The organism is Streptomyces shenzhenensis (assembly GCF_003688995.1).
Lineage (GTDB): Bacteria > Actinomycetota > Actinomycetes > Streptomycetales > Streptomycetaceae > Streptomyces > Streptomyces shenzhenensis_A.
This window is the reverse complement of the sequence record NZ_PENI01000004.1, coordinates 170,272-227,942: the sequence shown is the minus strand read 5'-3', so window position 1 is coordinate 227,942 and position 57,671 is coordinate 170,272. Positions and strand designations below refer to the sequence as shown.

Sequence of the window (57,671 nt, the reverse complement as noted above, 5' to 3'; positions counted from 1 at the left end):
TCCGGGGCGGGGCGGTAGGAGGTGGATACGCCGTACAGCTCGGCGAGCCGGCTCAGCTCCGCGTCGGGGGCGGCGGCCGGCCCGGGCCCTGTCATCTACCGCACCGGGCCGATGGGGTCGGCGATCGCGTCGGACTCACTGGTCAGCGCGGTTTGGTCGGTCAGCGGCGGCTCACTGGTGAGGGGCTCGGCGGCGGGCAGCGGCGGCTCGCTGGTCAGCGGGGTCTCGGTGTGCGCGCCCTCCGCGCTGAACACGCAGAACGGGGCGTCGTCGGGCGCGGCGGTCGGCCCCGGCACGGGGGTGCACGGGGCGGGGAGCGGGAGGTGGGCCGGTGCGGGCACGTCGTTCTCCTTGTCGGCTACGACGGATTCTGACGGTCAACGCCAGGCCTACCCAGCCGACGCGACGACACTCGCCACGCCGGGTGGAGCGGAACGCGCGTCCTGGCCGCGGGGTGGACACCGCACCGCGGCGGAGCCGAGAACACACCGAGCCGGGCCCCGTGGCCGGTGGGCGGCCACGGGGTGTACGAAGGCCCGGATCCTCAGGCGGAAATGCCGTCGATCCGGGCCAAGGCGTCGTCCGCGCCGTACGGCTGCAAGTAGGGCAGCCAGCGCGGGTCCCTATGGCCGGTGCCGATGATGCGCCAGGCCAGGCCGGTGGGCGGGGCGGGTTTGTGGCGCAGCCGCCAGCCGATCTCGACCAGGTGGCGGTCGGCCTTCACGTGGTTGCAGCGGCGGCAGGAGGCCACCACGTTGTCCCAGACGTGCTTGCCCCCGCGGCTGCGCGGGATGACGTGGTCGACGCTGGTTGCGACGCCACCGCAGTACATGCACCGGCCCCCGTCCCGGGCGAACAGCGCCCGACGGGTCAGCGGAACGGGCCCCCGGTAGGGAACCCGTACGAATCGTTTGAGCCGGACCACGCTGGGCGCGGGGACTGTGACGGTTGCGCTGTGCATGAAGGCGCCGGACTCCTCGAGACAGACTGCTTTGTTCTCGAGGACGAGCACGAGCGCGCGGCGGAGCGGTACGACGCCCAGCGGCTCGTACGACGCGTTGAGGACCAGGACATGCGGCACGGATGCCTCCTTGTACGCCGGCGACGCGTGGCTCGCGCCGGGACGATCTGCAGCCAGTCTCCCCTCATGCCTGGTGAAAGCGCCACCATGTCCCGGTAACGGGCTGGGAGTGTTTTCGACCACACCTGAATTCATCCCCCGGATCACGGCCTGTTCAAGCCCACGTGAGCCTGGTCTCTCCTCTGCACACGGCGCGGGGCACACACAATGCCCCGTTAGTGTGTTGGTTCTGCCCGTCCGGTACGCAATCCGTGTTGTCGACGTTCTCGATGGTCTCGATGTTCGAGATGGTCTCGACGACCTAAGCCACACCCTGACGCCCCTGACCGCCGACCGGAGGCAGACCGCTGCACCTGGAGGTACCCGCCGTGTCCTTGTCCGCCGCCCTGACGGCCGCCGCCTCGTCGCCGTCGCCGTCTCCCTCGGAGTCGACGGCCCCGACGGTGCCCACGTTCCAGGACGCCCAGGAGAGCGCGACCAACGCCGCCAGCTGGGTCGAGCAGAACTGGTCGACGTGGCTCGCCATCGGGCTCAGGGTCCTGCTGATCCTGGTGGTGGCGGCGGTACTGCGGGTGGTGGTGCGCCGGGCGATCACCAAGCTGATAGACCGTATGAACCGCACGGTCCAGGCGGTCGACGGGACGGCGCTGAGCGGGCTGCTGGTCAACGTCGAGCGTCGCCGCCAGCGCTCGCAGGCGATCGGTTCGGTGCTCAGGTCGGTGGCGTCGTTCCTGATCCTCGGCACCGCGGCGCTGATGGTCCTGTCCACGTTCCAGATCAATCTGGCCCCGCTGCTCGCCTCGGCCGGTGTCGCGGGTGTGGCGATCGGTTTCGGCGCCCGCAACCTGGTGACGGACTTCCTCTCCGGTGTCTTCATGATCCTGGAGGACCAGTACGGCGTCGGCGACCAGATCGACGCGGGTGTCGCCACCGGCGAGGTGATCGAGGTCGGCCTTCGGGTGACCAAGCTGCGCGGCGCCGACGGCGAGATCTGGTACGTCCGCAACGGCGAGGTCAAGCGCATCGGCAACCTGTCGCAGGGCTGGGCGACGGCCGGGGTGGACGTGACGGTGCGGCCCACCGAGGACCTGGACCGGGTGAAGGCCACGCTCGACGAGATCGCCGAGCGGATGGGCAAGGAGGAGCCCTGGAACGAGCTGCTCTGGGGCCCGATCGAGGTACTCGGCCTGGACAGCGTGCTGGTCGACTCGATGACGATCCGGGTCTCCGCCAAGACGATGCCGGGCAAGTCGCTGTCGGTCGAGCGTGAACTGCGCTGGCGCATCAAGCGGGCCTTCGACGCGGCGGACATCCGGATCGTGGGCGGGGAGCCCACGGCGCCGGAGTCCACGCCCCCCGACCCGACGGCCGCCATGGCGGCCCCCTCGGCGTTCGGCAACACCGCGTCCCCCCAGTCCGAGGCGGCAACCGCCATAGCCCCCCAGCGCCCGCCGACGAAGTAGGGCGGCCGGAGGCGGATCGGTTCAGCACACTCGTTCGAGTGAGGGCAGCCGCCGTTCCCGCACCGCAGGCCGTTCGGCGCGTCATTGTTCTGCCGGGGCACCCAGCGCGGGCTTAGCCTGCCATCAGCGGGACAAGGAGAACCAGCGATGAGCGCCGAACCGATCATGGAGCCGGTCATGACGCAGGTGGACCCCATCGACCTGTTGAGCGCGATCGAAAAGGCATCACGGGTGCCGATTCGACCGGAGTACGTCGAGGGGACGGTCATCGTGCCGCCGCAGCCGAACGACAACCACAACCACGGCGCCTTCGAGCTGTGCTACCAACTGCGCGCAGCCGGATTCGACCTCGTGGGCATGGGCAACGGTTATCGCGCCGCGCACAAGGACGGCAGCACGATGGCCCTCCTCATCCCGGACTTCTACGTGCGGCGGCGCAAGGCGTCCGAACTCGACGAGTCGTACCGGAAGGCCCACAAGGGCTGGTACCCCATGGACATGCTCGCTCTGGTCGGCGAGGTGACGTCGAGCAACCACTGGGCGGACACCAGCCCCAAGCTCCGCGCCTACGCCGCCGCGGCCGTTCCGGTCTACGTTCTGATCAACCGGGATACCGCCACGGCTCACTGCCACACCGGCCCGGTTCTCCCGGGCGAGGACGCGGCCAAGGCGTACTACAGCGAGGAAGACAAGGTCGACCTGGGCGCCCCCCTTCCCCTCCCGGCCCCCTACCCCGCCCTGGACACCACCCCGTTCCGCACGGACTGACCGCTCTCTCTTGACGGCTGGTTTCGCGGGCGCCTAACTTTCTGTCGCCGACAGGAAACTTTCCTAACAGTGATCATGGGTGGACATGCCGCCCGGGCCACTGGAAGGCTGGGCAGCTGGAAGGGCAGGTGTCGACTCACGATGGCAGGATCCGCCGGCACGCCGGGCACCCCGCGCGTCCTGCGCGCCATGAACGATCGCGCCGCTCTGGACCTGCTGCTGGAGCACGGCCCGCTGTCCCGCACCCGGATCGGCAAGCTCACCGGCCTGTCCAAGCCGACCGCCTCCCAGCTGCTGGCCCGGCTGGAGGCGGCAGGGCTGGTGCGGGCCACCGGCACCAGCGAGGGCCGCCCGGGCCCCAACGCCCAGCTGTACGCGGTCAACCCGACCGCCGCGCACGCCGCCGGACTCGATGTCACCCCGGGCCGGATCCGCGCCGCCGTCGCCGATCTCACCGGACGCACCGTCGGCGAGTACGAGCTGCCCACCCCCGGCAGACGCCCGGCGCAGCCCGTCGTCCGCCAGGTGACCGACGCGCTGGACGGCGCCGCGCACGCCGCCGGGCTGGCCCGCGACGATCTGCGCCGCCTCGTCATCGGCACGCCGGGCGCCTTCGACCCGGGCACCGGCCGGCTGCGCTACGCCTCCCACCTGCCCGGCTGGCACGCCCCGGCGCTGCTCGACGAACTCGCCGCGGCGCTGCCCATGCCGGTGGAGTACGAGAACGACGTCAACCTCGTCGCCATCGCCGAGCAGCGGCTCGGCGCGGCCCGCGGGCACGGCGACTTCGTGCTGCTGTGGAACCAGGAGGGACTGGGCGCCGCCCTGGTCCTCGGCGGCCGGCTGCACCGCGGCTGGACCGGCGGCGCCGGCGAGGTCGGCTTCCTGCCGGTACCGGGCACACCGCTGGTGCGCCAGGTCACCAAGGCCAACAGCGGTGGCTACCAGGAACTCGCCGGATCCCAGGCGCTGCCCCGCCTGGCCCGGGAGCTGGGCATCACGGACGTACCGAGCGGGCCGTACGCGGAGGTCGCCGCCCGGCTCGTGGCCCGTGCCGCCGACCACGCCGGCGGACCCTACCGGGAGCTGCTGCGGACGTACGCCACCCGGCTCGCCACCGGACTCGCCTCGCTCGTCGCCGTCCTCGACCCCGAACTCGTCGTCCTCAGCGGCACCGCGCTCGCCTCGGGCGGCGAGGTGCTGCGCGCCCTCGTACAGGCCGAACTGGAGGAGCTGGCCGCGCCCCGCCCGCACCTCGTCGTCGGCGACGTCCAGGAACACCCCGTGCTGCGCGGCGCGTTGGAGAGCGCGCTCGCCACCACCCGTGACGAGGTCTTCGACACCTCGCGCTGAGCCCCGCACCGCCCTTCCGGCACCACACCCCCGCCCCAGGGAGACCCCGTCATGCCCCGAGCCATACCCGAAATGGTCAGAAACACGGCTTTCGCCCTCACCGCCTCGCTGACGCTGCTCACCACGGCCTGTACCGGCCAGTCCGGTTCGGGCGCCGCTGACGACCCCTCGAAGGAGACCACCCTCACCTTCTGGCACGCCTGGAGCGCGCCGAGCGAGGTGGCCGCGGTCAAGTCGCTGATCGCGGGCTTCGAGAAGGCGCACCCCACGCTCCACGTCGACGTCGTCGGCAACATGACCGACGACAAGATCAATCAGGCGCTGCGCACCGGCGGCGCCAAGGCGCCCGATGTGATCTCCTCCTTCACCACCAACAATGTGGGCAAGTTCTGCTCGTCCGGCGCGCTGGTCGATCTGAACCCGTTCTTCGAGAAGTCGGGCATCGACCCGGAGACGACGTTCCCGAAGGCGATGAACGAGTACACGCAGTTCGACGGCAACCGCTGCTCGGTGCCGCTACTGGGCGATGCGTACGGGCTCTACTACAACAAGACCGCGTTCAAGAAGGCCGGCATCACCAGCCCGCCGAAGACCTGGACCGAGTTCGAGGCGGACGCCAGGAAACTGACGATCCCCCAGGGCGACGGCTACCGGCAGCTCGGGTTCATGCCGAACTACCACGGCTGGGAATCCACCACCGAGCACTACTTCGCACAGTTCTCACCGACGTACTTCGACTCCGACGGAAAGTCGAACCTCGCCGCGGACCCCGCCTTCGAGGCCGGGTTCAGGCTGCAGAAGCGGCTCGTCGACGAACTCGGCGGATTCCAGAAGCTGGAGAAGTTCCGCGCCACGCTCGGCGACGAGTGGGGCCCCGAGCACCCCTTCCACACCGGCCAGGTGGCCATGCAGCTCGACGGCGAGTGGCGGCTCGGCATGGCCGAGGAGGCGGGCCCGGACTTCGAGATCGGCGTCGCGCCGCTGCCGGTCCCCGACGACCGGGCGGACCAGTACGGCAAGGGCTACATCACCGGCACCATCGCGGGCATCGCCGCCACCAGCACGAAGCAGAACGCGGCCTGGGAGCTGGTGAAGTACCTGACCACCGACACGGACGCGGTGGTGGACTTCTCCAACGCCATCCACAACGTGCCCTCCACGCTGGCCGCCATCAAGTCGCCGAAACTGAAGTACGACCCGCGGTTCAAGACCTTCCTGGACATCGCGGCGAACCCGCACTCCACCACGACGCCCGCCTCCGTCAACGGCGGCGTGTACCTCGTGACGATCCAGCAGTTCGGATACGCGTACGAGAGCGGCAGGGCCACCGATCTGACGGCGGGCCTGAAGAAGACGGCCGCGCAGATCGACACCGACATCGCGCAGGCGAAGTAGACCGGGTCCCGCGGAAATGAGCACCGTCACCCTCGCGTCGAAGCGCCGCCGTGCGGCGCTGCGCACGGTCGCCTTCATGTCGCCCTGGCTGATCGGCTTCGCGGTCTTCTTCGCGTACCCGCTGATCTCGACGGTCTACTTCTCGTTCATGCACTACGACGGCTTCCGGCGGCCGACGTGGAGCGGCACGAAGAACTGGACCTATGTCGTCGAGCACTACCCGCTCTTCTGGCCCGCCCTGCGCAACACCCTGTGGCTGGTCCTCGTGATGGTCACCCTCCGGGTCGTCTTCGGACTCGGCGTCGGCATGCTCATCACCCGGATCAGGACGGGCACGGGCGTCTTCCGCACCCTGTTCTATCTGCCCTACCTCGCCCCGCCGGTGGCCGCGACGATGGCCTTCGCCTTTCTGCTCAACCCCGGTACGGGACCGGTCGACTCGCTGCTGGAGCAGGCCGGCATCCCGGCCCCGGGCTGGTTCAACGACCCCACCTGGTCCAAGCCGGCGCTGACCCTGCTGGCCCTGTGGGGAGTCGGCGACCTGATGGTCATCTTCATGGCCGCGCTGCTCGACGTGCCGACGGAGCAGTACGAGGCGGCGGAGCTGGACGGGGCGTCGGCGTGGCAGCGGTTCCGGTTCGTCACCCTGCCGAACATCTCCCCGATCGTGATGTTCGCCGTGGTCACCGGCGTGATCCAGACGATGCAGTACTACACGCAGCCGCTGATCGCCGGGAAGGTCGCCTCGGGCGTGATCCAGGGCGCGGGCACCCAGTTCGAGCCCGGCTACCCGGAGCAGTCCACGCTCACCCTCCCCCAGCTCGTCTACAACCTTGGCTTCCAGCGCTTCGACTACGGCTCCGCGTGTGTCGTCGCCCTCGTCCTCTTGGCCCTGTCGATGGCGTTCACCGCGTTCCTGATGCGGCGCCGGGGCGGTCTCGTCCAGGCAGGTGACTGACCATGACCCAGGTTCTGCCCCCACCGCCGAAGACGTCCGTGCCCGTCTCCCCGGCCCAACGCACCGCCCGCCGCCGGGCGCTCCTGGAGTGGATCGGCGTCCACTGCCTCGGAGTCGCCGCCGCGCTGTTCTTCACCCTGCCCTTCGTGTTCGTCCTGCTGACGTCCCTGATGAGCGACAGCCAGGCGCTGAGCCGGGACCTGATCCCGCACACCTGGGAGTGGGGCAACTACCAGCAGGTGTTCGCCACGCCCGGCTTCCTGACCTGGTGGAAGAACACACTGCTCTACGCCGGCCTGGGCACGGTCCTGACCGTCGTGTCCTCGCTCCCGGTGGCGTACGCGCTCGCCAAGTTCCGCTTCCGGGGCCGGAATCTGTCGCTGATGCTGGTGATCTCGATGATGATGCTGCCCCCGCAGGTCATCATCATCCCGATGTATCTGTTCTGGGCGAAGCAGCTCGATCTGTCCGGCACGCTCTGGCCGCTGATCATCCCGATGGCGTTCGGCGACGCGTTCTCCATCTTCCTGCTGCGCCAGTTCCTGATGACCATTCCCAACGAGTACCTGGACGCGGCGAAGGTGGACGGCTGCGGCGAACTGCGGACGCTGCTGCGGGTCGTACTCCCGATGGCCAGGCCCGGCATCGCGGCGGTCGCCCTGTTCCAGTTCTTCTACGCCTGGAACGACTACTTCGGCCCGCAGATCTACGCGTCCGAGAACCCGGGCGCCTGGACCCTGAGCTACGGCCTGGAGTCCTTCAAGGGCGCCCACCACACCGACTGGAACCTCACCATGGCCGCGACCGTCCTGGTCATGGCCCCCGTGATCCTCGTGTTTTTCTTCGCCCAGAAGGCGTTCGTCGAGGGCGTCACGCTCACCGGAGTGAAGGGTTGATCGCATGAAACTCACTGTGGTCGGCGGAGGCTCGACCTACACGCCCGAACTGATCGACGGATTCGCACGGTTGAGGGACACCCTGCCCGTCGCCGAGCTGGTCCTGGTGGACCCGGCGGCCGAGCGCCTGGAACTGGTCGGCGGGCTGGCCCGGCGCATCTTCGCCAGACAGGGGCACCCCGGCCGGATCGTCACCACCGCCGACCTGGACGCCGGGGTCGAGGGCGCCGACGCGGTCCTGCTCCAGCTCCGGGTCGGCGGCCAGGCCGCCCGGCAGCAGGACGAGACCTGGCCGCTGGAGTGCGGCTGCGTCGGCCAGGAGACGACCGGTGCCGGCGGCCTCGCCAAGGCGCTGCGCACGGTGCCGGTGGTCCTGGACATCGCCGAACGCGTCCGCCGCGCCAACCCGAACGCCTGGATCATCGACTTCACCAACCCGGTCGGCATCGTCACCCGCGCACTGCTCCAGGCCGGGCACCGGGCGGTCGGGCTGTGCAACGTGGCGATCGGCTTCCAGCGGAAGTTCGCGGCCCTGCTCGGCACCGCCCCGCAGGACATCCACCTCGACCACGTGGGCCTCAACCACCTCACCTGGGAGACGGGCGTGCGGCTCGGCGGCCCCGAGGGCGAGGACGTACTGCCACAGCTGCTCGCGCGGCACGGCGACACCATCGCCGGCGAACTGCGCCTGCCGCGGCCGCTGCTCGACCGCCTCGGCGTGGTCCCGTCGTACTACCTGCGCTACTATTACGCGCACGACGCGGTGGTACGGGAGCTGCGCACCAAGCCCTCCCGGGCGGCCGAGGTCGCCGAGATGGAACGGCAGCTCCTGGAGATGTACGGCGACCCGGCCCTGGACGAGAAGCCGGCGCTGCTCGCACAGCGCGGCGGCGCCTACTACTCGGAGGCCGCGGTGGACCTGGCGGCGGCGCTGCTGGGCGGCGCGGGCAGCCCGTACCAGGTGGTGAACACCGCCAACCGGGGCACGCTGCCCTTCCTGCCGGACGACGCGGTGATCGAGGTGCAGGCGGCGGTCGGCCCGAAGGGCCCGGTGCCGCTGCCGGTGCCGGCCCTGGGCCCGCTGTACGCGGGGCTGGTGGCGAACGTGACGGCGTACGAGGACCTGGCCCTGCGGGCGGCGCTGCACGGCGGCCGGGACCGGGTGTGCCAAGCGCTGCTTGCGCACCCCCTGATCGGCCAGTACGAGTACGCCGAAGAACTCACCGACCGGCTGATCGCGCACAACCGGGAGCACCTCGCGTGGGCCTGACCGCAAGCGTCCTCGCCATCGACGCGGGCAACAGCAAGACCGACGTCGCGGTGGTGGCGGCGGACGGGACCGTCCTCGCCACCGCACGCGGCGGTGGCTTCCGGCCGCCCGCGGTGGGCGTGACCACGGCCGTCGACGCGGTGGCCGACGCGGTCGGGCGGGCCTACGCCGCGGCCGGCGTCAGCTCCGTCACGCATGTCTCCGCGTGTCTGGCGAACGCCGATCTGCCCGTGGAGGAGGAGCAGTTGGCCGCCGCGCTGCACGCGCGCGCGTGGGGCGGCACGGTGGAGGTGCGCAACGACACCTTCGCGATCCTGCGGGCGGGCGTGGCCGAGCCCCGGGGCGTCGCGGTGGTCTGCGGCGCGGGCATCAACTGCGTCGGCATGCGCCCCGACGGCCGCACCGCCCGCTTCCCGGCGATCGGCCGCATATCCGGTGACTGGGGCGGCGGCTGGGCCCTCGCCGAGGAGGCCCTGTGGCATGCGGCACGCGCCGAGGACGGGCGCGGTGCGCCGACCCGGCTGGCCCGGACCCTGCCCGCCCACTTCGGCCTGGACTCCATGTACGCCCTCATCGAGGCGCTGCACCTGGAGCACATCGCGCACGGGCGGCGGCACGAGCTGACGCCGGTGCTGTTCGCGACGGCGGCGGAGGGGGACGCCGTCGCCCGGTCGGTCGTGGACCGGCTGGCCGAGGAGGTGGTGACCATGGCGGCGGTGGCGCTGACCCGGCTCGGCCTGCTGGACGAGGAGGTCCCGGTGCTGCTCGGCGGCGGTGTCCTCACGGCCGGGCACGCCCAACTCGACGACGGCGTACGGGACCTGCTGGCGGCGCGCGCGCCGAAGGCGGGGGCCCGGGTGGTGACGGCACCTCCGGTACTGGGCGCGGCGCTCCTGGGCCTGGACCGCTTGGCCGCACCCCCCGAAGCCCAGAAGCACACAAGAGCCCACTGGGAACCCTGACCCCCAGGGGGGAACCGAACAGATTCGCCCCGCGTATTCATGGGCAAGGGGCGGTGAAGAACGCGGCAGCACCGCCGGAGGCAACCGCTGTGATCCGATCAAGATCCAGTGAAGGCCGGTGCGGATGTCGGTCCCTGCGGCGATACTTGGCGGCGACGGATGACCATGGGGGAGGTCGAGGTGACACATCCGCCGAAGAGCAGCGCGGCGCCACCGGGCGCGGGCCCGGCCCCGGGCCCGCCCGCCATGCCCGCCGTACCGCCGCGGCGCACCGCCTTCGCCGAGGGCCTGGACCGGCTGCGCGCCGCCGCGACCACCGAGCCGGGCCGGCTGCGCATCATCGGTGCCGTACTCGCCCTGCTGGTCCTCGCGTTCGGCGCGGTCACCGCCTGGCAGACCGACGACCGCGCGTCCGCCGCGGACGACGTGCTGAACCGCAGCCAGCCGCTCAGCTCGGACGCGGCCGACATCTACCGCTCGCTCGCCGACGCCAACACGGCCGCGTCCAGCGGCTTCCTGGCGGGCGGCCAGGAGAACGCCACCGCCGGCAGCCGGTACGAGAACGACATCCGCACCGCGGCCGAGAAACTGGTCACGGCCGCCGCCAACTCGGAGCCGGATTCCCCCTCCGCGGTGGCCATAGCCAAGCTCAACCGGCTGCTGCCGGAGTACAAGGGCCTGGTCGAGCGGGCGCGCACCTACAACCGGCAGGGCTACCCGGTGGGCGGCGCCTATCTGCGGCTCGCCAACAGCAGGATGCAGGACCGGATGCTGCCCGCGGCCGAGGAGCTGTACACGTCGGAGAACGAGCGGCTGAAGGCCGACTACCGGGACGCGACGCCCTACCCGTGGGCGGCGATGGCCCTCGGTGTCATCGCCCTGGGCGCACTGGCCTGGGCCCAGCAGCGCACGTACCGGCGCACGAACCGCGTCCTCAACCACGGTCTGGTGGCCGCCACCGGCGCCGCCGCGATCGTCCTGCTCTGGCTGGTCGTCGGCCACTCCGTCGCCCGGGCCGGTCTCAACGGCTCCTACGACCACGGCGTCCGCTCGCTGAACGCGCTGCACGACGCCCGCATCGCCTCCCTGAAGGCCCGTGGCAACGAGAACCTGAGCCTGGTGGCCCGCGGCGCCGACACCGTCAAGGTCGGCGGGCAGACCTACGACGCGTACTACTACGACTTCGACCGGAACATCGCCGACCTCGGCAGGAGCCTGGCCGAGGCGAAGCGGCTCGCCGACGACAGGGCCGGCGGCAGGCCGGTGGCCGCGGCCGAGGACGACATGGCGGTGTGGAAGCAGCGCCACGCCTCGGCCCGTACCGAGGACGAGAGCGGCAACTACCAGCAGGCGCTGGACAAGGTGATCGGCGCCGAGGGCGCGACCGGCGAGTGCTTCGACAGCGTGGACGCCGGCCTGAAGACGGCGCTGGCGCACGAGCGGGACCAGTTCGAGCAGTCGGCGCGCGACGGCCGGCGCGCGATGAGCTTCCTGCCCGTCGGCGCCGCGGTCCTCGCCGTCCTGGGCGCGGCGGGCGCGATGCTCGGCATCGGGCGCCGGCTTTCGGAGTACCGGTGAGAGGGGCGTGACGATGAACGCACGCGAAGAGCGCGGTCGCCGGGCCTCGCTGCGGGGCTGGGGCGGAGTCGGCGCGATGGCGGCCGGCTGCGCCCTGGCGCTGGCGTCCGTGCTGCTGCTGCCGCTGACCCAGTCGGCCGGCGACCCGGACGACGGGCCGCCGGCCGGCGCCGGGCGCGTCGCCGCCGGCAGTCAGGCGCGGGCCGACGCCTGCGCGGACCCGGAGAAGCAGACGCTGGCCCCGTCGGGCGCGGACGGCCCCACCATCGACGCCATCAAGGCCCGCCAGGGTGCCAAGCGGAAGCTGATCGTCGGCGTCGACCAGAACAGCTACCGCTGGGGCTACCGCAACCCGAACACCCAGGGCGCGGAACTGGAGGGCTTCGACATCGACCTGGCGCACCGGATCGCCGCGGACATCCTCGGCGACCGGGACGCGGTCCAGTTCAGGGCCATCCCGACCAACCAGCGCATCCCCGCCATCGAGGACGGCCGGGTCGACATGGTCGTCCGCACCATGACCATCGCCTGCGACCGGCTGTCCGACGTCGCCTTCTCCGCCCCGTACTTCAAGACCGGCCAGCAGGTGCTGGCGCCCAAGTCGTCGTCGATCACGGGGTACGACGACTCGCTGGCGGACCGGCGGATCTGCACGGCGACCGGTTCGACGGCGTACACCAAGCTGTCGGAGGACAAGCAGAACGGCCGGCTGCCGTCCAGCACGGACATCTCCGTCACCGTGCCCAACCAGCTCGACTGCCTGGTGCAGCTCCAACTCGGCGCGGTGGACGCGGTGGTCACCGACGGCGCGCTCGCCGCGAGTCAGGCCGCGCAGGACCCCACGGTCGAACTGAAGGGCGCCGCGTTCACCACCGAGTACTACGGCGTGGCGATGAAGAAGGACGCCGACGATCTGGTACGCCGGGTCAACCGGGTCCTGGTGGACTACCGCGCGGACGGCTGGCAGCGGTCGTACGACGAGTGGCTGTCGGCGACACTGGGGAAGGACGCGGCGCCTTCGAGACCGCCGGCGCCGGAATACCTGCGCACCAGCTGAACGGGCATCGGCCCACCGATCTTTGGGCAGACCTTCGACCGAACACCCCCCGAACAGAGACCAGGACCACACAGCAGCGAGAGGTGATCGATGGGCGACGCGGACCCCGCCGGGCCGGTGCTGGACCGGGACGAGGTGGACCGTGCGCTGGCGCGGCTCGGCGCGGAGCACGAGGCGATCGAGACCTCGCTCCTCGCCCTCCAGGACCACGCGGGCCGCAGACTCCTCGAAGGGGCCGAGCTGACCGGCACGACCAAGGAGCGCTGGTCGGCCGCGGAGGCGTCGATCACGCTGCTGTGGGCCTACTTCGACGCGTACACGGACGCGTTGCGCACCGCACGGGAGATCCGCGCCCGACGGCGCTGGTCCAGCCGCGAGGACCTGGTGGAGCTGACCGAACTGCTGCGCGGCGAGTCCGTCACGGTCGCGGGCAGCGCCACGGCGACCGCTAACGCGCCGGCCCTGACCGGCCCCGGCCGGCTCAGCCAGAGCTTCAGCCTGGCCGGCCTCGTGGACCGGATGAACGAGCTGTACGCGTCCTCGCTGGACATGGTCGTCGCCGCCGACGCGGTCTGGTCGGCGCTGCCCGCCCGCATCGACCTGCTGGCCGCGGAGCTCCAGCGCACCCGCAAGCTGGCGCACTCGGTCGGTGTGCGTCCGGGCGAGCATCCGGCGGGCGACGACCTGGAGCGCATCACCCGCACGCTGACCCGGCTGCGCGAGGACGTCGTCTCCGACCCGCTCGCCTTCTGGGTTCCGGCGCCGGGCAGTTCGGCGCCGGGCGGCGGCCGGCCGGACACCACGGTGTACGACCGGGAGGCGCGCGCCCTGGAGGACGTGCGGCGCGAGATCGACGCCGTGCTGACGGTGCGCCAGGACGCCGAGGCCCGGCTGATCAAGCTGCGGGACGTGCTGTCCCGCGCCGACCGCACGCTCGCCGAGGCGCGCACCGCGCGCGGCGAGGTCCTCGCGAAGATCGCGGCGTCGGAGGTGCCGGTGGTCAGCGGGCCGCCGACCGTGCTCCAGGAGCAGCTGGTTGCGGCCGCCGAGTACCGCAGGCAGGCCCAGTGGCACCGGCTGTCCCCGCTCCTGGAGTCCCTGGAGCAGAAGGCGGAGGACGAACTGCTGCGCGCCCGCGACTCGCTCACCGCGGTCACCGCGCCGCTCGCGGTCCGCGCGGAGCTGCGCGGCCGGCTCGACGCGTACAAGGCGAAGGTCGCCCGGCACGGGCTGGCCGAGGACCCGCTGCTCGTCGAGCGGTACGACGCGGCACGGCGCATGCTGTGGAGCGCGCCGTGCGATCTGCGGGTCGCCGAGGAGGCGGTGCTGCGCTACCAGCGGGCCGCCGCCGAACAGCTCGCGGCGGTACGGGTGCCGGAGCAGGGCGGTCCGCAGGACCGGAGGGGTGGCCAGCCATGAGTCAGCCGGGACAGACGTGCCAGCGGCCGTCCTGCGAGGGCAGCTACGAGGACGTCGGCGGCGGTGAGCTGTACTGCGACACCTGTGGCCTGGCGCCGGTCGTGTCGGCGACCGGGTCGGTCGGCTCGCCGCCCACCGGGATCACCGGCGGGGGCCGCGGCTCGGGCTCCGCGGGCAGTGCCGGTTCCCGCTCCGGCAGCCGCAGTTCGCAAACGTCGTCGCAGTCGTCGAAGTCGCGGCGCTCGGTGTCGGGGCGGCTGTCGCGCTCCCTGTCGGGCAACTCGACCAGCCGTTCGGTGTCGGTGCGCAGCTCCGGTTCGGCCGCCGGTTCGTCCGGGCGCAGCCGGCTGGGCGCGGGTCTGGTGACGGTGCCTCAGGTGCCGCGGCCCGATCCGCGGGCGATGGTGCTGAACGATCCCGAGGTGCCCGAGCGCAAGCGGTTCTGCTCCCGCTCGGACTGCGGGGCGCCGGTGGGGCGGGCCCGCGGCGACCGGCAGGGCCGCACGGAGGGCTTCTGCACCAAGTGCGGGCACCCGTACTCGTTCGTGCCCAAGCTGCGCACGGGCGACGTCGTGCACGGCCAGTACGAGGTCGTGGGCTGTCTGGCGCACGGCGGTCTGGGCTGGATCTACCTGGCGGTGGACCGCGCGGTCTCCGACCGCTGGGTGGTGCTCAAGGGCCTGCTCGACACGGGCGACCAGGACGCGATGGAGGCGGCGATCTCCGAGCGGCGCTTCCTCGCGGAGATCGAGCACGCCAACATCGTGCGGATCTACAACTTCGTGGAGCACCTCGACCAGCGCACCGGCTCCCTCGACGGCTACATCGTCATGGAGTACGTCGGCGGCAAGTCGCTCAAGGAGATCGCCAACGCCCGCCGCACCCCGGAGGGCAGACGCGATCCGCTGCCGGTGGAGCAGGCGTGCGCCTACGGCATCGAGGCCCTGGAGGCGCTCGGCCATCTGCACAGCCGCAACCTGCTGTACTGCGACTTCAAGGTCGACAACGCGATCCAGACCGAGGACCAGCTCAAGCTGATAGACATGGGCGCGGTACGCCGGATGGACGACGAGGAGTCGGCCATCTACGGCACGGTCGGCTACCAGGCGCCGGAGGTCGGGGAGGTGGGCCCCTCGGTCGCCTCCGACCTGTACACGGTCGGCCGTACGCTGGCCGTTCTGACCTTCGACTTCCAGGGCTACACGAACGTCTTCAGGGACTCCCTGCCGGACCCCGACCACATCGACGTCTTCCGGCAGTACGAGTCCTTCTACCGGCTGCTGGTGCGGGCCACCGACCCGGACCCGGCCCGCCGGTTCGGCTCCGCGCAGGAGATGGCCGAGCAGCTGACGGGCGTGCTGCGCGAGGTGGTGTCCCTCCAGACGGGCCGGGCGCGGCCCGCGCTGTCGACGCTGTTCGGCCCCGAACCGAAGGTCACCGACACGGAGTTGTTCCCGCGGCTGGCCGAGGACGTGTCGCGGCTGGGGGCGCGGGCGGTGCCGGCCGGGCGGTGGGGCCGCAGGTCCGCGTCCGGCACGCCGTCCGGCGGCGCCCGCACGGCGCCTCTCCCGTCCGCCACCGGGACCCCGACGTCCCTCGCCACGGCCTCGGCGGCCCTCGGTACCGCCCCGGAGGCCCTCGGCGACGCGTGGGGTGCCACAGGCGTCACCAGCGCCCCCCAGGGCATCGTCCGTCCCATCGCCACCCCCGCCGCCGCCCTCGCCCTGCCCGTGCCGCACGTCGACCCGGCCGACCCCAACGCCGGCTTCCTGGCGGGCCTGCTGGCCTCCGCGCCGGGCGAGCTGATCACCGCGCTGGCCGCGGCGCCGCAGCAGACCGTGGAGACCCGGCTGCGCCAGGTCCGCGCCCGGCTGGAGAACGGCGACTTCGAGACGGCGCTGACCGTGCTGGCCGAGCTGACCGACGAACGGCCCGACGACTGGCGGGTGGTCTGGCACCACGGCGTGACCGCGCTGGTCACCGGCGACTTCGAGGGCGCCGCACTGGCCTTCGACGCGGTCTACGACGCCTTCCCGGGCGAGGCGGCGCCGAAGCTGGCGCTCGGCCTGTGCGCGGAGGTGCTCGGCCAGCTGGACAACGCCGCCGAGTACTACCGCCTGGTGTGGTCGACCGACCCGAGCTATGTGAGCGCCGCGTTCGGCCTGGCCCGCGTCCAACTCGCGGCAGCGGACCGCAGCGGCGCGGTACGGACCCTGGAGTCGGTGCCGGAGTCGTCCATCCACTACACGGCGGCGCGCGTGGCGGCCGTACGGGCACGGCTGCGTCAGCGCACGGCGGGCGCCGGGGACGTACCTCTCCTGGCCGATCTGAGCGCCGCCGCGGCCCAGGTGGAGGCCCTGGACGCGTACGGTCTCGATCCGGCGCGCCGGGAGCAGTTGTCCGCGGAAGTACTCGGCTGCGCCCTGGACTGGATACTCTCCGGGGGCCGGGCTTCCGCCGGACCCGCCGCCGGCGGGCCGGTGCTGCTCGGCAACGACCTGGACGAACGGGGCCTCCGCTTCGGCCTGGAGCGCTCGTACCGCACGCTGGCCCGGCTCGCGCCCGGCGGCGAGGAGAGGATCGACCTGGTGGAACGGGCCAACCGTTACCGCCCTCGGACGTGGGTGTAGTTGATGTCGCACATGCCCCAGCAGGCCGCGCTGTCGAAGTGCCCGAGCTGCGCGGAACCGCTCGAGCCGGGTGACCGTTACTGCGGTGCCTGCGGGTACGACCTTTCGGTGGTGCCCGCCCCGCCGCAGGACCACCCGACGCTCACCATGAACGCCTCGGACCGGCCCGCCCCGGGCGGCGTGGCCTGGCCCATCGCCCCCGAACCGGACAGTTCCGGCACGCCCGCGGCGGTCCATCTGCCGACGGATCTGCCCGGCACCGACTCGGGCGGCTCCCCGCTGCGCGCACCGGCGCCCGCCGCCGATCCCGCGGCACCGGGGGTGCGGTTCGACCGGCCGCAGGAGCCCGAGGAGTACCGGCTGCAGGCGCCGGATCCACGGGTGGCCGCCGAGTCCGCCCCGACCGCGGAGACCCCACAGGTGTGCGTGGCCTGCCGCGCGGGCCGGGTCGACGACGACGGCTACTGCGAGAACTGCGGGCACGCCCAGCCGCGCGAACGCGACCACATGGAGCGGGAGTCGGGCCCGATCGCCGCGGTCAGCGACCGCGGTCTGCGGCACCACCGCAACGAGGACGCCTTCGCCGTCGGCCACACCGCGCTGCCCGACGGCTCGCCGGCGGCGGTCGCGGTCGTCTGCGACGGCGTGTCCTCGGCGACCCGCCCCGACGAGGCGTCACTGGCCGCCTCGCAGGCCGCGGGCGAGGTGCTGCTCTCCGCCCTGCCGCGGGGCACGCATCCGCAGCAGGCGATGCACGAGGCGATCGTCGCGGCCGCGCAGGCCGTCAACGCGCTGGCGGGCGAGCCGGCCGGCGACCACGAGCACGCCCCGCACCAGAACGCCCCGGCCTGCACGATCGTCGGCGCGGTGGTCACCTCCGGGCTGCTGGTCGTCGGCTGGGTCGGTGACAGCCGCGCCTACTGGGTGCCGGTGGACCGCGGCGCGCCGCCGGCCCGGCTCACCGAGGACGACTCGTGGGCCGCGCAGATGGTCGCGGCCGGCCTGATGACCGAGGCGGAGGCGTACGCCGACGAGCGCGCCCACGCGATCACCGGCTGGCTCGGCGCGGACGCCTACGAACTGGAGCCGCACACCGCGTCCTTCAAACCGGACCGGCCGGGCGTCGTCGTGGTGTGCACGGACGGCCTGTGGAACTACGCGGAGACGGCCGAGGAGATGGCCGAGGCCATGCCCCTGGACGCCGCGGTGCGCCCCCTGCACAGCGCCCGAGTGCTGGTCGGCCACGCACTGGACGGCGGGGGCCACGACAACGTAACAGTGGCCGTCGTGCCGTTCCCGGCCCCGCCGCAGGGGGCAGGATCGGCCTGAGGGGCCGCGGGACGGGGAGGCCCCGGCGGACCGTGGGGACGGTCCGCTGTCGAGTCGCCGCCCACCTGACGCGTGGGTTCAGAGGGGGATCAGAACAGGCATGGCCAATTTCTCGAAGTCGAACGTGCCGCAGTTCTCGGTGGACGTGTACCAGAACGAGTACCTGCCCGAGGGCGGCCGTGAGGTCAACGCGATCGTCACCGTGACCGCGACCGGCGGCGGCACCATCGGGAGCGCGGTCGCGGCGCCCCACCTGTACGCGCCCGGGCAGGGGCCGTCCGCCGCGGTGGCCCTGATGGTCGACTGCTCGGGTTCGATGGACTACCCGCCGACCAAGATGCGCAACGCCCGCGACGCCACGGCGGCGGCGATCGACACCCTGCGGGACGGTGTGCACTTCGCGGTGATCGGCGGCACGCACGTCGCCAAGGAGGTCTACCCGGGCGACGGCCGGCTCGCCGTCGCCGACGCCACCACCCGTGACCGGGCCAAGCAGGCGCTGCGCAGGCTGAGCGCGGGCGGCGGCACGGCCATCGGCACCTGGCTGCGGCTCGCCGACCGCCTGCTGTCCTCGGTGGACGTCGCCATCCGGCACGGCATCGTGCTCACCGACGGCCGCAACGAGCACGAGTCGCCGCAGGACCTCAAGGCCGCGCTGGACGCGTGTGCCGGGCGCTTCACCTGTGACGCGCGGGGCGTGGGCACCGACTGGGAAGTGAAAGAAGTCACATCGATCGCCTCGGGCCTGCTCGGCAGCGCCGACATCGTCGCCGATCCGGCGGGCCTGGCCGCCGACTTCCGGCAGATGATGGAGACGGCGATGGGCAAGGAGGTCGCGGACGTCGCCCTCAGAGTGTGGACGCCGGTCGGCACGACCATCCGGTTCGTCAAGCAAGTCGCTCCGACCGTCGTGGAGTTGACCGGTCGTCGGACCGAGGCGGGCCCGCGTGCCGGGGACTACCCCACCGGTTCCTGGGGCGACGAATCCCGTGACTACCACCTCTGCGTCGAGGTACCGGCCGCCGCCCTCGGCCAGGAGATGCTCGCCGCGCGGGTCTCCCTGGTCATCCCGCAACCCGAGGGCGGCGCACAGAACTTGGGCGCCCAGGGCCTGGTACGGGCCGTATGGACCGACGACATGGCCGCGTCCACCTCGATCAACCCTCAGGTCGCCCACTACACCGGTCAAGCCGAACTGGCGCAAGTCATCCAACAGGGTCTCGATCTCCGCAAAGCAGGCGATATGGATGGCGCAACGGCCAAACTGGGCAGGGCTGTTCAGCTGGCCGGCGCCTCCGGGAACGCGGATACTGCGAAACTGCTTGCGAAGGTAGTGGACGTGGTCGATGCGGCGACGGGTACTGTGCGACTGAAGGCGAGGGTCGAGGAGGCCGACGAGATGACCCTCGAAACACGGTCCACAAAGACCGTTCGTGTAAAGAAGTAAAGAAGTGACGTAGCAGGACCTCAGCAAGACCCTGACAGAGAGGGGGACGCGCCGACATGCCGACCTGCCCGAACGGACACCAGTCGGGTTCCGACGACTGGTGCGAGGTCTGCGGTCACCGCATGGCCGGTGCCGTGCCTCCGCCACCTCCGCCGCCCCCGCCCGGCGGCTACGGGTTCCCGCCGCCCGCCCCGGGCGCTCCCGGCCGCCCGCACCTGGCCGCCGTGCCGGACCGCGCGGAGCCCGAGCTGTGCCCGCAGTGCCGCACGCCGCGCGAGGGCGGTGCGCCGTTCTGCGAGGAGTGCCGGTGGAACTTCCTCACCAATACGGCCACCTCGTACACCCCGGCCGCCCCGCGCCCGGCCGCGCCTGCCCCCCGCTTCCAGCCGCCGCCCGGCCAGTCCTACGGCGGCGGCGACGCGTACGAGTACCAGGGCTCGCGCCCGTCCCAGATGAACCGCCCGGCCGAACCGATCCCGCCGGGCCCGCCGTTCGGCAGCGAGCCGTCCGGACCGACGCCGTTCGGCGGCGAGCGGGGCCCCGCGGGTCCCGGCGGCCCGGGTCCCGGCATTCCCGCTCCCGGCGGCCCGGGGGGCGCTCCGGGGGGCTTCGCCCCCGGCCAGGGTGCCGGCGGCCCCGCGGGCTTCGGCGGCCCCGCCGGACCGCCCGGTGTGCCCGGCTTCGGCGCCGACCCCGCGCGGCCGGTTCCGCCGCCGCCTGGCCCGACCCCGCCTGCCGTCACCGCCCCCGGCATCCCGCAGGCCTTCCAGCAGCCCGCGCCGCCCGCCTTCCCGCAGGAGACCGGCCGGCCGCCGGTCGGCGGACCCTCCTTCGGCGGCGGGGACGACTGGGTGATCTCCCCGCCGTCGTCACCCGGCCCGCCCGGACCCCCGGCCCCGCCCGGACCGGGCGTCGGCGGCCAGGGCGGCTACGGCTACCCGCAGCCCGGCGCCCCGCAGGTCCCGCCCGGCCCCGGTTTCCCGCAGGCGCCGCAGCGCCCGGTGACCTGGCTGGCGACCATCGGCCCGGACCGCGACTACTTCCTGGCGATGATGCAGCGCTCGGGCCCCGAGGCCGCCGGCCTGAACCTGCCCGCGTACTCGCCCGAGCAGCAGCGCGCCCTCACCGGCAACCAGATCACCATCGGCCGCCGCCGCCACTCCACCGGCGACACCCCCGACATCGACCTGTCGGTGCCGCCGGAGGACCCGGGCGTCTCGCACCAGCACGCGGTCCTGGTCCAGCAGCCGGACGGCAGTTGGGCGGTCGTCGACCAGAACTCGACGAACGGCACCACGGTCAACGGCTCCGAGGACCCGATCCAGCCCTTCGTGCCGGTGCCGCTACAGGACGGCGACCGGGTGCATGTGGGCGCCTGGACGACGATCACCGTCCGGCGGGGCTGACGGACCGGTCCGAGCGGTCCCGCCGTTCCCACCGGCCCGGCGGGAGCGGCGGTCAGCCCGGCAGAGGCCACGCGTAGGGCCCCGCCGGGTCGTCCAGCCAGGCCCAGGCGCGATCGCCGCTGACCGTGATGCCGTATCGCGCGCGGCCCGGCAGGCCCTCGCGCCGCCACATCGCGTACGCCTCCTGCGGGTCGAGGCTGCCGCGGCTGAGGGCCAGCAGGAACCGGAACAGCTCGTCGTCCCGGGCCAGGTGCGGGACCCCGCTCAGGGGCACCGGCCGCGGCTCGGGCCCGCCCGCGCCGCGCAGCGGCACGAAGTAGGCGGGGGTGGCCAGGAAGTGGCCCTCGGCGTGCCACGTGTCGCGCACGGTCAACGCGATCAGGCCGCCAGCGAACGGCGCCAGGATCCGCCCGCCGGGACGGCACTGGGCGAGCCAGGCGCGCGGGACGGCGGACAGCGTGCAGGTCGCGATGATCCGGTCGAAGGGGGCGCGGGCGGGAACACCGCGCGCGCCGTCGCCGGTGACCACGAGCGGGCGGTGCCCGGCGGAGTCCAGGTGCCGCCGGGCCGACTCGGTGATCTCCGGCTCCAGGTCGATGGAGGTGACCAGGTCGTCGTCGCCGAGCCGGTGGGCGAGCAGGGCCGCGTTGTACCCGGAGCCCGTGCCGATCTCCAGGACCCGGTGGCCGTCCTCGACCCGCAGGGCGACGAGCATGGTCGCCATCAGTGAGGGCTGGCTGCTGGAGGAGATCAGCTGCCCGTCGCGCACGCGCGTGGCGAGCGGGACGTCCTCGTAGGCGCCGCGCAGCCAGCACTCCCGGTCCCGCGGGTCCGGGCTGCCGCCCCACCGGCGCTCGTAGCCGCCGCGGACGCCGACGTAGTAGTACGGCACGAACAGATGCCGGGGCACCGCCGCGAACGTCTCCCGCCACACCGGTTCGTCGGCCCAGGCCCCGCTCATGTCGATCTCGCGCACCAGGTCCGCCAGCGCGGAACCGGCCGGCTCGGCGAGATCCCGGTCACTCCACCCGAGTGCGTGCGCGCCCATACGTCCACTGTGCGGCGCGGGGCTGCGGGAGGCGAGGTCGTAGGACCTGAGTCCTGCGTCGCCGGGTCTGAGACCATGGGGGCGTGAATGAGATTCGGCGCGGCACGCTACAGGAGCAGACCTTCTACGAGCAGGTCGGCGGTGAGGAGACCTTCCGCCGGCTGGTGCACCGTTTCTACGAGGGGGTCGCGGAGGACCCGCTCCTGCGGCCGATGTACCCGGAGGAGGACCTGGGCCCCGCCGAGGAGCGGCTGGTCCTCTTCCTCATCCAGTACTGGGGCGGCCCGAACACCTACAGCCAGAACCGCGGCCATCCCCGACTGCGCATGCGGCACGCCCCCTTCACCGTGGACCGGGCGGCACACGACGCCTGGCTGAAGCACATGCGGGCAGCCGTCGACGACCTGTCCCTGTCCGAGGAACACGAACACACGCTGTGGAACTACCTGACATACGCAGCGGCCTCAATGATCAACGCCCCGGACTGACCCCCAACAAGCTGCTCCGCAGGGCACGGAGCCGATCTGCAGGGGGCGCGGGTGGTTCCACACGGAGTGATTCGCGCGAGCCGACCCGCGCAGGGCGCGACCCTCAGGAGCGATTCGCTCAAGTTGTTCTGCGCGGAGCGGTTCACGCACGCGGGATTCGATCACGATCCGGTCAAGGCGCGTTGACAAACGCTTACCCCGGTCCGCTCTCCTCTGACAGCATCGCCGGAGTTGTTCCGGAAGTACGGACTACACGGGGGCCGGGTGACGGGGTTCGTCGTTCTGCGTGCGCGGGCGCACCGCCTGCTGCTCGCCGCCGCACTGCTCACCGTGGTGCTCACCACAGCCGTGCTGGCGACCCTCACCGCCTACTCCGGCGCGATCGGCGACGCCGCCCTGCGCCATTCCCTCGACGACCCGCGCACCGCTGCCGACACCGCGCTGATCGTCAAGGCCGACGTGCCCGCGGACCGGCGGGCGGCCGCCGACGCGACCGTGCGGCAGGCGGCCGAGAAGTCCTTCGCCGGGCTGCCGGTCACGGTACGGACCCTGGTGCGCTCGGGACCGTACGCCCTGCCCCGCTCCCTGCAACCGCCGGCCGACCGCTCCGGCGACCCGGACCTGACGTACCTCGCGGCGCTCGACCGCACCCAGGTCCGCCTGGTCTCCGGACGGCTCCCGCGGCAGACCTCCGGCGAGACCGAGGTCGCGCTGCCCCAGTCCTCCGCCCGGCTCCTCGACCTGCGCGCGGGCGCCCGGCTCACCCTCACCGACCGGCTCGGCGGCCCGGCGGCGCACGTCCGCGTCACCGGGCTGTACCGGCCGGCCACGGGCACCGCGCCCTACTGGCGGCTGGACGACCTGCTCGGCCGCGGCGTCAAGAAGTCCGCCTTCACGACGTACGGACCACTGCTCGCCGATCCCTCCGTCCTCGACGGCCCCGCGGTGAGCGCCGGTCCGTCCGCCTGGCTGGCCACGGCCGACTTCACCACGCTGACGACAAGCCGGATCGACGCGCTGCGCAAGGCGGCGCGGACCGGCAGCGCGACGCTGCGCGGACCGCACGGACCGAGCGGGGTGACGGCCGCGACCACCGCGCTCCCGGACACCCTGGACCGTATCGACCGCTCGCTGCTCGTCTCCCGGTCCACCCTGCTGATCGTCGCCCTCCAGCTGGTGCTGCTCGCCGGTTACGCGCTGCTGCTCGTGGCCCGGCTGCTGAGCGCCGAACGCACGGGCGAGACCAGGCTGCTGCGGGCCCGCGGCGGCTCCCGCGCCCGGCTCGCGGGCCTCGCCGCCACCGAGGCTCTGCTGCTCGCGGTGCCCGCGGCGATCTGCGCGCCGCTGCTGGCGGGCCCGCTCACCCGGCTCCTCGCCGGGCAGGGCGCGCTGGCCAGGATCGGACTGCGCCTGGACGCACCGGCCGGCGGCCGGGCCGGTGTGTGGCTGGTGGCCTGCTGCGTGGCGCTCGGCTGCGCGCTCGCGGTGACGGTGCCCGCGCTGACGGACAGCGGTGACGGCGCCAGGACCGGAGCCGAACCCGCCGGCCGGGGTCGGGCCGGCGTCCGGCGCGGCGCCCTGCCGGGCCCGGTGCGGGCCGGTGCGGACGTCGGTCTGCTGGTGGTGGCCGGGGTGGCGTACTGGCAGTTGAGCCGGCACACCTCCGGTGCCGTCGGCACCGACGCGTCCGGCGGCCTCGGCATCGACCCGCTGCTGGTCGCGGCGCCCGCCCTGGCACTGCTGGCCGGCACGGTGCTGACGCTGCGGCTGCTGCCGCCGGTGGCCCGGCTCGCGGAACGCCGCGCGGCGGCCGGGCGGGGGCTGCCCGCGGCGCTGGCGGGCTGGCAGCTCAGCCGCCGCCCGATGCGCGGCGCGGGCCCGGTGCTGCTGCTGGTCCTCGCCATCGCGCTCGGCATGCTCGCGATCGGGCAGGGCGCCTCCTGGAACCGCTCGCAGGACGACCAGGCCGACTTCCGGGCCGGCGTGCCGGTGCGGGTGCTGGGCGCCGGGGACGGCGGGCTCGGCCGCACCGAGACCTACGCGCACCTCCCCCACGTACGCGCGGCCGCCCCCGCCGTACGCACCGAGCAGCCGATGTCAGGGGACCGGACCGCGACCGTGCTCGCCCTGGACACGGCACACGCGGCCGACACGGTGCTGCTGCGCGACGACCTGGCGGCCGAGCCGGTCCGGCCGCTGCTGTCCGGGCTGGCCCGCGAAGGCGCCCCGGCCGGGGCCCGCATACCCGCGGACATCACCGGGCTGCGCCTGCGGGCGACCGTCGCCGGCTCCGCCGGTCCGCTGACCACGATGGACGTGACGGCCACCCTCGTGGACCAGTACGGCGTTCCCCACCGGCTCCCGTTCGGCCGGCTGCCCGCCGACGGGCGCCCGCACACCCTGGCCCTCGACCTCGACACGGCCCCCGGCCCGAGCACGCTCACCGGGCTCCAGCTCGACATGGCCCAGCCCGCCGGACAGGCCGAGCGGCACCGCCTGACCGTCTCCGGGCTGACCGCCCTCGGCACCGACGGGCGGACGCGACAGGTGCCCCTGCCGGCCGACTGGACCGCCTCGGTGAGCACCGGAGTCACCGCCTCCACCAACGCCGCGACCCGCCCGCCCCGCCCGCGCGTGACCGGCACCGACCCGCTGACCGTCGACTACGGCACCGGCCACACCCCCGACCGGACCCGCTGGACGATCGCCACCGTGACGATCCAGCTTCGGGTGGCGCAGCCCACGGCGCCCGAGGTCACCGCGCTGGCGACGGACCGCTTCCTGACGTCGGCGGGCGCCCGCGAGGGGCAGCGCGTGCAGGTGACGTTCGCGGGCCGGAGTCTGCCGGTGCGGATCGTACGGTCGGTGCGGGCACTGCCCACCACCGCCGGCCCGACGGACTCCGCCGACCACGACGGGGGCGCCCTCCTGGTCGATCTGCGGTCCGTGAACCGGGCGTTGCAGGAGCGGTACGGCGAGAGCGTCACGCCCGCCGAGTGGTGGCTGCGGACCGCGCCCGGCGACGCGGCCTCCGTGGCCGCCGCGGTGCGGGCGCTGCCGGACGTGGACCCCGGGCAGGTCGTGGTGCGCGACGAGATCGCCGCCGAGCTGCGCGACGATCCGTTCGGCGCGGGACCGGAGGCCGCTTTCGCGGCGGCGGCCGTGGTGGCTGCCGCGCTCGCCGCGGTCGGCTTCGCGGTGAGCGCGGCCGGGTCGCTGCGGGAACGGGGCGCCGAGTTCGCGGTGCTGCGCGCCCTGGGCGCCCCACGCCGGCAACTGGCCCGGACGATCGCCGCCGAACAGGGCGTCCTGGTGGCCCTGGCCCTGGTGGTGGGCGTCGCCCTGGGCACCGTACTGACCCGGGCCGTCCTGCCGCTGATCGTGCTGACCGCCGAGGCCACCCGGCCGGTGCCGGCCCTGCTGGTCGAACTGCCGCCAGGACGCGTGGCGTTGCTGCTGGCCGCGGTCGCCGCGACGCCGCTGCTCGGCACGGCCGCGCTGGCCCTGCGCCGCGCGGACCCGGCGACCTCGCTGCGGGACCAAGGAGGTGACTGAGATGAACTCCGAACACGACGCCGAGCACGGTACAGCTTCCGCGCAGGCGGCCGGGCGCGGCAAGGCGTCGGCCGTGGCCGCTCCTTGGGTGCGCACCCGGTTGCGGGCCGCGCCGCTCGCCGCTCTGGCACTCGCCCTGCTGGTCGCGCTGACCGCGTGCCTGGCCGCCGCCTTCCCGCGCGCGGTCGACCGGTACGAGGACGCGGGGCTGCTGCGCTCCTTCCAGCAGGCCCGCCCCGAACGCACCACCGTGCAGATCACCGCTCCCCTGACCGCCGGCGCCACGTCCCCCGAGGAGTTGGCGGCGCCCCTGCTGCCCGCCGCGCTGCGAGAGCGGCACGAGAAGCTGCTCGGCACCGTCCCCGGATCGCTTGCGCTCGACCGCGCGCAGTCGGCGTACGGCGTGACCCTGAGCAAGAACCTGGAAGTGCCCGACCCCTGGATACCCCGCCCGAGCGGTGTGCCCGCCCGGGTCGCCCTGGTCACGCAGAACGGCCTCGCCGACCACGCGACGCCGCGCGAGGGCCGGCTGCCGCGCACCTCCGGCACCGTGGACGCGACCACCCCCGTGGTGGAGGCCGCCGTCACCGCCGCCACGGCCAAGAGCCTGCACATCAAGGTGGGTTCGGTCATCCATGTGCCGGCCGTGGCCCGGGCCCCGCTCGCCGTCCGGGTCACCGGCATCGTCACCCCGCGCGAGCCGGCCGGCGCGTACTGGTCGACCCGCGCCCTGCTGCACACCCCCAGCCTGGTGCCCCTGCCCGGTTCGGGCCCCGACCGCAACTGGTACTGGCTCGGCGCCCTGCTGCTGGCCCCCGAAGCCGCCCCCGCCCTCCTGGGCACCGACGGAGACCCGGTGCGCTACTGGTATCTGGCCCCCGACCCGGACCGCTTCCACGCCAGTGATCTCGGCCGGCTGAAGGCCGCCGTCGCCACCCTGGAGTCGGGCCCCGGCCTGCAGGAGGCCCGCGCCCTCACCGGCCCCGGCACGGACGTGACCACCGACCTCGACGGTGTCCTGGTCTCCTTCTCCCAGCTGCGCGCGGGCATCGCGCCGCTGGTCGCCGTCGCCGCCGTCGGCACCGCCACGGTCGCCGCCGTCGTCCTGCTCATGGCGGGCGCGCTCACCGCCGACCGGCGCCGCGCCGAGGCCGCCCTGCTGCGCGCCCGCGGCGCCTCACTGCCCGGTCTCGCCGGGCGGCTGTGCGCCGAGACCGCGGCGGTCGCCGTACCGGCGGGCGCGCTCGGGCTCACCGCGGCGCTCCTCGCGGTCCCCGAGGGCCGCGCCGCCTACGCGGTCGCCGCCGCCCTCGCGGTCACCGTCGTCGCCTGCGCCGCGCTCCCGCTGCGCGCCGCGCTCGCCCACCGGTCCGTACGCGTCGCCGGCCCACGCGAGGACATGGCGACGACGCGCCCGTCCCGGCGGCGCACGGTCGCGGAGCTGACGCTGCTCGTGCTGGCCGCGGCGGCGGTGGAGTCGCTGCGCAGACGCGGCACGTCGAGTGCGTCAGGGGACGGCTCCTCGGGCGATCAGCTGGTGTCGGTCGCACCGGTGCTGGTGGGGGTGATCGCGGCGCTGGTGCTGGTCCGGCTCCTCCCGTTCCTGCTGCGCCGGCTGGCCCGCCCGGCCGGACGGCTGCGCGGCGCGGTGGGTTTCCTGTCCCTGGCCCGCGCGGGCCGCACCTCGGTCTCGGCGGTGCTGCCCCTGCTGGCGCTGCTGACCGCGCTCACCACGGCGGCGTTCGGCGGCTCCGTGCTGGCGGGCGTGAACGAGGCCCGCGACCGGGCCGCCCTGCTGGCCGTCGGCGCGGACGCCCGCGTGGAGTCCGAGGGCCCGCTGCCGTCGGGCCTCGCCGGCCGGGTGAGCGGCCTGTCCGAGGTGCGTGCGGTCACCGAGCTGAGCATCGGCTACCAGGCGAAGCCGCACGACGAGCAGACTCCGGTACCGCTGGCGGGTGTGGACCCGGCCGGGTACGGGGCGCTGGCGGCCCGCACGGGTCTCGGCGCCTTCGAGGCCGACCGGCTCAAGCGTCCCGCGGCCGGCGGGCCGCTGCCCGCCCTGGCCTCGCCGTCCGTCGCGAAGGCGTACGGCACCCGCAGCCCCTTCCCGGTACGGCTGGAGGACGGCAGCACGGTCTCCGTGCGGATCACCGTCGTCCGCGACCGCACCCCGGCCGTGACCGGCGGCGGCTTCCTCGTCGTGGACCGCGCCGGGCTCAGCGCCGCCGCGGCCCGCCCGACGGCCCTGCTGGTGACGGGCTACCACGTGGACGCGGGGGCGCTGCGCCGGACAGCGGGCCCCACCGTGGGCGTACGCGTCCGCGCCGAGGAGCGGGCACGGTACGCCGACCCGCCCCTGCAGACCGGTGCCGAGCACGTCTACACGGCGGCGGTCGCGGCCGGCGCCGGCTACGCCGTACTGGCCCTGCTTCTCGCCCTGCTGCGCGCCGCCCCGGAACGCACCGCGCTCCTCGCGCGCCTGCGCACCATGGGCCTGACCCGGGCGCAGGCCCGCCGCCTGCTCGTCCTGGAATCCCTGCCCCAGGCCCTCCTCGCCGCGGCCGGCGGCGCGCTGACCGGCTGGGCGGCGATCCGGCTGCTGTCCCCCGGTGTCGATCTGACCGCCGTCGCCCTGCCCACGGCCGACGCGTCGGCCGGCAGGACCGAGCTGTACACGGACCCGCTGTCACTGACCGTCCCGGCGATCATCGTGCTGGTGACGGCGGTCGGGGTGGCCGGCGCGCAGGCCTGGTGGGCCGGGCGACGCGGGTCGGTGCGGGAACTGAGGGCGGGAGACGCGCGATGAACCGAGCCGGCCTGTCAACCGTGCGGGAGACGCGATGACCACCGACCCCACCCTCACCGAGCTGGCGAACCGGGTCACCGAGGCCCGCAACCGCCCGGCCTACGGCCACGACGCCCTGATCACCTGCGACCGTGTCGTGCGCATCTTCTCCACCGACGGCGTCGAGGTGCAGGCGCTCCAGGGCCTCGACCTGCTGGTCCGCGAGGGGGAGCTGATGGCCCTGGTCGGCGCCTCCGGCAGCGGCAAGTCCACGCTCATGAACATCCTCGCCGGCCTGGACACCCCCACCGCGGGTGCGGCCAGGGTCGCCGGGCGCGACCTGCTCACCATGACCGCCAAGGACCGCCTCGCCTACCGCCGCGACGTGGTCGGCTTCGTCTGGCAGCAGACCTCCCGCAACCTGCTGCCCTATCTGACCGCCGCCCAGAACGTCGCCCTCCCGCTGAGCCTGTCCGGCGCCCGCGTCCGCCGCCGCACCCGCACCGAACGCGCCCTGGAACTGCTGGAGTTGCTGGAGGTCGCCGACTGCCGCGACCGCCGCCCGCAGCAGCTGTCCGGCGGCCAGCAGCAGCGCGTCGCCATCGCGGTGGCCCTCGCCAACTCGCCGGCGGTCCTGCTCGCCGACGAACCCACCGGCGAACTCGACTCCCACACCGCCGCGCAGGTCTTCGACGCCTTCCGCACCGCGAACGAGCGGCTGGGCACCACCATCGTCATCGTCACGCACGACCAGGCGGTCGCCGACGAGGTCCGTCGCACGGTCGCCATCCGGGACGGCCGCACCTCCACGGAGGTCCTGCGCCGCAGCGAGATCGACGCGGCCACGGGCCATGAGACGGTGGTGGCCCGGGAGTACGCCATGCTGGACCGCGCCGGCCGCCTCCAGCTCCCCGCCGAGTACACCGAGGCCTTGGGCATGCGCGACCGGGTCGCCCTGGAGCTGGAACCGGACCACATCGGGGTATGGCCCGACGACAGCCAGGACCGCTGAGCTCCGCGCTGGAAGTGCCGCGCTGTGCCGTCGGTCGTCCGCGGCACCGTCGTGGCTGGTCGCGCGGTTCCCCGCGCCCCTTCAGGGCGCTGTCGTCAGCGCACGCTGACGTTCAGCGCTCCCAGCCCCGCCTGCCGCACGGCGACCGACCCGTACGGGGTACGCAGCCGGAGCCAGGCCCCGGACGAGAACAGCCCGGCCTCCACGGCACCCCTGCGCCGCAGGAAGCCGAGGGACTGGGCCGCGTGCACGGCCCGTACCGGGAGCCGGGTCCCGGCGACCGTCCGGGACCAGATGTCCCGCCCGATCCGGTCGAGTTCCGCCCGCGTCCGCCGCTCCGGCACCAGCTCCCCCGTACGGGAACGGAACTCGGCGACGGCCGCGGCGACCAGCGCGCGCAGCGCGTCCGGCGCCGGCAGGCCCGGCTCGGGGCGCCAGCCGCCGCGCGGCGGCAGCACCCCCGCCCACGGCGGCCCGGTCACCGCGGCCGGGACGACGGCGGTGGCCGCCGACTCGTCCACGGACTCCAGCAGCTCACCGGCGGACACGGTCACATCGAGGGTGGCGTCCAGCCCGTTCTCGTAGGGCTTGGCCAGTCGCACCGTGCGGATCGTCAGCACCTCGAAGGACGGCGGGCGGCCGAACACGGCGAGGGCCGTCCCCGCCGCCTGCAGCCGCACCGCGGCCGCACGGTCGTAGTGGAGCAGCCGGGACAGGAAGGCCGCGAGATCCGCCGCCTCCCCGTCGTCGGCCAGGTGGAGCACCGTCATGCCGCGACGGCCTCCTCCTCGTCCTTGCCCGTGTCTTTGTACGTGCCCTGGTCCTCGGCGGCGTCGTCCATGTACTCCCGCAGGAACTCCCGTTCCTCGGCGGTGATCCGGCGCGGGCGCTGCGCGTCGAAGTCGTACGGCACGATCACCGTCGAGGCGCGGACGTAGACCTGGTCGCCGTCCTTCACCTCGTAGGCGAGGGTGAAGGACGCCGCCCTGGTCTCCGTGACCCACAGCTCGACGTCCACGGGCTCGTGCCGGTGGACGAGCTGCCGCTTGTAGTCGATCTCATGGCGCGCCACCACGGACCCCTGCTGGAAATCCTTGTCCGGGCGGAACAGGAAGTCGATACGGGCTTCTTCCAGGTAGCGGAGGAAGACCACGTTGTTGACGTGGCCGTACGCGTCCATGTCCGCCCAGCGCAGCGGGCAGCGGTAGATATGCCGCAAGGTCAGCCCCGGGTCAGCTTCTTGTAGGTGGCACGGTGCGGACGCGCGGCGTCCGCGCCCAGCCGCTCGATCTTGTTCTTCTCGTACGACTCGAAGTTGCCCTCGAACCAGAACCACTTCGACTCACCCTCGTAGGCGAGGATGTGCGTGGCGACGCGGTCCAGGAACCAACGGTCGTGGGAGACGACGACGGCGCAGCCCGGGAACTCCAGCAGGGCGTTCTCCAGGCTGGAGAGGGTCTCGACGTCCAGGTCGTTGGTGGGCTCGTCGAGGAGCAGCAGGTTGCCGCCCTGCTTGAGGGTCAGCGCCAGGTTGAGCCGGTTGCGCTCGCCGCCGGACAGGATACCCGCCGGCTTCTGCTGGTCCGGGCCCTTGAAGCCGAACGCGGAGACATAGGCGCGCGAGGGCATCTCGACCTGACCGACGTTGATGTAGTCGAGCCCGTCGGACACGACCTCCCAGAGCGTCTTCTTCGGGTCGATGTTGGCGCGGCCCTGGTCGACGTACGAGATCTTGACGGTCTCGCCGACCTTGATGTCACCGGAGTCCGGCGTCTCCAGTCCCTGGATCATCTTGAACAGGGTGGTCTTGCCGGCACCGTTGGGGCCGATGACGCCGACGATGCCGTTGCGCGGGAGGGTGAAGGAGAGGCCGTCGATGAGGACCTTCTCGCCGAAGGCCTTGCCGATGTCGCTGACCTCGACGACCACAGTGCCCAGTCGGGGGCCCGGCGGGATCTGGATCTCCTCGAAGTCCAGCTTCCGCATCTTCTCGGCCTCGGCGGCCATCTCCTCGTAGCGGGCGAGACGCGCCTTGGACTTGGCCTGCCGGCCCTTGGCGTTGGAGCGCACCCACTCCAGCTCTTCCTTGAGGCGCTTCTGCCGCTTGGCGTCCTTCTGGCCCTCGACCTTGAGGCGGGCGGCCTTGGTCTCCAGGTACTTGGAGTAGTTGCCCTCGTAGCCGTGCAGCCTGCCGCGGTCGACCTCGCAGATCCAGCCGGCGACATTGTCGAGGAAGTACCGGTCGTGGGTGACGGCCACGATGGTCCCCTCGTACTTGGACAGGTGCTGCTCCAGCCAGTTCACCGACTCGGCGTCGAGGTGGTTGGTGGGCTCGTCGAGGAGGAGCAGGTCGGGGGCCTCCAGGAGGAGCTTGCAGAGCGCGACGCGGCGCTTCTCACCACCGGAGAGGTTGGTGACGGCCCAGTCCCCGGGCGGGCAGCCGAGGGCGTCCATGGCCTGCTCCAGCTGGGCGTCGAGGTCCCAGGCGTTGGCGTGGTCCAGCTCCTCCTGGAGCTTGCCCATCTCCTCCAGCAGCGCGTCCGAGTAGTCGGTCGCCATCTGCTCGGCGATCTCGTTGAACCGGTCGAGCTTGCCCTTGATCTCGGCGACGCCGTCCTGGACGTTCTCCAGGACCGTCCTGCTCTCGTCCAGCGGGGGCTCCTGGAGCAGGATGCCCACGCTGTAGCCGGGCGAGAGGAACGCGTCGCCGTTGGACGGCTGCTCCAGTCCCGCCATGATCTTCAGCACGGTCGACTTACCGGCGCCGTTCGGGCCGACGACGCCGATCTTCGCACCCGGCAGGAAGTTCAGGGTGACGTCGTCGAGAATCACCTTGTCGCCGTGCGCCTTGCGCGCCTTGCGCATGGTGTAAATGAACTCAGCCAAGAGAAACCGTCCGGCAGCTTGAAATCTGGCAGTGGGCAGTACAACCCATCTTGCCCGACGGCCGCCCCTGGACGGAAACCCGTCCGGCCGATCCCCGCTGACCTGGCGTTTCGCCACCGGTATCGGTGCGGGGCCGAGCACCCGGCGCGCAGCCGCCCCGGGGACGGCCGCGGGCGGGGCCCGGTCCGGCATCCTTGTGATGTGCGCGTCAGTGACCCCGGGCACTCACTGTGGAGTTTTCAAGGTGCTGTGCAGCTGGGTGCCGGGCGGGTCGGCCCCTGATGGTCAGTCGCCCGTCGGCGTTTCCCTCTTGCGGAGCAGGACCAGCACCGCGCCGCCGATCACCACAAGACCGATGGCCACCCCCGTGATCACCGGGGTCGCGCTGTAGCCGCCGGTCGCGGCCAGGTTCGTGGTGCCGCCGGAGGAGCCGCCCACCGTGGCCGGGCTGGGCTCGGCCAGGGTCTGCGTCACCGTGCCGACCTCGCTGCCCTGGGTCTTGCAGTCGAGGACGCCGGTGAAGCGCTGCGCGAAACCGTTCGGCCCGGTGATCGTGAAGTCGTAGGCCTGGTCCTCCTGGAGCGGGATGGTCACCGTGCGCGAGGCGCCCGCGGGGACGCTGTGCTCGCCGCCCATCAGTTCGAAGATGAAGGGCTTGTCCCCGGTGTTGGCGGCGCTGATGTCCAGACCGCTCGCGGCGCAGTTCTTGCGGGCCGACAGCGCGGGTATCGGGCCCTTCTCCGCCCAGGCCGCGCTCGCGGTCGCGGAGACCGTGGACTCGCTGGAACCGGCCAGGATCTGGGTCTGGCTGCGGCTCTCGGAGGCGAAGGCGCGGCCCACGGGCACGGTGGTCGATGCCTGGACGGTGAGCGCGGCGGCCCCGCTGCCGCCGTCCGGCGCCGGGGAGGTCTCGCCGCCGGTGGCCTCGGCGGTGTCCTCGGGGACGTCGAAGTACAGCCTGCTGCCGTCCTTCGCCGACGTGACGACCTCGCCGTTCTTGTCGACGATCCGGACACCGCTGGTGGCGGCGTCCGCCGGCGGGATCACCGTGACGCCCAGCGCGTTGGTGTGCACCGTCACCGGGCCGAGCAGCTCGCCCGGGTGGCCGGAGACCGCGGGCGGGTCCAGGGTCAGCGAGGCCCGCGGCTCCGCCACGTCACGGGCGCTCTTCTCCAGGTAGTCGGCGAGCTTCTCGGCCCGCGCGCCGACGGCGTCGACGTCCGCGCCGTCCGAGTAGCGCCAGATGGCCACCTGGGTGCCGGCCGCGGCGTCCTGCTCGGTGAGGCCCCCGACGCCTGCCCGCTCGGCCAGCGCCGCGAGATCGTTCACCTGCGGGTAGGAGTTCTGCAGGATCCAACGGATCTTGCCGGCGTCCTTGTTGGCGCCCAGCGAGGTGCCGCTCCAGGACGTCTCCTGGTACTTGGCGTCCTTCTGGGTGGGGCTGTGCATGTCGATGCAGTAGGTCTGCAGCATGCCGCCGTCGTCGACGGACATCTCGAACAGGCCCGCCGCCACCTTCAGGTCGCCGCCGTCCGCGTGGATGACGGCCTCTCCGTAGGTCTTCAGGCCGCCCAGGGTGGCGGTCGCTCCGCCCGGGTCCTGCGCCTGCCCGCCGGCGGCCGCCACCCCGGCGCCCGACAGCACGCCGGCCGCCACGAGCCCCGTCACCAGCGTCGCGGCGGCCAGGCGTGACGGGCCCTGCCGACGCGCTGGCACGGAGGTGCGACAGAACCGAGAGAACGCAGCAAGCACAGAATTCCCTTTCAAGCAGGACCCATTGACGTGGAGGCGTGTGGTCCCACCGGCAGAATCAGCAGCCCCTGGGGCTACGCCCGGCATCCTAGGGATCAGTCACAACCCGGCTCGCCGGTCAGATCACCGGATGGCGGATCCGACTCGGAATCGTTATCGCCAGGACCCGCCGCGAGCAGGGCTTATCGACAAATCCACCGGTTCGCGAGCGGGTCGCGGAGGGAATCTTCGCCGACAGGGTGCGGTTCGGCCTGGGCCTCGTCATGACTGACGTCATGTCACGGCGACGGCTTCCGGGGGCTGTTGAGCGGGCGGATCGGCGGATTCCCCTTCCGGTGTCTCCCACTGTGGCTCCGGTCGCTGCGGCGCCGTCCCCTCCGGTTTGCCGGTCCGCCGGAAGGCCGACGTACCGCGGGCCAGGTCGTGGCCGATCGCCACCGCGTCGATGTCCGCGGAGACCCGGGTCTGCTGCCCGTCGCGCGCCTCCGTGCGCACCTTCAGCCGGCCCTGCACGACGACCGGCTCCCCCACGTTCAGCGAGGCCGCCGCGTTGACCGCGAGCTGGCGGTTGGCCCACACCGTGAAGAAGTTGGTGTGCCCGTCCGCCCAGGCGCTCTTCTCCCGGTCCCAGTAGCGCGAGGTGACCGCCAGCCGGAACCGTGCCGACGGGCCTGCCGCCGGCTCCCGGTACACCGGCTGCGTCGCCACGTTGCCCACCACGCACACCATCGTCTCGTTCATCTCGAACCCCTCCCCGTCCGGTCGCTCGCGCCCGGCGGATACCCGTACGGGCCCGTCCCGTACGGCTGCGTCCGCGGCGTCGGCCGCACATCTTCCGTGCGTCGCGATCACCGCGGGACCCAGACTGCCTCCGCCGGGCCGCCCCCGCTGAGCCCTGTGGACCACCGGCCACCTGTGGAAAACCCCCTCACCCAGACAAGCGACCAAACCACCGACTGACGCTGCGCCGCGCATCCGCGGGGGCCGCGACGGGCCCGGGGTGACTGCGGGTCCACGGATGGCCGCAAGCCCGCGGGCGACCGCAGGCCCACGGGCGACTGCATGCCTACCGGTGGCGGCAGATCCACGGGGGGCATGGGACCGTCGTCGGGTGCGGCGCCGTCGTGGCTCGTCGCGCAGTTCCCCGCGCCCCTCACGGGGCACAGGAACGTCGTCGGGTGCGGGCCGTCGTGGCTGGGTGCGCAGTTCCCCGCGCCCCCTTCGGGGCGCGGGGCCGTCGTCGGGTGCGGTAGCGCGGCAGCCGACCCGTGGGCCTTGCGGCCACCGAAGTGCCTGCGGTCGCTTGTGGGACTGGCGGCTACCTGTGGGCCTGGCGGTCGCCGGTTTACCCGCGGCCACCCGCGGGCCCGTAGCCCCTGTGGATCTGTGGCCACCGGCGGGCCTGCAGTTGCCCGCAGACTTGCGGTCACCCGTGGACCCGCAGTTACTCACGGCCCGTAGCCCCGCAAGGGGCGCGGGGAACTGCGCGATCAACCACGACGGCGCCACACCCGACAACGGTCCCGTGCCCCGCAAGGGGGCCGCGGGGAACCGCACGCCAAGCCCCGACGGCCCGCACCCGACAGCAGTCCCATGCCCCGTAAGGGGCGCGGGGAACTGCGCGACCAGCCACGACGGCGCCGCACCCGACGACGGTCCCGCGCCCCGAAGGGGGCGCGAGGAACTGCGCGACCAGCCACGACGGCGCCACACCCGACGACGGTCCCGTGCCCCGCAAGGGGGCCGCGGGGAACCGCACGCCAAGCCCCGACGGCCCGCACCCGACAGCAGTCCCATGCCCCGTAAGGGGCGCGGGGAACTGCGCGACGAGCCACGATGGCGCCGCACTCGACGACGTTCCTGTGCCCCGTGAGGGGCGCGAGGAACTGCGCGATCAACCCCGACGGCGCCGCACCCGACAACGGTCCCGTGCCCCGAAGGGAACCGCACGCCCAACCACGACGGCACCGCACCCGACAACCGCCCCATGCCCCGCAAGGGAACCGCGGGCGCCGGTACCCGTGCCGGGTCTACCCCACCCCCGCCGAAGCCTGGGTGACCTGCCCGTACTGCTCCCGTACCTCCTGGTACCGCAGCAGCTCCGCGGCCAGCGGATCGAGTACCCGGGCCCGCCCGCAGCCCGCCGCGGCGTCGCGCAATCGGCGTTCCGCCTCCTGCCCGTACCGCCGCGCGGGCCCGCGCGCCGCCATCCGGCAGCTCCACTCGACGAGCGGCCCGCCCACGATGCCCGCCACCATCAGCAGCACCGGCACCCCCAGATTCGGCTCCATGACCCCGGCGATCTGCGCCACCAGCCACAGCCCGCCCACGATCTGGACCAGTGTCATGGCCGCCTGGACCAGTACGGCCAGCGGCCACCAGCCCGGCCGCGGCGGTCTGCTGGGCGACAGCCCGGTACGCGCCGCCAGTCCGTCCAGCGCCTCGGGCAGCCCCTGGGAGCCCCGTGCGGCCGCCTCGCGCACCGCCTGCGCCCACGGCGTGGGCAACCCGGCCGACGCCCGGTCCGACACCGTGCGCACCGCCTGCTCGACACGCTGGCGTGCCGTGGCCTCCTCGTCCGCCTGTGTACGCAGGAACAGCCGTCCGGTGGGCACGTCGAACCGCTTCTCGTACCAGCGCCACAGCCGCAGCCAGGGCGTCCCACAGGCCCGGTTGGCGTTGCGCAGCCAGGCGCGTTCGGCCGCCTCCCCCGCCGCCGTGGCGCCCACGGCGTCCGCGAGCCGGGCGGAGAACTCCTCCCGCGCCTCCTCGGTGAGCCCGGAGCGCTGCCCGGTGGCGTACACGGGCCGCAGCTCGGCCGCGGCGGCGTCCACGTCGGCCGAGACGCGGCGGGCCGCCGCCCCGCGTTCGGTGACGAACTGGCCGAGGGCCTCGCGCAGTTCGGGGATGCCCTGCCCGGTGAGCGCGGACAGGCTGAGCACGGTCGCGCCCGGCTCGCCGTGCTCGCCCAGGGCGATCCCGTCCTCGTCCAGCAGCCGGCGCAGATCGTCGAGGACCTGGTCGGCCGCCTCCCCGGGGAGCCGGTCGGTCTGGTTGAGGACGACGAACATCACCTCCGCGTGTCCCGCCATGGGCCGCAGGTAGCGCTCGTGCAGGACGGCGTCCGCGTACTTCTCCGGATCGACGACCCAGATCACCGCGTCCACGAGCTTGAGGACGCGGTCCACCTGCTCACGGTGCTGCACGGCGGCGGAGTCGTGGTCGGGCAGGTCGATGAGGACGAGGCCGCGCAGTTGTGCCTCGGCCTCCGGGCTCTGCAGCGGGCGCCTGCGCAGCCGTCCGGGGATGCCCAGCCGGTCGATCAGGGTCGCCGCGCCGTCGCTCCAGCTGCACGCGATGGGCGCGGCGGTGGTCGGCCGCCGTACCCCGGTCTCCGAGATGGCCACCCCGGCGAGGGTGTTGAACAGCTGGGACTTGCCGCTGCCGGTGGCGCCCGCGATCGCGACGACGGTGTGCTGCCCGGAGAGCTTGCGCCGTGCCGCCGCCTCGTCCAGGACCCGGCCCGCCTCGGCGAGGGTGCCGCTCTCGAGCCGGGTGCGGGAGAGCCCGACCAGCTCCCGCAGGGCGTCCAGACGCGAGCGCAGCGGGCCGTCGTACGCCAGCGGGGCCGGGGCCTGTGCGGCCGCCGCGCGGGGCTCGACCGGGGCGGACTGCCCGGCGTCGGCGGTCTCGGTCATGCGGCGGGCGATGAGCCCGTCGTCCCAGGAGTCCGCGGAGCCCTCGGAATCCGCGGAGTCCACGGACCCGGCGGAGTCCGCGGAGCCCATGGACCCCGAGGCGGCTTTTTCGTCCTTCACGCGTGCGCGTCCCACCTGTTCCTCCTGCTGATCCTTCACGCGCCCGTGCCCGGCACCGTCACCGACGTGGGCGTCCCGACCGCGGGCCTGCGGCTCTGCAGCAACGGTGCTCTCGGGCTTCGCGGTGCTCGGAGCGCCCTTCCGGGAGGCCGTGTCGCCGGTGTGATCGGTGTGGTCCTGGTCAGTGACGGCGGTCACCGGTCACCTCTCCTTCTGCAGTACGGACAGGGCGGCGATGAGTCCGGCCTGGGGCTCGGGGTGCACTTCGAGGACGTCCAGCGGGGCGAGGCGGCGCTCGCGCTCGCTGTGCATCACCCGGTCCAGGTGCTCGACCAGCAGGTTTCCGGCGCGCTCGCGCAGCCGTGTCGCGCGGTGCGCGGTCAGGCGGTCGGCGAGGCCCTCGCCCGCGGACCGGGCCCGGCGACCGCCCAGGACGACGGTGGCGGTCAGGGCGGCGACGACCTCCGGGTCGGGCGCGACGCTCCGGTCGATCTCGCGCACCTCGTCCTCGGCGTACTCCTCGACCTCGCGCCGCCACCGCCGTACGGCGAGGCCGATCCGGTGCTCGGCGCTGTCCAGCGAGGCATCCCGGTCGGCGAGCCCCGGTGCGGCCGCTGCGGGCTCGCGCCGCCAGGCCTCGTCGACGCGCTCGTCGGCGGCGGTGACGGCGCACAGGAGGAGCGCGGCCAGGCTCCCCACCAGGGCGTCGAGCAGTTCTCCGGCGGTGCAGTCGAGGGGGAAGGCGCGCCAGCGCTTCAGCGCGTCCCCGGCCAGCACGATCCCGGCGTTCAATTGCCCGCGCACCCGCGTGTGCTCGCCCTCGTACGCCCTGTCGACGGCGGTGACCAGGCGCAGCGCCGCCGCGTGCTGGGCCGCGGCGGCGCTGGCCAGCTCGGGCATCCGCGTCTTCAGCGAGTTGAGCATGCCGTACGCCGTACGCGCCATGATGTGCTGCCGGGATGCCGGGTCCTGCGCCTGGTGGACGAGCCAGCTCCGCAGGGGGGCCACCGCGGATGCGGGCAGCAGGCCGCCGCCCCAGACGGACTCGGGCAGCTCGGGCACCGTGAAGCGGGGTACGTGGCCGAGGCCGGCCTTGGTGAGCAGGGCGCCGTACTGCCGGGAGACCTCGGAGACGACCTGGTGGGGCACCCGGTCGAGGACGGTCACCAGGGTGGCGTCGTACTCCTTGGCGGTGCGCAGCAGGTGCCAGGGCACCGCGTCGGCGTACCGGCCGGCCGTGGTGACCATGATCCAGATGTCGGCGGCGCAGATCAGGGTGGCGGCGAGGAAGCGGTTGTCGGCGACCAGGGAGTCGATGTCGGGGGCGTCGACCAGGGCCAGCCCGCGCGGGAGGCTCTCGGCCGTCTCGATCCGCAGGACGCGCGCGGGGTCCTCGCCCAGGGGCAGCAGATCGTCCCCCGGGTCCTGCTGGGGCACCCACACGCGCGTGAGGCCGGGCAGCACCCTCATCCCGCTGAACCAGTGATGATCCTCCGGATGGCACACCAGGACCGGGGTCCGGGTGGTCGGCCGCAACACGCCCGCCTCGCTGACGCGCCGCCCCACGAGGGAATTGACCAGCGTCGACTTGCCCGCCCCGGTGGATCCGCCCACGACGGCCAGCAGGGGCGCTTCGGGGCTTCTCAACCGGGGCACCAGGTAGTCGTCGAGCTGTGCGAGCAGTTCGTCGCGGTTGGCACGCGCGCGTGGGGCCCCCGCCAAGGGCAGCGGAAAGCGTGCGGCGGCGACACGGTCGCGCAGGGCGGAGAGTGCGTCGAGCAGCTGAGGCCGTACGTCCAAGGTCACCACATGCGAAGAATGCCCAATTTTAGGGGAATTCTGAAGCATATGGAGTTGTCTGCGTGCCGACGGAACACATCGGACGGAAGGGACGACCGGGACACGGGCACAGTCAAGGCATAACGAGTGCACAACACCCGGTGCCCGAGGCGCCAAAAGCGATGCACGATTCGCACCTGCCTGCGATTATCAGGACCGCTTCACCGAACCTCCACATTGAGCCACGGAGGCGAAGCAACAGGGACAAGGATCCGGGAGCCCTATCCTTGTCCCCGGCAACGTCACGGATCAGCCCACACCCGGGCACCACGAACGAGGCCACCACATCGGCCCCCGTAGCTCAGTGGATAGAGCAGGCGCCTTCTAAGCGCTTGGCCGCAGGTTCGAGTCCTGCCGGGGGCGCCCGTCGCCGCCCTCCTTCGGGAGGGCGTTCTCGCAGGTCAGAGGGGAACCTCCTTGGCCCAGGGAACCGGACAGCCACGTACCGTCACGGCCCGTCCCCGGTGGTCCGCGAGCCGGCCCACGACACACCGGGCCGAGATCGCCCGGAGCACGGGCCCGCCGTTGCCCGCCCACGCAGCGCCCCGGGCCGGCGGGACGACGGCATTCAGCCGCCCCGTGAGGCAGGTACGACGGCAGTCATAGACATGCTTGCCCGCAGGAGATTCTTTACTCGAACGGCGTAAGCATCGCCGCACGTCACACCGGGTCCATTTCCCGTCCACGTACTCGACGGCGAAGGCGTACCAGCTCTTCTCCACCGCCTTCCCGGCGATAGTGACGGCGGTCCTGTGGCTATGCCGAAGGGAACACCGCCATTCACCCCGCCGTATCCGAAGCTTGCTTCGACGCTGGTCTTTCGACCGGTCGGCGGTGAGAATGGCCGACGGGCAAGTGACCTCCGGTCCACGCGAGTTGGCAGGGAAATGGCAGCGCGAACCTCACCGTGGCGCCGGAGAGCGGAGAAACACCGGTCCCGTGCGACCAGTCGATGATTCAGCGGCGCATCACGGTGGACAAGCCCGTACGTATCGACGTCAACGGCACCGAAGGATCAAGCGGCGTGGCCGCCTGGAAGATTGACGCGATCTGACGCACCGGCGGTCTGCGCGACGCACCTGTCCGGCGCCGCTCACTATGGTTGGCGGACCCTGTGGCTGCGGTCTGCCAGGAGGCGGAGCAGTCTCTCAGCCTCCGCGTCGGCGCCCAGGCGCCATCGTGCGGTGCTGAGGTTCGATGATCTCCTCGGCGCGTGTGGCGCTCGCCAGATAGTGGTCGGCGATACGGCGCAGTGCCCGCGCGCGTTCCTGCGGCGGTTCGTCCTCCCGCGCCTTCGCGGTGGCGTGCAGACGTACGAGATCGTGGAAGCGGTGGCGTCCTTCTCCGGCGTCGAAGAGCAGGCTCGCGTCGTGCAGCGTCTCCAGCAGGTCCGCGGTGTCCCCCTCACCGGTGTGCGCCGCCTCCGCCACCGCGCTTCCGAACTCCGCGCCGGGGTGCAGCCCCAGCCGCCGGTACAGCCGGGCGGCCGGCGGTGGCAGGGTCCGGTACGACAGATCCAGGGCCGCCCGCACATCGTGGTCGCCGTCGATGGCCAATGCCTCCAGCCGGTCGTGCTCCTCGGCGAGGGCGCTGACCATCGTCGTGATCCGCCGTTCGGGCCGGGCCGCGAGCCGGGCCCCGGCGACCCGGACCGCCAGCGGCAGCCCGGCGCACAGCTCGACCAAGGTGCGTGCGTCGTCGGGCTGTTCGGCGACGCGTCCGTCGGCCAGGGTGTCCGCGAGCAGTTCCAGCGCGGCCTCGGGCGCGAGCGACTCCAGATGGACCGGGAAAGAGCCGTCGACGGTCAGCCCCGGCAGACGGTGGCGGCTGGTCACCGTCGTCACGTTGCCGCTTCCGGGTAACAGGGGGCGTACCTGGGCCGCGGTCGCCGCGTCGTCGAGCAGCACGACGAGGCGTCGACCCGCGGTCAACGACCTGTACCGCGTGGTCCGTTCGGCGAGCGCCGCGGGAACCTGTTGCGCGGGGACCCCGAGGGCCCGCAGGAAGCGTCCGAGCACCTCGTCCGGGCGCGCAGGACCGGCCGGCGCCGGGATGAGGGCCAACACCCGGGCCGAGTGGTCACGATTGCGAATCGATGCGTCCTGATCTCTGGACGACCGCCCCTCGCCCCTGCCCGGCTCGGCCGACGCCGTCGACGGTGTGCAGATGTCGTCAACAGAGCGTCAAAATGCTGGTCAGCGGCCATACTTGAGAGGGCGTGGGAGATCCCGCGACGGTTCGACGCCGGGAGGGGCGTGCGGTGAGACTTGACGGGAAAGAGCCGGGGAAGGTCGAGGTACGGCTCAAGTGGGACCCGAGTCCCCTGGGTGAGGCGCCCCGGCATCTCGACATCGTCGCCGCGGCCTACTCCGTGGACGCCCCCTACGGACGCCCCGCGTACGTCGTGCACTACGACAGCCGGTCACCGGACGGCACCATCAACATGACCCGGCACAGCCAGACCGGCCAAGGCTTCGGGTTCGTCGAGGTGATGGTCCTGGAGGTGGAACGGCTGTCGTCCGCCTACGGACGGGTGGTCGTGGGCGTGGTCATACACCAGGACCCCGTCCCGCGTACGTTCGGCGACATGTCGAACGCCGGGGTGGTGGTCATCGCGGGGTACCAGGAACTGGTGAACGACGACTTCTCCCAGGTGGCCGATTCAACCGCGACCACGGTCGTGGAGTTCATCAGGAACGGCTCCGGCGAGTGGGAGCTGCACGAGATGATCCAGGGCTCCGACAGCGATCCGGCGAGCTTCATGCAGGAGATGGGCGGCATCCGGCACTCCTGACGCCCCACCCGCTCCCGCGCCCCTGACGCCGCCCGCCCGTGCCGCACTCCGCCGCCGCGGCGGAGTCGTCCGGGAGATACAGTCGAGCGGCCGGGAAGCGGAGGGGGAGAGACGGATGCGGCTGCGCTGTGCGGTGCTTGACGACTTCCAGGGTGTGGCCGTCGGGTCGGCCGACTGGTCGGTGCTGGCGGACCGGGTGGAGGTCGTCCCGCTGCGTGAGCACCTCGCCGACGAGGACGCCCTCGCCGCGGCCCTCGCCGACTTCGACATCGTGGTCACCCTGCGCGAACGCGTCCCGTTCCCCGGCTCACTGCTCGCCCGCCTGCCACGGCTGCGGCTCCTCGTCGCCTCCGGCATGCGCAACAGCGTCATCGACTACGCCGCCGCCGAGGCGCACGGCATCACCGTGTGCGGTACGGCGAGTTCCTCGACCCCGCCGGTCGAACTGACCTGGGCCCTGCTGCTCGGCCTCGCCCGCGGCATCGTCGAGGAGAGCCACGCCCTGCGCACCGGCGGCCCCTGGCAGTCCACCGTCGGCGCCGACCTGCACGGCCGCACGCTCGGTCTGCTCGGGCTCGGCCGCATCGGCAGCCAGGTCGCCCGGGTCGGCCTCGCGTTCGGCATGCGCGTCACCGCGTGGAGCCGGAATCTCACCCGGGAGCGCGCCGAGGAGGTGGGGGCCGAACCGGTCCTCACCAAGGAGGACCTGCTGGCCGGAAGCGACTTCGTCTCCGTGCACCTGGCCCTCGGCGAACGCACGCACGGCCTGCTCGGCCCCGCCGAACTCGCCCTCATGAAGCCGACCGCCTATCTGATCAACACCTCCCGCGCGGCGATCGTCGACCAGGACGCACTGTTGGCGGCATTGCGCGAGGGCCGGATCGCGGGCGCCGGCGTCGACGTCTTCGACATCGAGCCGCTCCCGGCCGGCCATCCGATGCGTACCGCGCCCCGGTTGCTGGCGACGCCCCACCTCGGCTATGTCTCGCGGGCCAACTATGCGACGTACTACGGCCAGGCGGTCGAGGACATCCAGGCGTACCTGGCGGGTGCTCCGGTCCGACGGCTGCCCTGAACCGCGCGCGGGCGTGCGGTGCCGGCCATGGCTCACCCCTCGTACGGCCCCGCCGTCGGCCGTCGTGATCAGGCGCGCAGGGTGCGGGCCGGCAGGACGACGTGCGCGGCGGCGTTCAGGGTCTCCTCGGCGCCGACGAAGGCGGCGAGGAATTCGGGGGTCAGGGGCGCGCCGGGCCGCGCCTGGGGCCAGGGACGGGTGGTGAACACCAGGTAGGCGTAGCCGCGTTGGGCGACGGCGGCGAGCCACTCCGGCGGGACGGGGCACTGGGCGCTCAGCTGCGGCAGGGTGACGACGGCCTGGCCTGACTGCACGAGCAGGGTGATGGGCAGGCTGGGCCTGGTCGCGCCGTCGACGAGGTCCCCGCCGACCGGCAGTCCGTTGTTCTCCAGCAGCCGCTCCACGGCGGCGGCCGTCGTCGCGCCGCCGCCCTCGGCGTCCCCGAGGGAGTACGCCAGCAGGTAGGGCATGTCGGTTCCGTCGGAGGCCTCGCCGCTCCAGGCGAGCACGACGAGCGTGCCCAGGTCGACCGGGCGGAAAGGGCGGATTTCGGTTGTGGTTGAGGTCACCCGCGCGACCCTATCGACGGGCCCGCGAGCCGCCTGCCGGGTTCTCACCCGACCGGCGCATCGGCCGCGGGGTGGCCACACGAACGAGGGACGCCGATCGGCGTCCCTCGAATCCCTCACGTCAGGCCGGTCAGCTCTGCAGCGGCAGTCCGCCGAGAAGCGGGTTGTGCTGGTTCAGGGCGCCGGTCACGCCCTTCACCGTGTTGAGCACGGAGCCTTTGTTCTCGGTGTCGAGCGCGTTCGACTGGTGCCGCAGCGGCATCGCGTCGTCCACGGTGAGGGGACCCTTGGTGAGCGTGTTGACGGCACCGGTGAGGCTGGTGGGTGTGAGGTCGGCGGTGTCGTGGGCGAACGCGGGCGCCGCGCCGCCCGCGAGGGCCACGGAACCGGCTACGACAGCGGCAGCCTTCAAGGACTTCATCGTGTTCCTTTCTCGGCAACTCATGTCACCTCGGGGCATTCCGACACCGTGTCCAACGACGTCCGAACAGCGCGGAAACCCCACCGGTGCAAGACATATGAGATCCCCTGCGAGGACTTGCCGGCGTCGGTGCAGCCCGCGATGGCGACCGCGAACCGGCCGTCCTCCCGCGGCATTCCGCGGGAGGACGGCCGGCAAGGGGGCTGCCGTCCCGTCAGCCGTTGGCGCAGACGTTGCCGAACGACGGGTTCAGAAGGGCGATGACGTCGACGGTGTTGCCGCAGAGGTTGACCGGCACATGGACCGGGACCTGGACGACATTGCCCGACAGCACACCCGGGGACTGGGCGGCGGCGCCTTGCGCGCCACTGTCAGCAGCGGCGACACCCGCGCCACCGGCGACGGCCGCGACGGCAGCGGTGGTCAGGGCCAGGCCCTTCGCGATACGCGACATGGAGAGGTGCTCCTTGGGATCGACACAAACATCCGGGCGGACACCCGGCGCTGTGTCAACGCACCGCATTGCCGCGAGTTGTGCCGCCGATGGAGTGATCTCCCCCGGGGCCAATAACCGTCTGCGGGCGCATACTTCGCCGCCGAATGCCGACGCACGCGAGTGCAGCCATTCGGTGGATTATCGCGGTACCCGAGTTTGAACAAGAGCGAAGAGTCACGCATTCCTGGCATCTTGAGGGCCTCTCCAGTCAGCATTCCGGAAGGTCCCCTATGCAAGCCCGGTCCAGCAGCATCAGCCCGGCCCTCCCGTCACAACAGTCATCTGCCGGCAGAAAAGCAGCGCCCGAATCGCCGTACAGAAGCCCGTTCGACGGCACATGGTGGGTCTGGGCCATGGCCGGAGTGTTGTTCTTCCTGTACTCGGCTGTTTCGCTGCGCATCCATCAACGGATGCTCTCCAACAGCTATGACCTGGGGATCTTCGAACAGGTTGTCCGCTCGTACGCGGACGGACATCTACCCGTCTCCGAACTGAAGGGGCCCGGATTCCCCGTTCTGGGGGATCACTTCTCCCCCGCCCTGGTCCTCGTCGCCCCCTTCTACGCACTGCACCGCTCGGCGGCCACCCTGCTCGTGGTGCAGGCCGCGCTGATCGCGCTGAGCGTGGTCCCGCTGGCGCTCTGGGCGCGCAGGGCCCTGGGCCCCGTGGCGGGCACGGTGATCGGTGCCTGCTACGGGCTTTCCTGGGGCATCGCGAGCGCCGTCGGCTTCGACTTCCATGAAGTCGCCTTCGCCGCCCCGCTGCTCGCGTTCTCCCTCGCCGCTCTCGGCAGCGACCGGCTGACCGCCGCGGCGTGCTGGGCGTTGCCGCTGCTGCTGGTGAAGGAGGATCTCGGGCTCACGGTCGGCGTGATCGGCCTGGTCATCGCCTGGCGCGGTGCCCGCAGACTCGGCCATGTGACGGCGGCGACCGGTCTGGTCGGGACGCTGCTGGCGCTGCTGGTGATTCTGCCGGCCTTCAACCCGAGTGGTTCGTTCGCCTATTGGTTCCTGGCGGACACTCCTGCCGGAGCCGCGGGCGCGAGCGGCGGCAGCGGGCCGCTGGACCTGCTGTACCGAGGCACGGTGGGTCTCGTCGCCCCGCAGACCAAGCTGTCGACGCTCGTGCTCCTGCTGGCCCCGACCGTGTTCCTGGCCGTGCGGTCCCCGCTGCTGTGGGTCGCCGTCCCGACGCTCGTCTGGCGCCTCTTCTCGAACAACTATGTCCACTGGGGTACCGGCTACCACTATTCGCTGGTCCTGATGCCCATCGTCTTCGCCGCCTTCGTCGACGCCCTGGTCCGACGGGGCACGACGGTCGGCAGCCTGCGACGGTATCTCGCCGCCGCGGCCGCGGTCGCCCTCATGGCCCTGCCGAGCTTTCCTTTCTGGCAGCTCTTCAACCCGGCCACCTGGCGGACGGATCCGCGCGTCGCCGTCGCCCACAGCCTGATGAAGAAGATCCCCGACGACGCCACGGTCCAGGCATCCACATATCTCGTCCCCCAGCTCACCAACCGTACGAGCGTGAGCCTCTACGGCTATCCGGTCAGCCGCCCCTCCCCCCAGTGGATCATGGTGGACACCTGGGTGGCGCCCCGCTGGCGATGGCCACTGACCTACGAGGCGGAACGCGGCCTGCTGGAACAGGCCCGCAGTAGCGGGTACCGCACCGTCGCCGACCGTGACGGCTTTGTTCTGCTGCACCTCACCGGCCGGCCCGAACGCACGCCGGTCTCCGGCGACTTGAACGCCTCCGAGCACAAAGGCTGATCTCACCGTAGGACACGTCCGACCAATGACCCCGCATCGGGAAACGTAGGAGCGTGGTGCTGTCGTGAAGCCCTCCCTCTGCCTCTGCATGATCGTCAAGAATGAGGCCGGCGTCATCGAGCGATGCCTCGCCTCCGTCCACGATCTGGTGGACACCTGGGTGATCTCGGACACCGGATCGACGGACGGAACCCAGGAACTGATTCGCCGCGCCCTCGACGGCGTCCCGGGCGAACTCCACGAGGAACCCTGGGTGAATTTCGGTCACAACCGCACCCTGAACATCCAGCATGCCCGCGGCAAGGCCGACTATCTGCTGCTCCTGGACGCGGACCACGTCCTCAGACGGGAAAGCCCCCTCCCCCGGCTGACGGCGGACGCATACATGCTCCGGCACGAAGGAGCCACCGAATACCGGATCAGGCGCTTGGTACGGGGGGACGTCCCCTGGCGATACGAGGGCGTCACCCACGAATACCTCACCGCGGACGGGCACGAGACACAGGAGAACCTCGACGCGCTGGTCGTCGAGGACCATGCGGACGGCGGCTCGCGGCACGACAAGTTCGAGCGCGACGCCCGCCTGCTCAGCGCCGAGATGGAACGCGACCCCAGCAATACCCGCACGGTCTTCTACCTGGCCCAGACCATGCGCGACATGGGCAACACCCCTGAGGCGATCAGGCTGTACGAACACCGCGCGTCGATGGGCGGCTGGGCGGAGGAGGTCTACTACTCCCTGCTCCAGGCCGGAATCCTGCGCGCCGATTCCGGTGACATGCCCGCCGGGGTGGACACGCTGACCCAGGCGTGGGAGTCACGTCCGCAGCGGCTCGAAGCGTGTTACGAGCTGGCCTCGCGGCTGCGCGGCATGGGCCGCCATCACATGGCGCACGCGATCGTCGTCGCCGCCCTGGCCAAGGAGCAGCCGGACGACATCCTGTTCACGCAGCCCTGGGTCTACCGCTGGGGCCTGCTGTCCGAGTTCTCGATCACGGCGTACTGGGTGGGCGACTTCGAGGGTTCGCTCCAGGCCTGTGACCGACTGCTCGCCATGCCCGAGCTGCCCCCGGCCCACCGCACCCAGACCCTCGTCAACCGTGAGTTCGCCGTGCGCAGGCTGGCCACGATCCCGGAGCCGGGTCACGGCCTCAGGGGCGGCAGGGGAAAGCGATATCACAAGGACGCGAGGGCCCACTGACCCTCCGCCGGCCGAGTGCGGCAGGGCGGAAAGCCAACGATGCTCCCGCGCCGACGAGTTGGGGTTTCGCACCCCTGTCTCGACGGCGCGGGAGCACCACGCGTCGCGGGCACCGGCGCAGGCCGCCGGACAGCGGCCGCAAGGGGAGACCAGCCCGTGAATCCCGTGATTTCCACGCCCATTTGACGGCGCCACAGCCTGGTATTCGAATGCCCCGTACGGCGTTGATTAGCCGATTAAATGCAGGCTCTCCGAGTGACATATGCGCCACTTTCAGCCCACTTGATTCGAGTCGCCTGGATTTGCAGGAGACATATGCAGTTTGCTGCTCTCACCTCATCCCCCTCAATTTTGTCACGAAAGGCATGGTGGGTTTTGGTGCATGGGGCTTTTAAGACCGGCGGCGCCTCGTCGCTGGTTCTCGGAGCTGTGAGCCTCGGCCTTACTTTGGGTCTCTGCGGCCCTGCTACGGCACACACATCCTCTCTAGCGGGCCGGGCTCACGCTCAGACCGGCGCCGCAAAGGCAGACCGGATCGCACTGCGAGCCGGATCGAAATCGAATCAAAGGAATCTCCGCGCCGCCGTCACGGGGACGGTGACCGCACAGACCGGCGTGAACGTCCGCGCTTTGCCGACGACTGACTCGCCGAGCCTCGGCTCGTTCCCCTTCGGGGCGAACATCTCTCTCCTGTGCCAGGAGGCGGGCCAGTCGGTCGACGGGAACATCTGGTGGTACAAGCTCGCCAACCAGAACGGGTGGGTGACCGCCCGTTATGTGAGCGCGTCCGGCGTGCCGCTGTGCTCGGACGTCCCGGGTCCCACCGGCCCGACGGGTCCCTCGGGCCCGACCGGCCCGACCGGTCCTTCCGGCGGTCCCACCGGCCCGACGGGTCCGGCCGGCTCGCAGGGTGTCGCCGGACCGACGGGGCCGCAGGGCGTCCAGGGGCTGCAGGGCATCCAGGGTCCGCAGGGCGTTCCGGGCATCCAGGGCAACACCGGACCGACCGGCGCCGCCGGCCTCAACGGCGTCAACGGTGCCACCGGCGCAACCGGACCGACGGGCGCGGTCGGCCCCCAGGGGGTCGCCGGGCCGACGGGAGCCCAGGGCATCCAGGGCATCCAGGGTGTCCAGGGCATCCAGGGTCCGCAGGGCAATACCGGACCGACCGGCGCCGCCGGCCTCAACGGTGTCACCGGGCCGACCGGGCCCGCCGGGCTCAACGGCACCAACGGCCTGAACGGGGCCACCGGACCGACCGGCCCGGCCGGCCTCAATGGCACCAACGGTCTCGACGGAGCCACCGGCCCGACCGGCGCCGCGGGCCTCAACGGTGTCACCGGACCGACCGGACCGACCGGCGCCGCAGGCCTCAACGGGACCAACGGTCTCGACGGAGCCACCGGCCCGACCGGACCCACCGGCGCCGCAGGCCTCAACGGGACCAACGGTCTCGACGGAGCCACCGGCCCGACCGGACCCACCGGCGCCGCAGGCCTCAACGGGACCAACGGTCTCGACGGAGCCACCGGCCCGACCGGACCCACCGGCGCCGCAGGCCTCAACGGGACCAACGGTCTCGACGGAGCCACCGGTCCCACCGGACCCACCGGCGCCGCAGGCCTCAACGGGACCAACGGTCTCGACGGAGCCACCGGCCCGACCGGCGCCGCAGGGGCCACCGGCCCGACCGGACCGACCGGCCCCGGCGCGACGGTCCTGAGCTCGACCACCGATACCCTGGCCGCCGGTGACACCGGCACGTTCAGCGGTCCCACGTGCCCCGCGGGGACCACGGCCGTCTGGGGTGGTGTGACCCAGACCGCGGGAACGGGTCCGCTCAATGTGCAGTCGGGCACCGGCGGTGCGGCCTGGACGGTCACCGTCGTCAACGGAGGCGCGGACGCCGCGTCCTTCACCGTCCAGTCGGTCTGCCAGTAGCCCGGCCGATCCCTCGAAGACCGCAGCCGTCGCAGGCTCGCCCTGGTGACTGAGCGGTCTCCCGACCGGTCCGTGCCGTCCGCCTCCGCAGCGGGCGGCACGGACCGTTTTCCTGTGTCCGGACGCTCCTCGCACGGGTGATCCGACGTCCCGCGCCTTCGGGGCGCCCTGGGGACCACGCACATCGGCCGCCCTCCCGTTCGGGAGGGCGGCCGATGGAGTGCTCGGCGGCGTCAGCCGTTGCGGCCGAACGCAGGCCTCAGGTCCGGCACTCTACGGAGTCACCGGAAGGACGTGCTTCGTCCTCGCCGGTACAGGATCACCCCGCCCGCGATGAGCAGGGCGCTGAGGCCGGAGGCCGCCAGCGTGGTCGCGCTGCCGGTCTCGGCCAGCTCGGGCCGGGATTCGCGGCTCGCGCGGACCGGCTCCGACTCCCGCCCCGTGGAGGAGTCCCCGGTGGAGGACTCGGACGCCGGCTCCGGTACGGACGAGCCGGGCCGGACCGGTTCGGCGGGGGTGGCCGGCGGCGCCGGGGGGTTCACGGCGGGCGGGGTGCTCACGGCGGGCGGAGGCGTCACGACGCCCGTCGGTGGCGGCGGCTGCTGAGTGCCGGTGTCACCGGGAACGGTCGGCTCCGGAACATCAGGCGTCACCGGTTCGGGCCGACTCGCGCCGTTGGCACAGGAGTTGCCGAAGGCCGGATTCAGCAGGGCGAGGACGTCGACGGTGTTGCCGCAGACGTTGACCGGCACATGGACCGGCGCCTGCACGGTGTTGCCGGACAGAACACCCGGGGAGCCCGAGGTGGTACCGCCGGCGACCGAGTCGGCGACGGCGGCGAAGTCGCACAGGGACAGAACGCTCGTCGCGGCGGCGGCCACGACCATTCCCCTGCTCAGGGTCTTTCGCAATCTCGTTGTCTTCCTGCTTGAAGAAGTGGGAAGGCCGGCCCCGGATCAACCGTCCGGGGCCGGCCACCGCACGGCCCGAAGGCTCGTGCGTGGTGTCCGTACCGTCAGCCGTTGGCGCAGGTGTTGCCGAAGGCCGGGTTCAGCAGTCCGATGACGTTGATGGTGTTGCCGCACACATTCACCGGAATGTGCACGGGGACCTGGACGACATTGCCGGACAGAACACCGGGGGATCCGACGGCAGCACCCTCGGCACCGGAGTCCGCGAAGGCCGGGGCGGCAGCGCCCAGAGCCAGGATCGCGCCCGCGACGACGGCAGCGCTCTTCTTCATGAACTTTCCCTTCTCTGCGGTCATGCCCCTTGGTCGGCCGAAACCGAGCGAGCACAGCTTGTATGGCTCGCACCATGACCGGCAGGCTGTAGAACGAGGGATAGACGGCCGAAGAAACTACAGAACGTGCGGCATCCTGCAATTCACTCGAACGCCTTCGTAAGATTGACACGGGAGGGGAAACAGTTCGGCTGAGCGATGGACAACAGGTTCGACGGGGATTTCACGGAAAAGTCCGCCCGGGCGGCGCGCGAAACGGCACACGGCCCGAACGGACTTCCACGGGGTCGGCTCAGTGGTTGCCGACGCCGTTGCCCGACAGGGCAGAGACGCCGTCCACTAGATGCGACAGCGGCTCGTCGCCCTTGCCCTGGGTCGCGTTCTCGGCGCACTGCTGGTTCTGCGGCGCCGACAGGACGGGGACGTCCTGCACGGCGACCGGGACGGCGCCGACGACCGAGCCGGCGTTCGCCTCGACCGGCAGACCGACGCAGAGCTTGTTCAGCGAGCCCTGCACCAGGGTGGCCTGCGGGCTCAGGTCGCCCCCGGTCACCTGGTTGCCGAACGCCTCGCGGGCGCCGTCGCCGCCGGCGGAGGTGGTCCCGCTGTCGTTGCCGATGGCAAGCGCCTGCGGGGCGAGCGCCGCCGACGCACCGACGACGGACGCCGCGACCGCCGCCACGGCCATTGCCTTCTTCAGCATTTTCGCTTTCCTTTCCCGACCCATGGCCAATCCTGGCCCATGGCCAAGACGCATGTTCCTGCCCCGCATCAACCCGCCACGAGCGGAATGGTTGCGGCACGTCACTCGATCGGATCGTCCGGCGGGAGCGGAATTAACGCACCCCACGGAGGCGCAATCCGGCGCGGCGGCATGTCGACCATCGGAGTGAATGCCAGGAACCAAACGAACGTCCTCCAGTTGATCCAGGTCGCTCCGGTGGACGGGGTTTTTTCAGAAGGGAATTGCACGTGATCAAGAAGGTTCTGGCCTCCGCCGCGGTCGCCGCTTCCGTCGTCGGCGTCTCGGCCACCGCCGCCCCGCAGGCTCTGGCCATCGGCAACGACACCGGCACCACCTCCGCCAGCGGCGTCGGCGCCTCGCAGGCGTTCGGCAACTCCGCCACCTACGGCGCCATGAGCCCGCAGATGGCGCTCATCCAGGGTTCGCTCAACAAGCCCTGCATCGGCCTGCCGGCCAAGGCGAACGTCGGCTCGCTCGTCGGTCTGGTCCCGGTCGCCGCGCAGGACATCCCGATCCTGTCGTCGCCGCAGAACCAGCAGTGCGTCGAGAACTCGACCCAGGCCAAGGGCGACGAGCCGCTGTCGCACCTCCTGGACGACATCTCGGTCCTCGCGGGCAACGGCGCCGGCAACCACTGACCGGGACACCTCTCAAGCCTCTTCCGGGCTTCCCCGGCGGGCCGTCGGACTTCCGGCGGCCCGCCGGTCCGTCATGGGTGCGGGCGCCCGGCACCGGTGTGCCGTACGGCGGTCGGAGTGCGGCGATGCGTGGGCGCGCCGGGACGCTTGTCCCTTGATCCGATCACGCTGGTCCGATCGAGGCACAGCCCGCAACCCGGGCCGGTCGGGCGCCGTTGACGATCATGCAACTCCGTCCCCGGAGTCCGCCTTTCGAAGGGAAAGAACATGAAGAAGCTGTGGGCAACCGCGGCTGTGGCCGCCTCGGTCGCCGGTCTCGCCGGCGCGGCCGCCCCCCAGGCCCTGGCCATCGGCAACGACAACGGCACCACCTCCGCGAGCGGCGTCGGCGCCCAGTCGGAGTTCGGCAACTCGGCCACGTTCGGTGACATGAGCCCGCAGCTCTCGCTGGTCCAGGGCTCGCTGAACAAGCCGTGTGTCGGCCTGCCGGCCAAGGCGAACGTGGGCTCGCTCGTCGGTGTCGTGCCGGTCGCCGTGCAGGACGTCCCGGTCCTGTCGTCGCCGCAGAACCAGCAGTGCGTCGAGAACTCGACCCAGGCCAAGGGCGACGAGCCGCTGTCGCACATCCTGGACGACATCTCTGCCCTGTCCGGCAACGGCACGGGCAACGGCTGAGCGGTCCGCTCCGCCGCGGCGGGTCACCGGTTCCCGGTGGCCCGCTTTCTGCGTGCCGGCCGCGCCTGCCTTGTCACCGGTGTCAGCCGTGCCGACGGCGTCCGTGCCGCCCCGTCAGCCGCCGTACAGCGCCTCGATCTCGGCCGCGTAGGCCGCCGTGACCGCCTGCCGCTTGACCTTCAGGGACGGCGTGAGCAGGCCGTTGTCCTCGGTGAACTCCCCGTCGACCAGGGCGAAGGCACGGATCGACTCGGCGCGCGAGACGGCCTCGTTGGCGTAGTCGACGGCGCGCTGCACCTCGGCCCGCAGGCGCGGGTCGCCGACCAGGTCCGAGACCGGGGTGCCGGCGGGCAGCCGACGCACCGACAGCCAGTGGGCGACCGCCTCGGGGTCGAGGGTGACCAGGGCGGCGACGAAGGGGCGGTTGTCGCCGACGACGAGGCACTGGCCGACCGGTGGGCGGCTGCGCAGGCGGTCCTCCAGGACGGCCGGGGAGACGTTCTTGCCGCCGGAGGTGACGAGGATGTCCTTCTTGCGGCCGGTGATGGTGAGGTAGCCGTCGTCGTCGAGGGAGCCGAGGTCTCCGGTGGCGAACCAGTCGCCGGTGAGGGCGGCGTCCGTGGCCGCCGGGTCGTTCCAGTACGACCCGAAGACCGGTCCGCCCTTGATCAGCACCTCCCCGTCGTCGGCGATGCGGACGGCCACGCCGGGAACGGGCCGGCCGACGGTGCCGGGGCGGGGGGCGAGCGGCGGCACGATGGTCGCGGCGGCCGTGGTCTCGGTGAGGCCGTAACCCTCGTAGACGATGATCCCGGCCGCCTGGAAGAACAGGTTGAGGTTGCGGTCGAGCGGGGAGCCGCCGCTGATGGCGTACCGCACCCGGCCGCCGAGTTCCTTGCGGACCCGGCGGTAGACCAGCAGGTCGTACAGGGCCCAGGCGGCGTACAGGCCCGGGCCGGGGCCCTTGCCGGTGCCCAGGAACCGGTGCAGCGCGGCCTCGCCGAAGCGGACGGCGACGCGGTCGGCACGGTCGAAGGAGGCGCCGCGGCCGATCCGTTCGGCGGTGGCCCGGCCGGTGTCGTGGATCTTCTCGAACAGATAGGGCACCCCGACGAGGAAGGTCGGCTGGAACTCCTTGAGCACCGGGCGGAGTTCGTCGGGTCTGACGCTGGGGAAGTGGCCGATCTCGATACGGGCCATCAGACAGGCGATCTGCAGGGCGCGGCCGAGGATATGGGCGAGCGGCAGGAAGAGCAGGGTGGACGCGGTCTGGCCGGTGACCTCCGTGAAGACCGGGTGCAGCAGTTGGACGGTGTTCGCCGCCTCGGCGTGCAGGTTGGCGTGGGTGAGGACGCAGCCCTTCGGCCGGCCGGTGGTGCCGGAGGTGTAGCAGATCGTGGCGACCGTGTCGGGGGTCAGACCGGCGCGGCGCTCGGCGACGTCCTCGTCGGGGATGTCCCGGCCCAGGTCGGTGAGCCGGTCGAGGGCGCCCTCGTCGATGGTCCAGGTGCGCGGGGGTTCGGGGTGGTCCGCGGTGCCGGCGAGGACGGTGGCGGTGTGCTGGGTGGTCTCGGTGACGACGTGGCGGGCGCCGGAGTCGCGGACGATCCACTCCACCTGCTGGGCGGAGGAGGTGGGGTAGACCGGGACGGTCCGGCCGCCGGCCGCCCAGACGGCGAAGTCCAGGACGGTCCACTCGTAGCGGGTGCGGGACATCACCGCGACCCGGTGGCCCGGTTCGAGGCCGGCCGCGATGAGGCCCTTGGCGACGTCGGTGACGTCACGGGCGAAGCGGGCCGCGGTGACCGGCTGCCAGCCGCCCTTGTCACGGCGGCGCAGGACCACGGCGTCGGGGGCCTCGGCCGCGTTGATGAAGGGCAGGTCGGCGATGGAGCCGGTCGTCGCGGCCGGCACGAGGGCGGTGGTGCGGGCCTCGCGGACGACGCCGTGCGCGTCCCTGACGGTCTCCACCTGGCCGCGGGCCGCAAGGTCGGTGCGTTTCCTGGCCCGCTGCAGATCCTTGCGTACGCCCATGACGGCTCCCGGTCGCGGCTCGTGCTGACGTCCTGACGTACTGCCGAACGTACTTACCGGTAGGTAAACTTACTCGCGCGTAAGAGAAGGTCAATGGCTCCGGCACACCCTCTCGCGCCCGACCGCCTTTTCACCACCTGACGTTACGTCAATTCCTTTGCGCCATACGGGTTCTGTGGCCCACACGCACCCTTGTGCGGTGCGCGGTTCCGTTCGATGCTGGCGTTTCTTGATGCCTTGCGTTCGGAGCCGCCGTATGAGTGCAGAGAGAGCCCCCCTTCACCGACCGAGCCGTCGTACCGTCCTCGCGGCGGGCGCCCTGGCGGGCTGGGCCGCCTTCGCCGCGCAGAAACAGGCCTTCGCCGCCGACGGCGACCCGTGGGACGCGGACCCGCGGGTGTTCCAGATCAACCGCGAGGCGGCGCGGGCCCGGCTGGTGCCGTACGCGAGCGCCGCGGACGCGCTGCGCGGCCGGTTCCAGGAGTCGCCGTACCACCGCTCCCTCAACGGCGACTGGCGCTTTCGCTGGTCGCGCAACCCGGACCGGCGGCCCGTCGGGTTCCAGGAGCCCGGCTACGACGACGGCGACTGGGACCGCATCCCCGTCCCCTCGAACTGGGAGATCGAGGGGTATCCCGAGCCGATCTACCTCAACATCAGCTATCCGTGGATCGGTTACGAGACGCCCGCCCCGCCCGAGGTGCCGCACGACGTCAACCCGGTGGGCTCCTACCGCCGCACCTTCACCGTGCCGGACGCCTGGTCGGGCCGGCGCACACTGCTGTCCTTCCAGGGCGTCAAGTCGGCGTTCTTCGTGTGGGTCAACGGGAAGCGGGTCGGCTACAGCGAGGACAGCTACACCCCCGCCGAGTTCGACGTCACCCCGTATCTGCGGCCCGGCGGCAACACCCTGGCCGTGGAGGTCCACCGCTGGTCCGACGGCAGCTGGCTGGAGGACCAGGACATGATCGATCTGTCCGGGATCTTCCGGGACGTGTATCTGTACTCGATCCCGCGGGTGCATGTGCAGGACCTGTTCGTACACACCGAACTGGACTCCGCGTACCGCGACGCCGTCCTCACCGTCGATGTCGCGGTGCGCGACCGGGGCGGCGACGGGGGCGTCGCGGGACACCGGGTGAGCGCCGAACTGTTCGACGCGCGCGGGCGGCGGGTGCTCGGCCTCGCGGACACGGCCGGCGACGGCACCGTGTCCCTGACGGGCGGGGTGCGGGCGCCCGCGCTGTGGTCGGCGGAGCGGCCGCACCTCTACACGCTGGTGGTGACGCTCGCCGACGCCCGCGGCCGGGCCGTCGACGTGCACAGCACCCGCGTCGGCTTCCGCCGGGTCGAGTACGGGCCGGGGACCTTCACCCTCAACGGAAGACCCCTCGTGTTCCGCGGCACCAACCGCCACGAGAGCGACCCCGAGCGCGGCCAGGCCGTCGACGAGCGGCGGATGGTGCAGGACATCCGCCTGATGAAGCAGCACAACATCAACGCCGTCCGCACCTCGCACTACCCCAACCACCCGCGCTGGCTCGAACTGTGCGACGAGTACGGGCTGTACGTGATCGACGAGACCAACCTGGAGACGCACGGCGTGCGCGACACCGTGCCCGCCTCGCTGCCGGAGTGGACCGACGCCTGCGTGGACCGGCTGCGCTCGATGGTCGAACGGGACAAGAACCATCCGAGCGTTGTCGTCTGGTCGCTCGGCAACGAGGCCGGGCACGGCAGCACCTTCCGGGCCATGGCCGACTGGGCACACGCCCGGGACGCCTCCCGCCCCGTGCACTACGAGGGCATGAACGACGTCGCCGACCTGCACAGCGAGATGTACACCAGCCCGGCGGGCGTCGAGGCGTACGG

46 protein-coding genes, 1 tRNA gene and 1 pseudogene (2 of these 48 only partly in view) are annotated in these 57,671 nt (G+C 72.4%); 29 read left to right on the top strand and 19 right to left on the bottom strand.

The features are described from left to right. The 3 genes from malQ to CTZ28_RS08670 form a co-directional block, all read right to left on the bottom strand. Positions 1-95 carry the beginning of a 4-alpha-glucanotransferase gene (gene malQ / locus CTZ28_RS08680; RefSeq protein ID WP_121888682.1) on the bottom strand. Its footprint begins 1,984 nt before the window's first position, so the window shows 95 of its 2,079 coding nt (coding positions 1-95); the start codon lies at positions 93-95; the stop codon falls past the left edge of the window. Further along, positions 96-341: a hypothetical protein gene (locus CTZ28_RS08675; RefSeq protein WP_121888681.1), complete on the bottom strand. Its 246-nt coding sequence runs from the start codon at positions 339-341 to the stop codon at positions 96-98. A gap of 203 nt (positions 342-544) precedes the next feature. Next, positions 545-1,081 carry an HNH endonuclease gene (locus tag CTZ28_RS08670; RefSeq protein ID WP_121888680.1) on the bottom strand — a complete coding sequence of 179 codons (537 nt, stop codon included), beginning with the start codon at positions 1,079-1,081 and terminating at the stop codon, positions 545-547. 368 nt (positions 1,082-1,449) lie between these two features. On the opposite strand from CTZ28_RS08670, the gene CTZ28_RS08665 reads away from it, so the two are divergent. The 15 genes from CTZ28_RS08665 to CTZ28_RS08595 all read left to right on the top strand — a co-directional run bounded on the left by CTZ28_RS08665 (position 1,450) and on the right by CTZ28_RS08595 (position 21,012). Then, positions 1,450-2,544 (top strand): mechanosensitive ion channel family protein, encoded by a 1,095-nt coding sequence (locus tag CTZ28_RS08665; protein ID WP_121888679.1) that lies wholly within the window; start codon positions 1,450-1,452, stop codon positions 2,542-2,544. 147 nt (positions 2,545-2,691) lie between these two features. Beyond that, complete coding sequence (locus CTZ28_RS08660) at positions 2,692-3,312, top strand: Uma2 family endonuclease (protein ID WP_121888678.1); 621 nt, start codon at positions 2,692-2,694, stop codon at positions 3,310-3,312. A gap of 141 nt (positions 3,313-3,453) precedes the next feature. Next, entirely contained in the window at positions 3,454-4,665 is a 1,212-nt protein-coding gene (locus CTZ28_RS08655; RefSeq protein WP_121888677.1) for an ROK family transcriptional regulator, read from the top strand. A 51-nt stretch (positions 4,666-4,716) separates the two neighbouring features. Beyond that, the gene (locus tag CTZ28_RS08650; protein WP_121888676.1) at positions 4,717-6,060 is read left to right on the top strand and encodes an ABC transporter substrate-binding protein; all 1,344 of its coding nucleotides are present in this window, start codon (positions 4,717-4,719) and stop codon (positions 6,058-6,060) included. A gap of 16 nt (positions 6,061-6,076) precedes the next feature. Next, a complete protein-coding gene (locus CTZ28_RS08645) occupies positions 6,077-7,018 on the top strand; it encodes a carbohydrate ABC transporter permease (RefSeq protein ID WP_121888675.1) in 942 nt (313 codons plus the stop codon). Positions 7,019-7,020: 2 nt separating this feature from the next. Further along, entirely contained in the window at positions 7,021-7,914 is an 894-nt protein-coding gene (locus CTZ28_RS08640; protein WP_121888674.1) for a carbohydrate ABC transporter permease, read from the top strand. A 4-nt stretch (positions 7,915-7,918) separates the two neighbouring features. Further along, positions 7,919-9,184, top strand: a complete 1,266-nt coding sequence (locus CTZ28_RS08635) for a 6-phospho-beta-glucosidase (RefSeq protein ID WP_121888673.1) — start codon at positions 7,919-7,921, stop codon at positions 9,182-9,184. Then, positions 9,175-10,146 (top strand): N-acetylglucosamine kinase, encoded by a 972-nt coding sequence (locus tag CTZ28_RS08630; RefSeq protein ID WP_121888672.1) that lies wholly within the window; start codon positions 9,175-9,177, stop codon positions 10,144-10,146. Before CTZ28_RS08635 ends, CTZ28_RS08630 begins: the two co-directional genes overlap by 10 nt. Positions 10,147-10,326: 180 nt before the next feature. Next, a complete protein-coding gene (locus CTZ28_RS08625; protein ID WP_398655540.1) occupies positions 10,327-11,724 on the top strand; it encodes a hypothetical protein in 1,398 nt (465 codons plus the stop codon). A gap of 13 nt (positions 11,725-11,737) precedes the next feature. Next, on the top strand, positions 11,738-12,781 hold the full coding sequence (locus CTZ28_RS08620; protein WP_121888671.1) for a glutamate ABC transporter substrate-binding protein: 1,044 nt from the start codon (positions 11,738-11,740) through the stop codon (positions 12,779-12,781). A 90-nt stretch (positions 12,782-12,871) separates the two neighbouring features. Then, complete coding sequence (locus CTZ28_RS08615; protein ID WP_121888670.1) at positions 12,872-14,200, top strand: hypothetical protein; 1,329 nt, start codon at positions 12,872-12,874, stop codon at positions 14,198-14,200. After that, positions 14,197-16,830: a serine/threonine-protein kinase gene (locus CTZ28_RS08610; protein ID WP_121888669.1), complete on the top strand. Its 2,634-nt coding sequence runs from the start codon at positions 14,197-14,199 to the stop codon at positions 16,828-16,830. The genes CTZ28_RS08615 and CTZ28_RS08610 overlap by 4 nt, the downstream gene beginning before the upstream one ends. A 3-nt stretch (positions 16,831-16,833) precedes the next feature. Continuing rightward, a complete protein-coding gene (locus CTZ28_RS08605; RefSeq protein ID WP_121888668.1) occupies positions 16,834-18,159 on the top strand; it encodes a PP2C family protein-serine/threonine phosphatase in 1,326 nt (441 codons plus the stop codon). A gap of 100 nt (positions 18,160-18,259) precedes the next feature. Further along, positions 18,260-19,606 carry a vWA domain-containing protein gene (locus CTZ28_RS08600; protein ID WP_121888667.1) on the top strand — a complete coding sequence of 449 codons (1,347 nt, stop codon included), beginning with the start codon at positions 18,260-18,262 and terminating at the stop codon, positions 19,604-19,606. 56 nt (positions 19,607-19,662) lie between these two features. Then, entirely contained in the window at positions 19,663-21,012 is a 1,350-nt protein-coding gene (locus tag CTZ28_RS08595) for an FHA domain-containing protein (protein ID WP_121888666.1), read from the top strand. 52 nt (positions 21,013-21,064) lie between these two features. On the opposite strand, the gene CTZ28_RS08590 is transcribed toward CTZ28_RS08595, so the two are convergent. Continuing rightward, positions 21,065-22,060, bottom strand: coding sequence for a methyltransferase domain-containing protein (locus CTZ28_RS08590; RefSeq protein ID WP_121888665.1), 996 nt, complete (start codon positions 22,058-22,060; stop codon positions 21,065-21,067). An 83-nt stretch (positions 22,061-22,143) separates the two neighbouring features. Between CTZ28_RS08590 and CTZ28_RS08585 the strand changes: the two genes are divergently transcribed. The 4 genes from CTZ28_RS08585 to CTZ28_RS08570 all read left to right on the top strand — a co-directional run bounded on the left by CTZ28_RS08585 (position 22,144) and on the right by CTZ28_RS08570 (position 29,900). Next, positions 22,144-22,548, top strand: a complete 405-nt coding sequence (locus CTZ28_RS08585; RefSeq protein WP_121888664.1) for a globin — start codon at positions 22,144-22,146, stop codon at positions 22,546-22,548. Positions 22,549-22,812: 264 nt separating this feature from the next. Continuing rightward, complete coding sequence (locus tag CTZ28_RS08580) at positions 22,813-26,103, top strand: ABC transporter permease (RefSeq protein ID WP_121888663.1); 3,291 nt, start codon at positions 22,813-22,815, stop codon at positions 26,101-26,103. A 1-nt stretch (position 26,104) separates the two neighbouring features. Further along, positions 26,105-28,909 carry an FtsX-like permease family protein gene (locus tag CTZ28_RS08575; RefSeq protein ID WP_121888662.1) on the top strand — a complete coding sequence of 935 codons (2,805 nt, stop codon included), beginning with the start codon at positions 26,105-26,107 and terminating at the stop codon, positions 28,907-28,909. Between the two features lie 34 nt (positions 28,910-28,943). Then, positions 28,944-29,900 carry an ABC transporter ATP-binding protein gene (locus CTZ28_RS08570; protein WP_121888661.1) on the top strand — a complete coding sequence of 319 codons (957 nt, stop codon included), beginning with the start codon at positions 28,944-28,946 and terminating at the stop codon, positions 29,898-29,900. Positions 29,901-29,995: 95 nt separating this feature from the next. Here the strand turns inward: CTZ28_RS08570 and CTZ28_RS08565 are convergent, their stop codons facing one another. The 7 genes from CTZ28_RS08565 to CTZ28_RS08535 all read right to left on the bottom strand — a co-directional run bounded on the left by CTZ28_RS08565 (position 29,996) and on the right by CTZ28_RS08535 (position 40,165). Next, entirely contained in the window at positions 29,996-30,670 is a 675-nt protein-coding gene (locus CTZ28_RS08565) for a DUF8185 domain-containing protein (protein ID WP_121888660.1), read from the bottom strand. After that, the gene (locus CTZ28_RS08560) at positions 30,667-31,119 is read right to left on the bottom strand and encodes an acyl-CoA thioesterase (protein WP_259471512.1); all 453 of its coding nucleotides are present in this window, start codon (positions 31,117-31,119) and stop codon (positions 30,667-30,669) included. Before CTZ28_RS08560 ends, CTZ28_RS08565 begins: the two co-directional genes overlap by 4 nt. Positions 31,120-31,121: 2 nt before the next feature. Beyond that, positions 31,122-32,786, bottom strand: a complete 1,665-nt coding sequence (ettA, locus tag CTZ28_RS08555; RefSeq protein WP_121888659.1) for an energy-dependent translational throttle protein EttA — start codon at positions 32,784-32,786, stop codon at positions 31,122-31,124. 285 nt (positions 32,787-33,071) lie between these two features. Continuing rightward, a complete protein-coding gene (locus tag CTZ28_RS08550; RefSeq protein ID WP_259471511.1) occupies positions 33,072-34,502 on the bottom strand; it encodes a Cys-Gln thioester bond-forming surface protein in 1,431 nt (476 codons plus the stop codon). Positions 34,503-34,811: 309 nt separating this feature from the next. Beyond that, the gene (locus CTZ28_RS08545) at positions 34,812-35,279 is read right to left on the bottom strand and encodes a single-stranded DNA-binding protein (protein WP_121888658.1); all 468 of its coding nucleotides are present in this window, start codon (positions 35,277-35,279) and stop codon (positions 34,812-34,814) included. A gap of 1,289 nt (positions 35,280-36,568) precedes the next feature. Further along, positions 36,569-38,554: a YfjP family GTPase gene (locus tag CTZ28_RS08540; protein ID WP_121888657.1), complete on the bottom strand. Its 1,986-nt coding sequence runs from the start codon at positions 38,552-38,554 to the stop codon at positions 36,569-36,571. Positions 38,555-38,557: 3 nt separating this feature from the next. Beyond that, positions 38,558-40,165, bottom strand: coding sequence for a dynamin family protein (locus CTZ28_RS08535; protein WP_121888656.1), 1,608 nt, complete (start codon positions 40,163-40,165; stop codon positions 38,558-38,560). A gap of 320 nt (positions 40,166-40,485) precedes the next feature. Here CTZ28_RS08535 and CTZ28_RS08530 point away from each other — a divergent pair. Both CTZ28_RS08530 and CTZ28_RS46870 read left to right on the top strand, forming a co-directional pair. Further along, positions 40,486-40,558: transfer RNA gene (locus tag CTZ28_RS08530), tRNA-Arg, on the top strand. 544 nt (positions 40,559-41,102) lie between these two features. Beyond that, the gene (locus tag CTZ28_RS46870; RefSeq protein WP_183154306.1) at positions 41,103-41,249 is read left to right on the top strand and encodes a hypothetical protein; all 147 of its coding nucleotides are present in this window, start codon (positions 41,103-41,105) and stop codon (positions 41,247-41,249) included. Between the two features lie 115 nt (positions 41,250-41,364). Here CTZ28_RS46870 and CTZ28_RS08525 read toward each other — a convergent pair. Continuing rightward, a pseudogene (locus CTZ28_RS08525) lies at positions 41,365-42,243 on the bottom strand (ATP-binding protein); the annotation flags it as partial. A gap of 212 nt (positions 42,244-42,455) precedes the next feature. Between CTZ28_RS08525 and CTZ28_RS08520 the strand changes: the two are divergent. Further along, on the top strand, positions 42,456-42,989 hold the full coding sequence (locus tag CTZ28_RS08520) for a TerD family protein (protein ID WP_121888654.1): 534 nt from the start codon (positions 42,456-42,458) through the stop codon (positions 42,987-42,989). Between the two features lie 115 nt (positions 42,990-43,104). Further along, the gene (locus tag CTZ28_RS08515) at positions 43,105-44,064 is read left to right on the top strand and encodes a D-2-hydroxyacid dehydrogenase family protein (RefSeq protein WP_121888653.1); all 960 of its coding nucleotides are present in this window, start codon (positions 43,105-43,107) and stop codon (positions 44,062-44,064) included. A gap of 68 nt (positions 44,065-44,132) precedes the next feature. Here CTZ28_RS08515 and CTZ28_RS08510 read toward each other — a convergent pair whose 3' ends face one another. The 3 genes from CTZ28_RS08510 to CTZ28_RS08500 all read right to left on the bottom strand — a co-directional run bounded on the left by CTZ28_RS08510 (position 44,133) and on the right by CTZ28_RS08500 (position 45,508). Next, positions 44,133-44,633, bottom strand: a complete 501-nt coding sequence (locus CTZ28_RS08510) for a DUF5949 family protein (protein WP_121888652.1) — start codon at positions 44,631-44,633, stop codon at positions 44,133-44,135. A 130-nt stretch (positions 44,634-44,763) separates the two neighbouring features. After that, positions 44,764-45,054, bottom strand: a complete 291-nt coding sequence (locus CTZ28_RS08505; protein ID WP_121888651.1) for a hypothetical protein — start codon at positions 45,052-45,054, stop codon at positions 44,764-44,766. Positions 45,055-45,268: 214 nt separating this feature from the next. Continuing rightward, positions 45,269-45,508: a chaplin gene (locus CTZ28_RS08500; protein ID WP_121888650.1), complete on the bottom strand. Its 240-nt coding sequence runs from the start codon at positions 45,506-45,508 to the stop codon at positions 45,269-45,271. A 395-nt stretch (positions 45,509-45,903) separates the two neighbouring features. On the opposite strand from CTZ28_RS08500, the gene CTZ28_RS08495 reads away from it, so the two are divergent. The 3 genes from CTZ28_RS08495 to CTZ28_RS49260 all read left to right on the top strand — a co-directional run bounded on the left by CTZ28_RS08495 (position 45,904) and on the right by CTZ28_RS49260 (position 50,464). Further along, positions 45,904-47,322: a DUF2079 domain-containing protein gene (locus CTZ28_RS08495; protein WP_259471509.1), complete on the top strand. Its 1,419-nt coding sequence runs from the start codon at positions 45,904-45,906 to the stop codon at positions 47,320-47,322. A gap of 88 nt (positions 47,323-47,410) precedes the next feature. After that, positions 47,411-48,523: a glycosyltransferase gene (locus tag CTZ28_RS08490; protein WP_121888870.1), complete on the top strand. Its 1,113-nt coding sequence runs from the start codon at positions 47,411-47,413 to the stop codon at positions 48,521-48,523. A 240-nt stretch (positions 48,524-48,763) separates the two neighbouring features. Continuing rightward, complete coding sequence (locus CTZ28_RS49260) at positions 48,764-50,464, top strand: SH3 domain-containing protein (protein WP_121888648.1); 1,701 nt, start codon at positions 48,764-48,766, stop codon at positions 50,462-50,464. A 281-nt stretch (positions 50,465-50,745) separates the two neighbouring features. Here CTZ28_RS49260 and CTZ28_RS49255 read toward each other — a convergent pair whose 3' ends face one another. The 3 genes from CTZ28_RS49255 to CTZ28_RS08470 all read right to left on the bottom strand — a co-directional run bounded on the left by CTZ28_RS49255 (position 50,746) and on the right by CTZ28_RS08470 (position 52,410). Then, complete coding sequence (locus CTZ28_RS49255; protein WP_310887595.1) at positions 50,746-51,375, bottom strand: chaplin; 630 nt, start codon at positions 51,373-51,375, stop codon at positions 50,746-50,748. Between the two features lie 104 nt (positions 51,376-51,479). Continuing rightward, entirely contained in the window at positions 51,480-51,707 is a 228-nt protein-coding gene (gene chpD / locus CTZ28_RS08475; protein WP_121888869.1) for a chaplin ChpD, read from the bottom strand. 292 nt (positions 51,708-51,999) lie between these two features. Beyond that, entirely contained in the window at positions 52,000-52,410 is a 411-nt protein-coding gene (locus CTZ28_RS08470) for a rodlin (protein WP_121888646.1), read from the bottom strand. Between the two features lie 269 nt (positions 52,411-52,679). Between CTZ28_RS08470 and CTZ28_RS08465 the strand changes: the two genes are divergently transcribed. After that, a complete protein-coding gene (locus CTZ28_RS08465) occupies positions 52,680-53,090 on the top strand; it encodes a rodlin (RefSeq protein WP_121888645.1) in 411 nt (136 codons plus the stop codon). A gap of 267 nt (positions 53,091-53,357) precedes the next feature. Beyond that, positions 53,358-53,765: a rodlin gene (locus CTZ28_RS08460; RefSeq protein WP_121888644.1), complete on the top strand. Its 408-nt coding sequence runs from the start codon at positions 53,358-53,360 to the stop codon at positions 53,763-53,765. Positions 53,766-53,879: 114 nt separating this feature from the next. On the opposite strand, the gene CTZ28_RS08455 is transcribed toward CTZ28_RS08460, so the two are convergent. Then, positions 53,880-55,799 carry an AMP-dependent synthetase/ligase gene (locus CTZ28_RS08455; protein WP_121888643.1) on the bottom strand — a complete coding sequence of 640 codons (1,920 nt, stop codon included), beginning with the start codon at positions 55,797-55,799 and terminating at the stop codon, positions 53,880-53,882. Positions 55,800-56,055: 256 nt separating this feature from the next. Here CTZ28_RS08455 and lacZ point away from each other — a divergent pair, with 256 nt between their 5' ends. Next, positions 56,056-57,671: the 5' portion of a beta-galactosidase, LacZ type gene (gene lacZ / locus CTZ28_RS08450; protein ID WP_121888642.1), read on the top strand. 1,543 nt of this gene lie beyond the right edge of the window; 1,616 of the gene's 3,159 nt are visible here — the first part of the coding sequence; it begins with the start codon at positions 56,056-56,058; its stop codon lies beyond the right edge, outside the window.

Excerpts from the sequence above, each read along its gene's own strand:
- CTZ28_RS08610 (WP_121888669.1), top strand. The coding sequence starts at position 14,197 with ATGAGTCAGCCGGGACAGACGTGCCAGCGGCCGTCCTGCGAGGGCAGC.
- CTZ28_RS08590 (WP_121888665.1), bottom strand. The coding sequence starts at position 22,060 with ATGGGCGCGCACGCACTCGGGTGGAGTGACCGGGATCTCGCCGAGCCG.
- CTZ28_RS08605 (WP_121888668.1), top strand. The coding sequence starts at position 16,834 with ATGTCGCACATGCCCCAGCAGGCCGCGCTGTCGAAGTGCCCGAGCTGC.
- CTZ28_RS08575 (WP_121888662.1), top strand. The coding sequence starts at position 26,105 with ATGAACTCCGAACACGACGCCGAGCACGGTACAGCTTCCGCGCAGGCG.
- CTZ28_RS08500 (WP_121888650.1), bottom strand. The coding sequence starts at position 45,508 with ATGTCGCGTATCGCGAAGGGCCTGGCCCTGACCACCGCTGCCGTCGCG.
- CTZ28_RS08490 (WP_121888870.1), top strand. The coding sequence starts at position 47,411 with ATGATCGTCAAGAATGAGGCCGGCGTCATCGAGCGATGCCTCGCCTCC.
- CTZ28_RS08600 (WP_121888667.1), top strand. The coding sequence starts at position 18,260 with ATGGCCAATTTCTCGAAGTCGAACGTGCCGCAGTTCTCGGTGGACGTG.
- chpD (WP_121888869.1), bottom strand. The coding sequence starts at position 51,707 with ATGAAGAAGAGCGCTGCCGTCGTCGCGGGCGCGATCCTGGCTCTGGGC.
- CTZ28_RS08545 (WP_121888658.1), bottom strand. The coding sequence starts at position 35,279 with ATGAACGAGACGATGGTGTGCGTGGTGGGCAACGTGGCGACGCAGCCG.
- CTZ28_RS08660 (WP_121888678.1), top strand. The coding sequence starts at position 2,692 with ATGAGCGCCGAACCGATCATGGAGCCGGTCATGACGCAGGTGGACCCC.
- CTZ28_RS08655 (WP_121888677.1), top strand. The coding sequence starts at position 3,454 with ATGGCAGGATCCGCCGGCACGCCGGGCACCCCGCGCGTCCTGCGCGCC.
- CTZ28_RS08595 (WP_121888666.1), top strand. The coding sequence starts at position 19,663 with ATGCCGACCTGCCCGAACGGACACCAGTCGGGTTCCGACGACTGGTGC.
- CTZ28_RS08615 (WP_121888670.1), top strand. The coding sequence starts at position 12,872 with ATGGGCGACGCGGACCCCGCCGGGCCGGTGCTGGACCGGGACGAGGTG.
- CTZ28_RS08565 (WP_121888660.1), bottom strand. The coding sequence starts at position 30,670 with ATGACGGTGCTCCACCTGGCCGACGACGGGGAGGCGGCGGATCTCGCG.
- CTZ28_RS08640 (WP_121888674.1), top strand. The coding sequence starts at position 7,021 with ATGACCCAGGTTCTGCCCCCACCGCCGAAGACGTCCGTGCCCGTCTCC.
- CTZ28_RS08645 (WP_121888675.1), top strand. The coding sequence starts at position 6,077 with ATGAGCACCGTCACCCTCGCGTCGAAGCGCCGCCGTGCGGCGCTGCGC.
- CTZ28_RS08470 (WP_121888646.1), bottom strand. The coding sequence starts at position 52,410 with ATGCTGAAGAAGGCAATGGCCGTGGCGGCGGTCGCGGCGTCCGTCGTC.
- CTZ28_RS08495 (WP_259471509.1), top strand. The coding sequence starts at position 45,904 with ATGGCCGGAGTGTTGTTCTTCCTGTACTCGGCTGTTTCGCTGCGCATC.
- CTZ28_RS49260 (WP_121888648.1), top strand. The coding sequence starts at position 48,764 with ATGCAGGCTCTCCGAGTGACATATGCGCCACTTTCAGCCCACTTGATT.
- CTZ28_RS08620 (WP_121888671.1), top strand. The coding sequence starts at position 11,738 with ATGAACGCACGCGAAGAGCGCGGTCGCCGGGCCTCGCTGCGGGGCTGG.
- CTZ28_RS08650 (WP_121888676.1), top strand. The coding sequence starts at position 4,717 with ATGCCCCGAGCCATACCCGAAATGGTCAGAAACACGGCTTTCGCCCTC.
- CTZ28_RS08505 (WP_121888651.1), bottom strand. The coding sequence starts at position 45,054 with ATGAAGTCCTTGAAGGCTGCCGCTGTCGTAGCCGGTTCCGTGGCCCTC.
- CTZ28_RS08460 (WP_121888644.1), top strand. The coding sequence starts at position 53,358 with ATGAAGAAGCTGTGGGCAACCGCGGCTGTGGCCGCCTCGGTCGCCGGT.
- CTZ28_RS08515 (WP_121888653.1), top strand. The coding sequence starts at position 43,105 with ATGCGGCTGCGCTGTGCGGTGCTTGACGACTTCCAGGGTGTGGCCGTC.
- CTZ28_RS08455 (WP_121888643.1), bottom strand. The coding sequence starts at position 55,799 with ATGGGCGTACGCAAGGATCTGCAGCGGGCCAGGAAACGCACCGACCTT.
- CTZ28_RS08570 (WP_121888661.1), top strand. The coding sequence starts at position 28,944 with ATGACCACCGACCCCACCCTCACCGAGCTGGCGAACCGGGTCACCGAG.
- CTZ28_RS08635 (WP_121888673.1), top strand. The coding sequence starts at position 7,919 with ATGAAACTCACTGTGGTCGGCGGAGGCTCGACCTACACGCCCGAACTG.